Origin of the sequence: Paenibacillus oenotherae (genome assembly GCF_019443105.1) — a bacterium.
Classification (GTDB): domain Bacteria; phylum Bacillota; class Bacilli; order Paenibacillales; family Paenibacillaceae; genus Paenibacillus_Z; species Paenibacillus_Z oenotherae.
The window spans coordinates 57672-115342 of record NZ_JAHZIJ010000013.1; the positions used below are offsets into that span (position 1 = coordinate 57672).

Annotated in this window: 42 protein-coding genes (2 of these 42 cut by a window edge); 6 read left to right on the forward strand and 36 right to left on the reverse strand. The window is 52.1% G+C overall.

The annotated features are described in order from the left end of the window. From K0T92_RS17080 to K0T92_RS17145, 14 genes are all read right to left on the reverse strand, one after another. Positions 1–499 carry the start of a CobW family GTP-binding protein gene (locus tag K0T92_RS17080; RefSeq protein WP_246628232.1) on the reverse strand. The gene continues 671 nt to the left of window position 1, outside the view, so only the first 499 of its 1170 coding nucleotides appear in the window; it begins with the start codon at positions 497–499; the stop codon falls past the left edge of the window. A gap of 1317 nt (positions 500–1816) precedes the next feature. Further along, complete coding sequence (locus tag K0T92_RS17085) at positions 1817–8566, reverse strand: non-ribosomal peptide synthetase (protein WP_219873684.1); 6750 nt, start codon at positions 8564–8566, stop codon at positions 1817–1819. Positions 8567–8584: 18 nt separating this feature from the next. Then, the gene (locus K0T92_RS17090; RefSeq protein WP_219873685.1) at positions 8585–9301 is read right to left on the reverse strand and encodes a thioesterase II family protein; all 717 of its coding nucleotides are present in this window, start codon (positions 9299–9301) and stop codon (positions 8585–8587) included. Next, positions 9298–11205, reverse strand: a complete 1908-nt coding sequence (locus tag K0T92_RS17095; RefSeq protein WP_219873686.1) for a cyclic peptide export ABC transporter — start codon at positions 11203–11205, stop codon at positions 9298–9300. Before K0T92_RS17095 ends, K0T92_RS17090 begins: the two co-directional genes overlap by 4 nt. Positions 11206–11230: 25 nt before the next feature. Next, on the reverse strand, positions 11231–11923 hold the full coding sequence (locus K0T92_RS17100; protein WP_219873687.1) for a 4'-phosphopantetheinyl transferase family protein: 693 nt from the start codon (positions 11921–11923) through the stop codon (positions 11231–11233). Between the two features lie 94 nt (positions 11924–12017). After that, on the reverse strand, positions 12018–15425 hold the full coding sequence (locus K0T92_RS17105; RefSeq protein WP_219873688.1) for a non-ribosomal peptide synthetase: 3408 nt from the start codon (positions 15423–15425) through the stop codon (positions 12018–12020). 74 nt (positions 15426–15499) lie between these two features. Further along, complete coding sequence (locus tag K0T92_RS17110) at positions 15500–16564, reverse strand: hypothetical protein (protein WP_219873689.1); 1065 nt, start codon at positions 16562–16564, stop codon at positions 15500–15502. A 21-nt stretch (positions 16565–16585) separates the two neighbouring features. Continuing rightward, positions 16586–20473, reverse strand: coding sequence for a non-ribosomal peptide synthetase (locus K0T92_RS17115; protein WP_219873690.1), 3888 nt, complete (start codon positions 20471–20473; stop codon positions 16586–16588). Positions 20474–20800: 327 nt separating this feature from the next. Beyond that, on the reverse strand, positions 20801–22048 hold the full coding sequence (locus K0T92_RS17120; protein ID WP_219873691.1) for an FAD-dependent oxidoreductase: 1248 nt from the start codon (positions 22046–22048) through the stop codon (positions 20801–20803). A gap of 143 nt (positions 22049–22191) precedes the next feature. Next, positions 22192–22968, reverse strand: a complete 777-nt coding sequence (locus K0T92_RS17125; RefSeq protein ID WP_219873692.1) for an SDR family NAD(P)-dependent oxidoreductase — start codon at positions 22966–22968, stop codon at positions 22192–22194. A gap of 201 nt (positions 22969–23169) precedes the next feature. After that, the gene (locus tag K0T92_RS17130) at positions 23170–24180 is read right to left on the reverse strand and encodes a hypothetical protein (protein WP_246628233.1); all 1011 of its coding nucleotides are present in this window, start codon (positions 24178–24180) and stop codon (positions 23170–23172) included. Between the two features lie 144 nt (positions 24181–24324). After that, positions 24325–25608 (reverse strand): hypothetical protein, encoded by a 1284-nt coding sequence (locus K0T92_RS17135; protein WP_219873693.1) that lies wholly within the window; start codon positions 25606–25608, stop codon positions 24325–24327. Between the two features lie 166 nt (positions 25609–25774). After that, positions 25775–26314 (reverse strand): hypothetical protein, encoded by a 540-nt coding sequence (locus tag K0T92_RS17140; RefSeq protein ID WP_219873694.1) that lies wholly within the window; start codon positions 26312–26314, stop codon positions 25775–25777. A 664-nt stretch (positions 26315–26978) separates the two neighbouring features. Continuing rightward, positions 26979–30596, reverse strand: a complete 3618-nt coding sequence (locus tag K0T92_RS17145) for a leucine-rich repeat protein (RefSeq protein ID WP_219873695.1) — start codon at positions 30594–30596, stop codon at positions 26979–26981. Positions 30597–30809: 213 nt separating this feature from the next. Here K0T92_RS17145 and K0T92_RS17150 point away from each other — a divergent pair, with 213 nt between their 5' ends. Continuing rightward, on the forward strand, positions 30810–32549 hold the full coding sequence (locus K0T92_RS17150; protein WP_219873696.1) for a sensor histidine kinase: 1740 nt from the start codon (positions 30810–30812) through the stop codon (positions 32547–32549). Next, positions 32546–33679, forward strand: coding sequence for a response regulator (locus K0T92_RS17155; RefSeq protein WP_219873697.1), 1134 nt, complete (start codon positions 32546–32548; stop codon positions 33677–33679). The genes K0T92_RS17150 and K0T92_RS17155 overlap by 4 nt, the downstream gene beginning before the upstream one ends. A gap of 94 nt (positions 33680–33773) precedes the next feature. On the opposite strand, the gene groL is transcribed toward K0T92_RS17155, so the two are convergent. From groL to K0T92_RS17195, 8 genes are all read right to left on the reverse strand, one after another. Continuing rightward, positions 33774–35402, reverse strand: coding sequence for a chaperonin GroEL (gene groL, locus K0T92_RS17160; RefSeq protein ID WP_219873698.1), 1629 nt, complete (start codon positions 35400–35402; stop codon positions 33774–33776). 99 nt (positions 35403–35501) lie between these two features. Beyond that, complete coding sequence (gene groES, locus K0T92_RS17165) at positions 35502–35783, reverse strand: co-chaperone GroES (RefSeq protein ID WP_219873699.1); 282 nt, start codon at positions 35781–35783, stop codon at positions 35502–35504. A 257-nt stretch (positions 35784–36040) separates the two neighbouring features. After that, on the reverse strand, positions 36041–36778 hold the full coding sequence (gene tatC / locus K0T92_RS17170; protein WP_219873760.1) for a twin-arginine translocase subunit TatC: 738 nt from the start codon (positions 36776–36778) through the stop codon (positions 36041–36043). A 325-nt stretch (positions 36779–37103) separates the two neighbouring features. Next, a complete protein-coding gene (locus K0T92_RS17175) occupies positions 37104–37334 on the reverse strand; it encodes a twin-arginine translocase TatA/TatE family subunit (RefSeq protein ID WP_219873700.1) in 231 nt (76 codons plus the stop codon). Positions 37335–37422: 88 nt separating this feature from the next. Continuing rightward, a complete protein-coding gene (locus K0T92_RS17180) occupies positions 37423–38460 on the reverse strand; it encodes a molybdopterin-binding protein (protein ID WP_219873701.1) in 1038 nt (345 codons plus the stop codon). After that, positions 38457–38951, reverse strand: a complete 495-nt coding sequence (locus tag K0T92_RS17185) for a MogA/MoaB family molybdenum cofactor biosynthesis protein (RefSeq protein ID WP_219873702.1) — start codon at positions 38949–38951, stop codon at positions 38457–38459. The genes K0T92_RS17180 and K0T92_RS17185 overlap by 4 nt, the downstream gene beginning before the upstream one ends. 25 nt (positions 38952–38976) lie before the next feature. Continuing rightward, entirely contained in the window at positions 38977–39456 is a 480-nt protein-coding gene (gene moaC, locus K0T92_RS17190; protein WP_219873703.1) for a cyclic pyranopterin monophosphate synthase MoaC, read from the reverse strand. Between the two features lie 14 nt (positions 39457–39470). Further along, positions 39471–40112: a 5-formyltetrahydrofolate cyclo-ligase gene (locus tag K0T92_RS17195; protein ID WP_246628234.1), complete on the reverse strand. Its 642-nt coding sequence runs from the start codon at positions 40110–40112 to the stop codon at positions 39471–39473. A gap of 229 nt (positions 40113–40341) precedes the next feature. Here K0T92_RS17195 and K0T92_RS17200 point away from each other — a divergent pair, with 229 nt between their 5' ends. Next, positions 40342–42282 carry an ABC-F family ATP-binding cassette domain-containing protein gene (locus K0T92_RS17200; RefSeq protein ID WP_219873705.1) on the forward strand — a complete coding sequence of 647 codons (1941 nt, stop codon included), beginning with the start codon at positions 40342–40344 and terminating at the stop codon, positions 42280–42282. Between the two features lie 275 nt (positions 42283–42557). On the opposite strand, the gene K0T92_RS17205 is transcribed toward K0T92_RS17200, so the two are convergent. The 13 genes from K0T92_RS17205 to K0T92_RS17265 all read right to left on the reverse strand — a co-directional run bounded on the left by K0T92_RS17205 (position 42558) and on the right by K0T92_RS17265 (position 53580). Next, positions 42558–42710 carry a hypothetical protein gene (locus K0T92_RS17205; protein ID WP_219873706.1) on the reverse strand — a complete coding sequence of 51 codons (153 nt, stop codon included), beginning with the start codon at positions 42708–42710 and terminating at the stop codon, positions 42558–42560. Positions 42711–43377: 667 nt separating this feature from the next. Continuing rightward, positions 43378–44994, reverse strand: a complete 1617-nt coding sequence (locus K0T92_RS17210; protein WP_219873707.1) for a 2-isopropylmalate synthase — start codon at positions 44992–44994, stop codon at positions 43378–43380. 81 nt (positions 44995–45075) lie between these two features. After that, positions 45076–45303, reverse strand: a complete 228-nt coding sequence (locus K0T92_RS17215) for a hypothetical protein (RefSeq protein ID WP_219873708.1) — start codon at positions 45301–45303, stop codon at positions 45076–45078. 1115 nt (positions 45304–46418) lie between these two features. Then, positions 46419–47462 carry a tRNA (adenosine(37)-N6)-threonylcarbamoyltransferase complex transferase subunit TsaD gene (tsaD, locus tag K0T92_RS17220; RefSeq protein ID WP_219873709.1) on the reverse strand — a complete coding sequence of 348 codons (1044 nt, stop codon included), beginning with the start codon at positions 47460–47462 and terminating at the stop codon, positions 46419–46421. Further along, on the reverse strand, positions 47446–47946 hold the full coding sequence (gene rimI, locus K0T92_RS17225; RefSeq protein WP_219873710.1) for a ribosomal protein S18-alanine N-acetyltransferase: 501 nt from the start codon (positions 47944–47946) through the stop codon (positions 47446–47448). The genes tsaD and rimI overlap by 17 nt, the downstream gene beginning before the upstream one ends. Continuing rightward, entirely contained in the window at positions 47943–48785 is an 843-nt protein-coding gene (tsaB, locus tag K0T92_RS17230; RefSeq protein WP_219873711.1) for a tRNA (adenosine(37)-N6)-threonylcarbamoyltransferase complex dimerization subunit type 1 TsaB, read from the reverse strand. The genes rimI and tsaB overlap by 4 nt, the downstream gene beginning before the upstream one ends. After that, on the reverse strand, positions 48782–49270 hold the full coding sequence (gene tsaE / locus K0T92_RS17235) for a tRNA (adenosine(37)-N6)-threonylcarbamoyltransferase complex ATPase subunit type 1 TsaE (protein WP_219873712.1): 489 nt from the start codon (positions 49268–49270) through the stop codon (positions 48782–48784). The genes tsaB and tsaE overlap by 4 nt, the downstream gene beginning before the upstream one ends. Positions 49271–49315: 45 nt before the next feature. Continuing rightward, entirely contained in the window at positions 49316–50326 is a 1011-nt protein-coding gene (gene thiL / locus K0T92_RS17240; protein ID WP_246628235.1) for a thiamine-phosphate kinase, read from the reverse strand. 642 nt (positions 50327–50968) lie between these two features. Beyond that, a complete protein-coding gene (locus K0T92_RS17245) occupies positions 50969–51835 on the reverse strand; it encodes a YitT family protein (RefSeq protein WP_219873714.1) in 867 nt (288 codons plus the stop codon). A 171-nt stretch (positions 51836–52006) separates the two neighbouring features. After that, positions 52007–52687, reverse strand: a complete 681-nt coding sequence (locus K0T92_RS17250) for a serine/threonine protein kinase (RefSeq protein WP_219873762.1) — start codon at positions 52685–52687, stop codon at positions 52007–52009. 152 nt (positions 52688–52839) lie between these two features. Next, on the reverse strand, positions 52840–52995 hold the full coding sequence (locus K0T92_RS17255) for a hypothetical protein (protein WP_219873715.1): 156 nt from the start codon (positions 52993–52995) through the stop codon (positions 52840–52842). 150 nt (positions 52996–53145) lie between these two features. Beyond that, positions 53146–53340, reverse strand: a complete 195-nt coding sequence (locus K0T92_RS17260; RefSeq protein ID WP_219873716.1) for an H-type small acid-soluble spore protein — start codon at positions 53338–53340, stop codon at positions 53146–53148. Positions 53341–53358: 18 nt separating this feature from the next. After that, on the reverse strand, positions 53359–53580 hold the full coding sequence (locus K0T92_RS17265) for a hypothetical protein (protein WP_219873717.1): 222 nt from the start codon (positions 53578–53580) through the stop codon (positions 53359–53361). A gap of 223 nt (positions 53581–53803) precedes the next feature. Between K0T92_RS17265 and ku the strand changes: the two genes are divergently transcribed. Genes ku through ligD form a run of 3 tightly spaced genes read left to right on the forward strand, consistent with a single transcriptional unit; the run spans position 53804 to position 56743 of the window. Continuing rightward, positions 53804–54772, forward strand: coding sequence for a non-homologous end joining protein Ku (gene ku / locus K0T92_RS17270; RefSeq protein WP_219873718.1), 969 nt, complete (start codon positions 53804–53806; stop codon positions 54770–54772). Between the two features lies 1 nt (position 54773). Continuing rightward, positions 54774–55847, forward strand: a complete 1074-nt coding sequence (locus K0T92_RS17275; protein ID WP_219873719.1) for an ATP-dependent DNA ligase — start codon at positions 54774–54776, stop codon at positions 55845–55847. Continuing rightward, positions 55844–56743, forward strand: a complete 900-nt coding sequence (gene ligD, locus K0T92_RS17280) for a non-homologous end-joining DNA ligase (protein ID WP_219873720.1) — start codon at positions 55844–55846, stop codon at positions 56741–56743. Before K0T92_RS17275 ends, ligD begins: the two co-directional genes overlap by 4 nt. A 496-nt stretch (positions 56744–57239) precedes the next feature. Here the strand turns inward: ligD and K0T92_RS17285 are convergent, their stop codons facing one another. Beyond that, positions 57240–57671: the 3' portion of an aminoacyl--tRNA ligase-related protein gene (locus tag K0T92_RS17285; RefSeq protein ID WP_219873722.1), read on the reverse strand. Its footprint extends 738 nt past the window's final position; the window shows 432 of its 1170 coding nt (coding positions 739–1170); the start codon falls outside the window, past its right edge; the stop codon is at positions 57240–57242.

The following is a 57671-nucleotide window of genomic DNA, read 5'->3' on the forward strand; positions in this document are numbered from 1 at the left end:
TGACGATCAGGTCGGTTGCGCAGCGAATTTGATCCTGCATCAGCTTATACGTCCGTCCGCCGCGCCGACTGCGCGCCAGAAGCTCAGGTCCATCCACGACGGTAATTACTTTTCGCAGATCAATACGGGTATACATGGACGTTTCGGTTATGCCATCTATAATTTCCAGCGGATTGGCAGCGCCCGTCGATTCAATAATGATGACATCAGGCCTATGCTCCTCTATCAGGTCCTTGATCTCCATGCTGAGATCCCCGCGGATCGTACAGCAAATACAGCCGCTCAGCATTTCCGCCATTGGAATATCACTGTCAACGAGTTGGCCGTCCAGATTCACGTCTCCCAGCTCATTCATGATGACTGCCACCTTCACATCTGCGGCTTTATAGTAATCAATTACGTGATTTAACAGCGTTGTCTTGCCGCTGCCCAGAAATCCCGAGAACAGATAGATGGGAATGGTCCGTTTATTATCCATGTTAGATGCAACAGTTGACATCGATCGTCATCCTTCCAGTTGTATATAGTTGAAGTCATATGCAGGGCAGCTTCGCCGAATATCCCGCACGGGTCGGTCGATCTTGGCTGCCGGGTATGACGGGTGCTGCCATGCATATAGCATTTACGGATGCAGCCATATAACTCTACCATGATACCATCTGGGAATGCGTGTATAAAGTCTGTCTCTCAGGCCAAAGGAGAGAATACCTCATTCGCTTGCATGAACACAGTGTTCTGGAATTGCTGAGAAATTCCATGCTATGCACCATGCCGATTTGCCAATGCCCGGCGTCATTGCTTCGTGTCCAGTGCTAGTGCCCAGTCCCTTTGCCCAGTGCTAGTGCCCAGCATGCCACAGAAACTGGCGGGAATGAGGTTGGCTTCAGTAAGCCTGTTTTTTTCGTCTTTCAGACAAGTTTGTGGCTCGTTTGGTGCGCTGTAACCAGGTTTTTCCGTTGTATAGTAATGTTTCGAGCGGATGTGGTTAATTTCTTGAATTTGTAGCACGGAATTTCCTGCTTATAGCGCGCAATCGCGTTGTCGATCTATACATTAACGGGATTTTTTCTGCTTACCTTACAAGACGGATGCCACATGATTCCGTGCCAGACGGATGTTACACGATTCGTACCAGATTCAATGCAGAGCCCTCACGGAATTTTGAGACAAAAACCGCTGCAGGTCATGCCGAATTTTCTCAACAGACCGTGGCTGTTCCCAGAACGAGAAGCAAAGGGGCTGTACCGAAAGTTTGAAAATTTCAGCTCCCGCTTTAAAGAAGCTGTATGATGTGGAATACCTGCGATCATGGGACTGTTGACGCGCTCCCCGCCAGAGAACGATCCGTCATTCAAACGCCGAGACAAGCGAGATTCGAGATTCAAGCTGCGAGCCTGGCGAAACATTATGAAACATGCGAAACATGCGAAACGGCATGTATTTGCTCATTTCTGGCCCCATGAAGGTGAAATGCCTGCCAGAGTGCAGGTATTTCACCTTCGTTTCTCCTTAAAGGACGATTTTTTCTCAAATTCATGCTTCATCGCAGGAATTTAACCAATATGGCGTCTTGTAACCGAAATTCATGCACATTCGCAGGCTTCTGTCCCCGTCACGCTGCCTTCAAACCACACTAAACCACACTTGTAGAAGGAGTTGTCCAAAGTCTCCATATACAAGAAAGATGCCTCCAACGCCACTTTTCAGTGGGTTTGAAGGCATCTCTTCACATCATTTGGGACTGACCTATTGGATATTGGACTTTTCGGAAAGCCCGCTTTTTCACAAGGTATCTTGTGCGATGCGGGGGCTTCACTTAGAAATCGAAGTCAGCCTCGAACAAGTCAAGCTTTCGATTGCCGCGAGGTGCCGCAGGCACCGGCTCCGTTTCTGCTGCTTGGCGCAGCGAGCCGGTTAACTGCTCCAAGGTCGCTTCCGGTTCAGCAGCAGCTGCCGCAAGCAAGCTTATATATCCGTTCGCCATCTCTGTTATCGTAGCCTGACGGAAGAGGCTGGAACGGTACTCGAACATCAAGTCGATCGCCCCGTTCTTCTCCTCTGCCTGTACGACCAAATCCAATTTGGCGGCGGTGCTGGCCAGCTCAATCGGCAGCCATTGAAGATCGCCTGTCTGCGTTGGGCTGACATCCATATTTTGCAGGACGAACATCGTGTTGAACAACGGATGGCGGGTAGCATCCCAGCGAATCATACCCTCTTCATCCAGCAGGTCTACCAGTTCCTCCACCTGCAGCCATGGGTGCTCGAATGAAGAGAGAACTTGCTCCTTCACCTCTGCAAGCCACTGCTGGAACGGAAGTTTTCTTACCGGCCGGCTGCGAAGTGCCAACGTGTTCAACAGCAATCCCGTTGTATGCGTCAGATCAGGATGCGACCGGTTCGCTACAGGTACGCCGGTGACGACATCTTCAAGACCCGACCAGCGTCCAAGCATCGCTTGATAGCCTGCAAACAGAACCATAAACAAGGTGCTGCCAGACCGTCCTGCAAGCTCATTCAGTGCTGCCGTCTGCTCCGCATCAATCGTAACGCGGATTCGTGCCCCCGCGTCCTTATGCAGCGGATTCGTTAACACGGATCTCGGCTCATCGGTTGGCAGATTGACCTCTGGCACTCCGCCTGAGAACTGCCCGGACCAGAATGCGCGGTGCTTCTCCATATCGATACCGGAGTCGCTGCGTTTCAGCCATTCTGTATAATCTTTCAACTGAGCCGATACCGGAGGCAAGCCGCTTCCTGAATACAGCGCAATCAGATCCCGGATCAGAATCCCTCCCGATACTCCATCGGACACAAGGTGATGAATATCGAACAATAACAGATGGACATCGTCCTCAAGGCGAACCAGCTCTGCTCTGAACAATGGCGCACTGCTCGTATCGAATGGCTTCAGCCATTGCTGCACGGCTTCTTCCAAATTCCCATTCTCAGCCGAATAGAAGGCATCCTTATTCGAGAGCTTGAGTGGAGACTCCACCTGCTCCTGAACCAGTTGAACCATCTGGCCTTGAACTTGTCTGAAGGAGGTGCGCAGCGACTCGTGCCGCTGGATCAGCCCTTCCAACGCTTGTCCCAATCGATCAGAATCAATTGTACCTGTCAGCTTCAACACGGTCGGCATATTGTAAGACAAGCTGCCAGGGTTGAACTGCCCATGGATGAGCATTTGGTTCTGCGCCGACGATACAGGATAGTACAGCTTCTTCTCAACTTTTGGAATGCTCGACAGCGTTAGCGTGCCCATGCTGCCATTCTCAATCATGACCGCTAGCTCACGGATAGTCGGATGAATGAACAGCTCCCTAAGCGCCAGACGGACAGAGAACGTCTGCTCGATCCTGGCCGTCAGCGCAGCAGCCTTCAATGAATGGCCGCCAAGCTCGAAGAAGTTGTCGTTGACGCCAATCGTCTCGCGTCCCAGCAGCTCCTGCCACAGGGCAGCCAGCTTCTCCTCCGTCTCGGTTGCCGGAGCCTCGTACGCCGTCCCCGTATCCATCGATACTGTGTCCGGCGCCGGCAACGCCCGGCGATCCGCTTTGCCGCTTGCTGTCAGCGGCATGATCTCCACCTGCACGAATGCAGCCGGAATCATGTAATCCGGCAGCAGCTCCGCACAGTGGCGGCGCAGCTCCCCTGACGTGCACGCCCGGTCTGCGACCACATAGCCGCACAGCTGCTTGTCGCCTGCTCCATCCTCGCGCACCGTCACGACTGCTTCCGATACCGGCTCGTACGCCAGCAGTGTCCGCTCGATCTCGCCCAGCTCGATCCGGTAGCCCCGCACCTTCACCTGATCATCGATCCGGCCCAGGTACTGGATCTCGCCGTTCTCCATCCATCTCGCCAGGTCGCCCGTCCGGTACATGACCGTTCCCGGCACGAACGGATTCGCCACGAACTTCTCTGCCGTCAGATCCGGACGGTTCGCATAGCCCGCTGCCAGCTGCACACCCGCGATGCACAGCTCGCCCGGCACGCCGATCGGCTGTGCCAGCCCGCTGCTGCTAATGATGTACAGCGCTGTATTGTCGATGGGACGGCCGATTGGCACGAATCCAAGACCGCTATCCGGCACACATTCATACACCGACACGTCCACCGTTGCTTCTGTCGGTCCATACAGGTTAATCAGACGCGTCTCTCCGAGACCGCAGCTCCGCGTCAGTTCGTAGAATCGCTCCACATGCACCGTATGCAGCGCCTCGCCGCTCGCGAACACCTGCCGCAGGCTGGCCAGCTTCTCTGCCAGCACTTCCGCCGGCTCGCCCTGCACCGTCTCCAGGAACGCCGCCAGCATGGACGGCACGAAGTGCATCGTTGTGACTTTGCGCCGCTGAATCGCCTCCATCAGCTGCGCCGGGTCTTTCTCCGCTCCCGGCGCCAGGAACGCCACGCTTGCTCCGGCCATCATCCACCAGAACAGCTCCCACACCGATACGTCGAAGCTGTATGGCGTCTTCTGCAGGATCACATCCCCCTCGCCCAGCGGGTACGCCTTCTGCATCCAATGGATCCGGTTGATCACCGATTCATGGCGGATCATGACCCCTTTAGGACGTCCTGTCGAGCCCGAGGTGTACAGAATGTAGGCCAGATCATCCGGTGCGCCCACCGGAGCCAGCGGCTCCACCGCGCCTTCGCGCCATGCCGCATCGTCCAGATCGATCAGCGTGACAGCTGGCATCGCCCCCGTATCGGCAGCCGCTGCCGCCGAGCCCTGTGACGCCTCTCCCGATACCGCCTGCGAAGCCTCTTGCGACGCCCCGCTCGCGACATCCGTCGCCTCGCGCGCCGTCACGCGCTCCGCCGCAGCCAGCCAGCTCCGCTGCGCACAGATGACGCGCAGACCGCTGCCTTCGGCCATATACCGCAGCCGATCCTCCGGGAACTCCGGCGGCAGCGGCACATACGCCCCGCCTGCCTTGATGATCGCCAGCATCCCGATCATCATCTCTGCTGACCGCTGCGCCATCAGACCCACCGGCTCGCCGCGCTTCACACCACGCCCGCGCAGATGACCCGCGAGACGGTCTGAACGCTCATCGAGCTCACGATACGTCAGCTCCTCCGACTCGTACACCAGCGCCGTGCGCTCCGGCGTACGCTTTGCTTGCTGCCGGAACATCTCATGCAGCGTCAGCTCGCGCGGGAACGCCGCTTCCGTTGCGTTAAACTGCTCCACAACCTGCTGCTTCTCTCCGGCCGTCATCAGCTCGATGGCGCCAAGCGGCGTATCCGGCGACAGCGCGACAGCTTCCGCCAAGCTGCACAAGTGGCGCGACATCCGCTCCACCATATCCTGACTGAGCAGCTCCTCATTGTACTCCAGCATGCAGGTCAGACCCCCGGACGGCTCCGGATATACATCCAGCTTCAAGTCCAGCTTTGCTGTTCCGGTCGCAACCGTATGCTGCCGGAACCTGCAGCCGTCCGCTTCGAAGCCGACATTGGCCGCCTCGGCCTGGTTATGGAGGACAAGCATCGTATCAAAGAGCGGATTGCGCGAACGATCCGGCTTGCCGCCTGACAGCTCGATTAATTTCTCATAAGGAATGTCAATATGATCAAAAGCGTCGAGCACCGTATCCCGGGTCTGGCTCCATACCTCGCGGAACGTCCGCTCCCCATCCCCATGAATGCGAATCGGCACATAGTTATTGAACATCCCGACCATGCCTGCCGTATCAGGATGTGTTCTACCTGCAAGCAGCATGCCGACCGACATTGCGGATTGCGAGCTGTAACGATACAGAAGCGTGGAGAAAAGCGTGAGCAGCAGCGAAGACAGCGTTGCCTTCTCCTGCTGAACCATTCTCTGGAGCGGCTCAACGATTGCCGCAGGCAGCTCCACTGTCACGGTTCCCCCGCGATAGCTCCGACGATCCGGCCGAGCCGCAAGTCCGGGCCAATTCAATGCCTCCATTGGCTCTGACAGCTTGCTCCGCCAATATTTCTCGCTGGCCTCCGAATGACCGGAGCCTGTCCGCTCCTGCTCCCATACCGCAAAGTCCTTGTACTGGTGCTGGAGAGGAAGGAGAGCCTCGCCCTTCAGCAGCTGTGCAAACTCCTGCATCAGCACATTCATTCCGATGCCATCAGAGGCGATATGATGCACATTAAGAAGCAGAAGATGCTGACCTTCTCTGTCCGTGTACAGCGTACTTCTCATCATCGGAGCCTTGCCAAGATCGTAAGGAGCGAGCAATGCTGCTAATCCCTCGGTCCCTGCCAGTTCCTCAAGCTTCTTCCCAGAAATATCGAGGTCGCCCGGCGACCGATGCACCTCCGCCATATCCAGCACAACCGAGCCTGCGGGATGTATGCGCTGTATGACGTCGCCCCCCTCCCAGTGGTAGGAGGTACGGAGCGTTTCATGACGGTCTACCAATGCTTGCAGCGCCCCTCTAATCCGAACAGGATTCATGGCCCCTTCAATGGTAAGCGCCAGTGGAATTTGATAGGCGGGGCCGATGCCTTCCGCCTGCTCCATCAAATACATTCTTCGCTGGGCCACCGATACGGGATATCCTCCATCTCCAGCCTGCTGGACCTTGGGCAGAGCCTGCAAGCCTTGAGACAATGCGTTCCCTTCCCGGCTAATGCGATCCCATAGCAATTGGGGCGTTGAATAATCCATTAAGTCTCTGAGGGCAAGCTCTACTCCCCATTTTTTCTGCACAGCGCCCAGCACGTAAGCACCTTTTAATGAATTCCCTCCCAATTCCATGAAATGGTCATCATTCCCGATTCTGCTGCTGCCAAGGGCTTCCTGCCAAATGCCCTTCAATGCGAGCAGATCCGGATGGTCATCGGCTCCAGACACCGCATCAGTACCGGCAGCCGCTTCCGCTCCGCTTGCCAGCCGCAGCTCTTCCATCTCCGCCATGACAGAATCCCATTCCTTGGCCGCCAGCCGCTGAACCAGCTTGAACCGCTGCGTCTTGCCGCTCGTCGTGCGGGGAATGGTACGGATCGGGAGAACAAATCGTATGTCATATCCAGTCTCGCGGTTCAACTGCCGAATGAGCCGATCCGCTACAGGAACGAAACGATCCAGTTTCCCCTTATGCTGAATAAACAGCACGATCTCTTCCTCTGCCGAGTCTCCGATCCTCGCGCCGCAGACGGCCGCTTTCCCGTAGCCGATGCCCTCCATCGCTTCTGCGCGCTTCTCCAGATCATGCGGATAAATGTTTTGTCCGCGAATAAAGATAATCTCTTTATGACGGCCCGTAATAACAAGTCTGCCCTGCTGCAAAAAGCCTACATCGCCAGTCCGCAGCCAGCCGTCAGCTGTCAGCGCTTCCTTCGTTGCCGCCGGATTGTTGTAATAGCCTTGCGTCACATTGGCTCCACGAATCTGAATATGCCCGACGATTCCCTCAGGTACTGCAGTCTCTTCCGAGCCGCATATGCGCACTTCACAATCCATAACCGGATAACCTACGTCGACGAATGTAATGGCTCCCTCGTCGTCGCCTTGAGCCAGCTGAACCTGCTCATCCAGATTGATCGACGACCGCTCCACCCGAACAGCCAGCAGACGTTCCTCAACAGGAGGAAAAGTGACAGCAAGCGAAGCTTCCGCCATGCCGTAAACTGGGAACATAGCAGCCGGATTCATTCCATGCTCCGACAATTCATCAACGAATTTGTCCGCCCATTCCGCAGATATCGGCTCCGCGCCGTTGAAGATCAGCTTCACGCAGGACAAGTCCCAGCCCGCCGCCTGCTCCTTTTTATACCAGCCCAGAAAATGCTTATAGCCGAAGTTAGGCGAGGCAATGGATGAAATGCGATGCTCGTTTACTTTATCCAGCCAGAACATTGGATTGAGCATAAACTGCGCGGGCTGCATCAAATATTGATTCATGTCCGCATAAATCGGTGACAGGTGGAACCCGATCAGTCCCATATCATGCGTCAGCGGCATCCAGCTGAGAGAGGAATCTCCCTCTGCCGAGCCGGAGCAGGTGACGATCGCATTCATGTTGGCGATGAGATTGCCGTGTGTCAGAATGACACCTTTAGGTTCCCCTGTGGAACCAGAAGAGAATTGCAGAAATGCGATATCATCCGGCTCAGGACGATAGGGCAGTCCGTCTGCCGCAGTCAAATCCGCCTCCGCTTCCAGCTCCGCGAAGCGGATGATATCCTTCAGGGATGGCCCCTCTGCTCCCTCCTCTTCATCCTCAGCGGCTGAATCTGTCAGCAGAACCGGGCGATTCAGCATCCGCCATACATTCCTCAGCTTCTCGCGATTCTCTTCACTTCCCCCTGACGTTACCGGCACCGGGATGAAGCCACCGAGCACGCAAGCCCAGAAGGACAGAACGAAAGCTCTCAAATCCTCAATCTGCAATACGATCTCAGCACGCGGTTGAAGTCCTCTTGCCCGCAGGCTGCCTGCCATTCCAAGGCTCTGCTCGTACAACTCGCGGTAAGTCAGCGCCGTCTCCGACTTTTTATGAATAAAGATAATACCCTTCCCACTCTCGGCTCTCTTCTGTAGTAGATCCGTCAAATGGACAAATGGTCGTCTCATTGCCAATCTGCCTCCTCATTAAGCGAACATTGTCTCCATTGAACTGTCCTGCGCCAACCTGCTCTGAAGTAACATCAGCAGCGGTTCAGCATTATCCTGCAAATAGAAATGTCCGCCTTCCATACGCACAATCTGGCAGCCTGCCGATGTATGTCCGTTCCACGCTTCCAATTCAGCCTCAGTCCACACCTCATCAATTCCCGCTATCGCCGTAATAGGCCAGGGCAGCGGTCCCCTGTCTTCATACTTATAGGTCTCAATCAAGCGAAAATCAGCCCGCAGAATCGGCATAAAAATATCTCTCAGCTGCTGATTGGCGAACAATTCCGCCGAGGTAGCTCCAATATCCAATATCCGCTGGGCGAATTCGTCATCCGGAAGCTCATGGGAAGGCGCCTCCCTCCGTGGCACTTCCGGAGCAGGACGCCCCGAGAAGAACAGCATGGCAGGGGGCTGCAGCCCCTGAGCGCGAATGAGATGGCATACTTCATACATAATCATGCCGCCCATGGAATGGCCGAACAGCGCATAAGGCGTGCCGTCCATATGAGCCTTCAAGCGCTCCAGCATGTCCGCAGCCGCATCGGCCATCCCCATATAGAACGGCTCCCTTGTCCGGGTTCCCCGGCCTGCCAGCTCCATCGGTATGCAGACGGCGGATGGCGCCAGCCTTTTCTTCCACTTCTCATATATAACTGCCGAGGATCCGGCATATGGCAAACAGAATAACTTCATGCAATCCGCCCCATTTCCATCTTGATTACCTTATCCGCCATATCGAAATAACGGTCGTCATGGGTAATAACGATCACGCATTTGCCTCTGTTCTTGAGATCAGGCAGCAAATTCGTGTAGAAGAACTCTCTGTATTCAGGGTCCTGGTCAGCCGCCCATTCATCAAACAGGCAGATCGGCTTGTCGTCGAGGTAGCTGACGAGCAGCGCCAGACGCTTGCGTTGGCCTGATGACAGCTGGGTTGTGCTGAACCGTCCGTCTTGAATGCGCACTTTATTCTGCAGGCCAAGCAGGCGCAAGTAGCTGTTGGCTTCCTCTTCCTTGGAAGCAAAGTCGATGCCGTACAGGCGATCGAACAAATAGGCGTCGCTGAATATCGTGGACACATGCTGTCCGATATCACCGGCACTCATCGTCTTGCCGTTCAACGTCACTATGCCGTCCTTAGGCTCATATAGACCCGTGATGAGCTTGGCGAGCGTCGATTTGCCGCTGCCATTGCCGCCCACGATGAAGATCAGCTCTCCAGAGCGGAATTCATAATCGATCGGTCCAACCGCGAACGACCCATCATCATTTTTACGATATTCATACCGCGCTTCCTCCAGCTTGAGCGATACGTCCGAAGAGGCCTCCAGCCGCTCCTCCTCCCAAGCCCTTTCCTGGAATCCTGACAGATCCTTGGAAAACTGCTTCATGCGATTCCAGCTGATGCGAGCCTGGAACAGCTCCGGCAGGGAATTCAGGATTGAGGTGAGCGGGCCAGCCATATAGAGGAAGACGAACACGAAGCTGCGCAGCGAGCCTTCCTGAATGTTGGCAAACAGATAAGGAAAGACAAATACGACACAGCCGATAACGGCAGCGAACAGCAGATCGCCGATGACGACAACATTGGCAACCTTGCTCTCTGCCATCATCCGTTTGTCCCGGTATGTCAGACAGCTCTCACCCATGTTATCGCGGAAATCGCGCGCCTTGTTCCGGTGCAGATACAGCTCCTTGAAGCCGTAGATCAGATCATGAATAAACTTGAAGAATACATTCTGTATATCACGCGTCTGTTCCCACAGCCGGTTGGCAGACCTGATCAACGTGAAGAACAGTATCGAAGCGAGGAATACAACGCCAAGCGACAGCAGGAACCCTTCCATGCTAATAAATGCCAGGTAAACGAAGCCAGCGGTAATGGTAACGGACCATGTTCCAATGCTGACGAGCTTGTTGGCAAAGCTGCTGACAACCTCTGTATCGTTATTCAGGCAAGTCTCAATCTTGCCTCTCTCCATCGTCTCCACATTCTCATAAGGAGCGTTCAGAATGTTGGTGATGACCTCCATCCGCTTGTCATACACAATTCCGTTGGTCATGCGGATTAAGCGCAACCGAAGCAGACGTTGTCCGAACACGAAGAACAGCATGCCAAGAATAAAATAAGGCAGCATATGCAGCCGAACATCGCCGCTGCCGGCAATTGCCGAATTTATGACGAATATCATGGAGGCATTGCCGATCCCGCTCACAAAGCTGAGCAGCAGCATGCTCCCATAAGGCCTCTCCTTTTCCTTTGGGTAGAGCATCGCGAGTGTAAGATAGATGCCTATGAGCAGCAAGATGGCGAATAGAAGAACAACCGCCCACACGCCCGATGCCGGAGCCTCTCGCCAGAAATCGGCTGCCGACTGCTCTGGAGCAAACAATCTCCTGCATTCGTAAAGGCAGTAGCCAATCCAGCCATAGAAGCCGGCAGCCAGCGCTATATTGTACAGCTTCCGCCAGCCGCTGCCGCCTTCGGAACGCCGGGTTCCTTTCATGATGCCGATCAAGGCAGCCCCGACACCCCACAAACTTCCGATCAATCCCACTACTAAAATACTGTTCAAAATCCATGAAACGCTGGGCATAAATCCTCCTCGCCGGGAGGCCGCTTCATCGTAGCATGCGGCCGATCCCATCCACCGTATAAATCTGAATATCGTTTGGAAAAAGAGCTGTCTCGGCACAAACTGCCACCGGGTGAAGCTCATCCAGTTCATATCTCTTCAAGCGATATGGCGCCAGCCGGGATACGCCTTCGCCGATGACGGAGAAGGTACGAAATCCCAATGCCAATCCTGTGCCAACCGCTTTCACATAACTCTCTTTCATCGTCCATATCTCGAAAAACCGTCTCAACCGCTCTGTCTCTGCCGCATTGCGCAGCTCATTGTTCTCCTCATCGGACAAATGCGACTCCACCCAAGCCAGCTCCTGCTGCTTGATCTGCTCCACATCGACGCCGACCGGTTCTGTAGAGACCGCGCATACACACCAGCTGCCGGAATGAGAAAGATTGTAGTGAACACCTTCAATTCCTTGCAGATACGGCTTGCCATGCTCGCTTCGGGCAAATTCCAGTTCACGGCCTTGGCAGCTCTCCTGCCAGTCAGCTTGGAGCGCCACGCGAAGAAGCATCTCCCCCATAAGAGATCGTCTGGCATCCGCTTGATAGTGAAACCGCGGCAGACCTTCCCTGCGTCGAGGGGAGCAAAGCTCTGTCAGCTGCCGCTGCAAGTCTTCATCCAGCGGCTCAGCTACATTCACCGCGTAGAGCAGAAGGGATGGCCCCTCTGCACGATTCATCCGTACATGCTCATTCATTTCGGCCGGAACATTCAGTGTCCCTTCACACCCCTATCCTGCTTTGTTTCATGAACCCATGTATGCTGCGCTAATTTCACGAATCCGCATCATCGCTGCGGGTCGTATAGCCGGCAAGCTCGCGAATCGTATAGCACTGCTGGAAGTCCTCAGGCGAGACGATCAATCCCTTGCTCTCCATCTCAATCTCCAGCTTTACAGCAAGCAGCGAATGCCCGCCCAGCTCAAAGAAGTTATCATTTACGCCGATCGTATCAAGCTCAAGCAGAGCCTTCCACATCTCCACCAATTCCGCTTCAATATCGTTCGCCGGCGGCTCGTAAGCTGCATCTGAGCGTACTTGAGATTGCGGCTGCGGCAGCGCCCCGCGATCTACTTTGCCGTTGGAGGTAACCGGAATTTGCGGAAGCCGGATGAAGAACGAGGGAATCATATAGGCAGGCAGCTCAGCGCTCATGTAGTCGCGCAGCGCACGCACCGGAATCTCCTCTTCGGCGGCGTAATAAGCGCTCAGCGCCTTCTGTCCTGAGCTATCCAGACAATCAATGACTACGCATTGCGAGACAGCAGGATGGGCAAGCAGCTTCGCTTGAATTTCTCCCAGCTCAATGCGGTAGCCGCGGATTTTGACCTGATGATCAACCCGTCCCAGAAATTCAATGTTGCCGTCCTCCATCCACTTCGCCAAATCTCCAGTCCGGTACATACGGGCATTGTTCTCCGCCGAGAACGGGTCCGGAAGGAAACGTTCCTTCGTCAGCGATTCCAGATGGTAGCCGCTGGCAAGACAATCGCCGCCGATGAACAGCTCACCCCGGGCTCCGATCGGACTTGGCTTCATATTCCGGTCCAGAATATAATATCTGGCATTGCGGATCGGCTTGCCGTAAGGAATGCTGACCCAATTCGGCTCCGTACCGCGCACCTCGTAGCAATTGGACCAGATGCAAGCCTCCGTTGCACCGCCGAGCGCCGCTACCCGCGCTCCTTGGAAGAGGCGCTGCATCGTATCCGGCAGCGTCAGCGGAATCCAATCCCCGCTCAGCATAACCAGGCGCAGCGGCGCGGGCTCTCCCTCATAACGCTCGAAGAAAGGAACGCTTTGGGCAAGCGCCGCAGGCGCTGAATCCCAGATTGTAATTCCGCTCTGAGCCAGCCGCTCCGGCCATGCCTCCGGACGCCGAACCTCTTCCTCTGAGACAATGTCGATACTTCCGCCAGCGGCGAACATCCCGAACATATCGAAGACGGACAGATCGAAGCAGATAGAAGTGATAAAGAACAACCGATCCTGCGCATTAACGCCAAAGGTGCCATTCACCCAGTCAATGACATTGACGACCGGACGATGGGATACGACGACGCCCTTAGGCGTGCCCGTCGAACCCGACGTGAATAATACATAAGCCGTACCGGAGGGATCAACAGCAGCCTTCACCGCTGATTTCTCTTCCTGATCCAGATGCCAGCCCGTTGAGAATGGCCGGGGCGGAAGCGATGAAGCAGCGGATTGTCCGGACTTGACCATGACCACATCATAGCGGTATCTCAGCTCATTTTTGAACCCCTTCTTGCGCCTTCTGATCTCCAGAGTCAGATCAGGGAACTGCCGCGCAAACCCATGGAAGAAGTCTTCATGGCAGTACAGATGGCCATCGAGGTTCGTTCTTGTTTTGTAGAAGGTGCCGTGATTGCGCTTGAACTCCTCCAGCGAGGCGCGGAAGTCTTCCTTCGACGCTTCATCGGGCACATCCGCTACGATGACAGCTCCTCCAGGGCGCACAAGCCGGACTGCTTCCCTCAATATCTTCTCAAGATAAAGATAGCCGCTAAAAAACTGTATCGTGCTCGGCAGCAGCACCGCATCGTAGCTTTCATCCGCCATGCCGGAGATCTCCTCGGCGAAGCCCGTTATTAGCCGAATCTTCTCCTTGCCGTCCCGCTCCACCGTCTCCTGATTGCGATTCTGAGTCACAGAAGACGGATCCAGGCCCGTATATTGCCGGAAAGATTCCGCCAGGTCGAACATGATGAGCCCGGAACCGCAGCCGATTTCGAGTGCCAGCTTGTCCGCCCCAGTGAAGGGACGCGCCAGGTCGATCACGTGCTGCTTGTATTCCTCTACTTCCTCTTCCGGCAAATAGATCCCCGTATAGGAGCTCACGAAGCCTCCAGCAGAGATATGATCCGTTGCGGCAGCTGACAGATCATCGAACATTTTGACGACAAGCCCGCGATCCGACTTCTCTCCGGCCGGCTCCTCACTGTCTTCATCCAGCAGCACAACCTGGCTCAGCAGCGGAGAACGCCACAGCAGATCAGCGACAGGAGCGAACACATCACGCATCGTGACAAGGCATGTCGCTCCCACTTCCTCCAGAACTGTCTCAACCCGCCGCTTCGGCCATGAGGCGTCCATCGGCACATAAGCTCCGCCTGCCTTGAGAATCCCGAGCAGCCCGATGATCATCTCGAAGGAGCGCTTGGCCAGAATGGCGACTCTGATCTCTGGTCCCACCCCAATCCGCTTCAACCTCCGTGCCAGCTGATTCGAGCGCTCATCAAGCTCTCTATAGGTGATCGTATTGCCTTGGCATACTGCCGCGACAGCCTCTGGCCTACGCGCAGCCTGCTCCACAAACAGCCCATGCAGCGTCTTCTCGCTGGGGTACGGCCCTTTCGTATCATTGAAAGCTTGTATGACCCGGTTCCACTCTACGGATTCCAGCATCTCAGCTTCAGAGATGGGCGAATCCGGAGCAGATAACAAGCTTTCCATAATACGATGCCAGTGAGCTGCGATGCGATGAGCCAGCTCATCGGAATAGCGGCTTCTGTTATAGCGGATTTCCAGTACGAAACCGGTTTCCTTTTCCTCAAAACGAAACTCAAAATCTGTCGCTGCCCCATCCAATGAGCGCGAAAATTGAAGACGGTTGAAGCTTACCGCAATGGGGATGTGGCAATGACCGCTTTCGATGCCGCCCCAGCCTCTGTCCAGCACCAACTGGGAGAACGGATAGTTCTGATGATCCAGAATATCGACCAGTGTGCTCTTGAGCCCGTTCAAGTACTCCCGGAATGTCTTCTCCCCTTGGGGCTCCGCCGGAAATACTAGCAATTGGTTCGTCTGGCCCGGCTGCTCGGCAAGCTCGAATACCGGCGTTACAAGCAGCACCTCCGTGCTGTGCGCGTACTTCTGTGCCGCCAATTGCACGCCGCTCAGCAGAATCAGGAACGCTGCATAATCCGATGTGCCCGACATGGCTTTAATGCCGCTGGACAGCTCGTCACTGCACGTCATGCGCCAATGGGCGAGTGAGCCCGAGGCAGCGCCTGTCTCCGCATCAATCCCTCTGCGATCCTCCGGGATCCGGGTCAGCTCACGCTCACCCTGAAGCAGCTCTGACCAGAACTCCTTCTCCTTGTCCAACTTCCCGCTTGCTAATATTTTTTGAATTTCCAATGCATCTATTGTCATCATGATCCTCCCTTGTATCCTGGTGTATGACTGTCAGCCTCGGCCTCTTTATGAAATACGCGGGCCGATGTGCCTAGCTATGCAATTGGACTCCCTTTCTCGTTTAGTGATGACAGCGACTGCTCATATTGCTCCAGCATCTCGCGGACAAGAGGAACCTCTTTCTCTCTAAGCTGTCCCATCCGCTCAATCATCTGCTCCAAATATTTGTTGTTGAAGCTGAGCAAATATTTGAGCATCAAATTCCTTGTTACAAGCGTGAACTGCTCCAGCTCCCGATAGCCATCCACAACGGCAGGGCTGAATTCGAAATGGCCGTTCTCCGCCATGTAAGTCAAACGTTTGCACATCATCCGCTTATGCTCCCAAATGATATGGAAGGGCCTATGATCAACGATTGTCCCTCCTTCTATATGTCTTCGGAGCAGATTCTGCAATTGGTCGTAGACGTCGAAGCCCCAGTAATAAGGACTGGTCCGGCGGTATGCGGAGGCCGCCATCCGTGTGTAATCGGATTGCTCGCAATCCAGCAAATCTCTCAACTGCTCCATCATCCACCGCAGGTTGAAGTCATAGCATCCCTTCGTTTCCTCGTTGAGCCGAAGCAGTCGTGTAAAGTTGGTATAGAGAAAATCGGAGGTTTCAAACCCTTTGAACGCCTCGTCAATGAGGTCATAAGGGAACCATGCGGTGGAATAGCTCTGATTGGAGAAGTAGCCGCTCATCTGGAACATCCGCTTCTCATCGTCATAGCCGTTAATCATGACGGCATGCGGATTCGTCCGGTTCTGATAAGCGACTGTGCCAGGTATGAAGAACTCGTCCACATAAGTCCAGACATAGAAGTTGCGGTCAATGGCGTCGCGAGCAAAGTCGATAAAGGAAGGCGAGTAATGCAGAATCGTATCTCTGGTAAGCCGCTGAGAGCCGTGGAAGCAAGGAATAAGATGCTCCTCGGCTGTCTGGGTATAGTAATCCATATCGCTGACATGGCCCCAGTCTCTCAGACAAATTTGAATATAGTTGCTGTACACCCATTTCATTGCATCCTCATCGGTATACATAACGGATAGCGCATAGGTAAAGTGCGTGTATGCAGTAATATCCGGCATTGCAATCGGCAAGATCTTGCTGGCACACATCCGGAATTCCTCCCTCATTCACTAGAATTGAAAATTCATGGCGCTCTTGGAAGCGGTTATCGGCCGGTATTCCTGAACAAGATCCAGCTCGCGGATAGGGATATCGGGATTGCCTGCCACCGTCTCCAGCAGCAGCTTGTAGTCGCCGGCAAGCTTCTCGATCGTTGATTCCCTGAATAATGCACTCGCATAGGTCGTCCACAGCAGCAGACCATCCCCGTTCTCCCAAGCCTGGAACACAAGGTCGAAGCGTGTCCATTCCTCCTTCAACGTATAGGGAATGAAGCGGATGCGGTCGGTCTCCGTGACCGACACCTCCAGATTTTGCAGGACGAACATCGTATCGAACAATGGATTGCGGGATGTATCATGCAGCTTCATCTGCCGCACAAGCTGTTCGAACGGATATTCCGCATGCTCGTAATCCTCCAGCATCCGGCGCTTCACTTCTGCTGTGAATGATCGGAAAGTCATCTCTTTGCGAGGCTGGTTGCGATGTGCCAACGTATGCACAAACATGCCTACCATATCCATCGCTTCAGGATGATCCCGCCCCGCATGCAGCGAACCGACCACCCAATCGTCCTTGCCCGTCACCTTGGAGAGCAGGACGTAATAAGCGGCAAGCATCGTCACATGCAGCGTGGCGTCACAGCTCTGCGCCAACGCCCGAATGGAATCAGCGAGAGTCTTGTCCCATTGATACGACAGCGTCTCTCCTTCGAACCGGCGAATTCGCGGCCGCGGATAATCTACCGGCAAATCTGCTGCTCCATCAAATGCCGAGAACCGCTGCTCCCAGAAAGCGCCGTGCTGCTCAGACGACTCGCGGGCGGCCAGCCATTCACTGTAATCCTTGTACTGGATCGCAAGCGGCGGCAGCTCCCGCTCCTCCAGCAGCGCAGTCAAATCGTTCATAAGCACAGCCAGCGACAGCCCGTCCGCAATAATGTGGTGGAGCTGCAGGAAAAGCATTCTTCGTCCATCCGTAATATCGACCAGAGCAGCCCGCAATAAAGGCGGCTCCTTCAGGTCGAAGGGACGGACAAGAAGCCGGGACAGGGAGGCGATATTCGCAGGCTCCTCTATCCGCTGTTCGAGATGGAAGGCGGCCTCGCCGTGCACGACCTGCACCGGTTCGCCGTTGTTCCAGCTGAACGAGGTGCGGAGCGGCTCATGACGTTGAATCAGCATGCGGAAGGCGGCTTCCAGCTCCTTGGCTTCCAGCTCACCCTCCAGCCAGAAGGCAAAGGGCAAAATATAGAGCGTACTGTCGTTTCTTCCGCTCTCGATCGTAAATACTCTCTGCTGTGCGGGCGACAAGCGGTAGCCCGTTTGCAACGGCGCAGGCGGAATCGGCTCGATTGCAGCCGCAATGCTCCGTTCACCGTCGATCCATGAAGCCATTTCCTCAAGCGTCGGATGATGGAACATCTTCTCCAGCGGCATATTGACGCCGAAAGTCCGATGCAGCATGGACGCCAGCTTCGCTGCTTTCATCGAGTGGCCGCCAATCTGGAAGAAATGATCGCCTCTGCCGATACTTCTGGCGCCAAGCAGGCCTTCCCACAGCTTCGCCAGCTCCAGCTCCGTTCCGCCTTGCGGCAGCTGATAATGGGGCCTGTCCATACGCGCAAGCACATCGCCTGCCGATGGCAGCGTCTTGAGATCCGGCTTCCCGTTCGGAGTCAAAGGGATTACTTCTAGCCTGGCCCAATACGTCGGCACCATATGGCCTGGCAGCGCCGCTGTCAGCGCATCTCTCAATTCCGAAGGAGGGAGTTCTTCTCCACCCTCGATCACATAATAGGCAAACAGCGCCGGCTCTCCGCCCTCGTCCGGCTTCACAGCAACAACGGCATCCTTCACGCGGGGCTGATTGATGAGAACATGGCGAACCTCGTCTGTCTCAATGCGATATCCGCGAATTTTCACCTGATGGTCAATGCGCCCGAGAAACGCTATATTGCCATCCCCTGTCCACCGTGCAAGATCGCCTGTGCGATAAACTCTTGTGCCGCCTATGGGCAGTGCAACGAACCGTTCATCCGTCAGCTCCGGCTTGTTCCAATAGCCCCGGGCCAAACCAGCTCCGGCCACGCACAGCTCCCCGGCAACACCCGCAGGCAGCGGCTGCAACGCCTCATTGACGATCCAGACCTGCATATTGGGCAGCGGCTTGCCGATCGGAATGATCGAAGATGCCGGCTGCTGCTCCAACGAGCTGTTCCATGCCGTAGCGCATACCGTTGTTTCAGTTGGGCCGTACGCGTTTATATAGGTGGTGTGCGTCTGCCATTGCTGAAGCAGGGTGAGATTGGATTCCGAGCCTGCCGTTATAAGCATCCGCAGCGAGGCGCAACCTTCCGGCTCCAAATAAACAGCATACGTTGGCGGCAAAGTAGCTACCGTTACTTCATGCTCCCGCATCCATCGCTGGAAGCGGCTCATATCGCCGATCATATCCGGTGTAGCAATATGAAGCTCGGCGCCAAGAAGCAAAGCCATCGCCGTCTCCCAGATCGACGCATCGAAGGAGGAGCTGGCGAATTGAACAATTCGATCCTGCGGCGTAATTCCCAGCTCCTGCTGGAAGTAAGCCTGCAGATTGGCAAGACCGCGATGCTCGACCATAACCCCTTTGGGAAAACCTGTCGAGCCTGAAGTATATAACAGATACGCCAAGTCATCGGAAGCGGCGAGCGGCAGCTCCTCCGCTCCGGAGGTGTCGGCAAGCTCCTCTTCCCACTGGTCGACATCAACGGCCAAGCCCCGGAAGCTCTCGGCACATGAGCGCTGGCCGCTATAGATCAACGCTGCCGCCTGGCTGTCCTGCAGCATGTATTCAATTCGTGAAAGCGGATAGTCAGGATCGACAGGAATGTAAGTACATCCTGCTTTGAGCACGCCTATGAAGGCTGCAATCCACTCCGTTGAACGATCCAGCATGACCGCTATCCGATCGCCCTGCCTGGCCCCTCTTCCAAGCAGCAATCGCGCGATACTGTCAGAGCGAGCATCCAGCTCTCTATAGGTTAGGCGGCCTGTTTCCGTTACAACAGCCAGCCCATCCGGCAGCCGGGCGGCAATACGCTGAAAGCCGCTATGAAACGTTCCATTCGTTTCATAGGGCATCGAGGTGTCGTTCCAAATCCATTGTCTTGCTATTTCTTCAGGGGAGCGCAATTCTACTTCCGTAAGAAGGAGATCCGTATCAAGTGAAGCTTGCTCAAGCACGATTAAAAAACTATCTGAAAGCGCTTGCATTATGAGATGGCTGTATAGTTCCGCGTTAAAATCGATTATACACCTCCATGCGCCTTGCTCCGTGTCTTGAATGCTGACTATGATATCCGATTCGTCTCTCTCTTCAGACGATAGTATTAATTCCCTCCCATGCAGCGGTTCATAAATAAAAATAAAAGAATTATAGCCCTTTGGATAAATCGGTTGATCCGATTCCTGGCCACGATGCCACTGATGCTTGTACCCTTCCTGCACCGTTTCGTGCACCATCTTCATCATTTGCTTGAATGCAGCTCCGTGCTCTGGACGCCTGGTGCGAATTGGTATTGTTCGCCGTCCCTGCATTCCATCATCGCTTTCAGGCAGATCAGGCACAGCCAATGCTATATCCTGCAGCGAAGGCGTCATTGCGTACAGTACCGCCTTCATCACTGACAATAAACATATAAAGCGCAAATCTGCGCGTTCCTTGCAGTATCGATCCATCCGCTCAGCGATCTGCTCCCGAATCGAAAACGCGATCCTGTCCTTTCCCTTGCCGCTTGCTCTTCCTAACTCGTCTGGCTGGATAGGGGGCACGCTCGCCCAGTCGCTCATTTTTCTCGACCAATATCTTTCCGCGTCCCAGTTGACTGTTCGCTCATTCAAGGTACGAGAATCCATCAAAGTATCATCTCCCTATCATACGGAGTTTTACACATTTGCAATTTATCAGCCAGGTAAGTTGCCTCCCACGATTCGCTAAGATTCGATACTTGAAACCAATTTTAAACAGATTTTATTCACCCCTATATTACCGAACAAATTGAGATTCGGTCAATAACGTTTTTGCGGCTGCCGCCCGCTTCCTATTAATATGTAAAATCAAGGTTTATACGCCAAATATCTTACATGCCACATTAATTGCCAATGATAACAAAAAAGCCCTGAATACTGCAGAAACAGCAGTGTTCAGCGCTTCGAATTTTCGCGTTTTTTTGCGTATATTTGCTATATTTGCCCCTGCATGAGACGGGAGATTACAGCCTCCAGATCCTCGGGTTCCTTCGAATAATTGTACAGTCCAAGGAAGGCCGCAGTCGCTTCCCCGCTGCTGCCGATCAGCCTGTTGACAGCCGACTGCTCCTCTGTCGTCGGAACATTCTTCGTGAACTGGCAGGCCATCTGGAACCTCGCCATCATCTTCGACTCCATCTCCTGCTCATACGACCCCGCCATCTCCTCCCAGCCGGATTCCCAATGCGGGGTCGCTGAGAGAATGCGAGTCAGCACCCGGCTGCCGTAGATTGCGTCATGCAAGCCCTGTCCGACAGCCGGATCTTTGAACGAAAGCGCATCTCCAAGCAGTGCCCATCCCTTGCCCATCCCCTGGTGCCAATCATTATCGTAGCCCAGCAAGCCCCTGATCGGAAGTGCGACACGCGACTGCTGCAGCCGCTGCGGGAAGGAGCTGCGGGTAGTTGCAAAGTGAATATCGACGAAGCTGCGCAGCGCCGTTTCGGGATCGATTGTGAAACGGTTCCTCCATTGATGATTGTCCAGCGGAAACATGACGCCTACTACAAACAGATCATCGCTGGTTGGAAAAATAATAGCGAGATTCTCCCCGATTTTGTAAAATTCCACACAACGCTCGCCTTCCTGACGATAGTCCGCCACATAGGCAACATAGGATGCATAATCCGTTGGCACGCACATTTTCTGTTCACTTCCAACAAGGCTGCGAATGGCGGAATGCCGCCCATCAGCCCCGACGACGAGACGGGCCGTGAACCGCTCTGTTCTTCCGTCTCTGAAGCAGCCGACAACTCCGGCAACGGCATCCCCTTCCATAATGACATCCGTCACACGGAATCCTTCAATCCCGGTTACTCCTTCCTGCTCGCAAGCATGCTGGAACAAGATGTGATCCAGATGCGTCCGCCTGATGCACAAGCAGTCCTTCTCGCCGGTTGCCTCCGGATATTCCCCGTCAATAATGCTCTCATCAAATTGGATATGAGCGCGTCTGTAGGTCGGTGTTCCTGTTCCCAGCAAACGGTCCAGAACGCCCATCTCTCTTAGCATAGCTAGTGAATTATTAAAAAAATTATGCGTCGACAAAATGTCGCTCGGGAAGCTCCCTTTGTCCAGCAGAAGCACGCTCAGTCCTGCCTTCGAGCACTCATACGCCAGTGACGATCCGGCAACTCTTGCTCCCACAATAATGACATCGTAGTCAGTCGTAGTCCGTTCCACAAAATCCCTCCTGCTTATAGTCGGTTTCTACTCCCATAGTACGATTCTTCTTCGTCATATGACCAGTTACCACAGTCACTGAGACAGGTCATCCTTTGCCAGCGGGATAGAATTCGAAGCGATGCAAGCCGCCTAATGCGGCTTTAAGTCAAGGCTGCCCCCTCCTTCGGAAACGCCTGCAGATCCGTCACGACGCCCCCTTGGGGAAAAGCATCGCTGAACAGCAGCTCCACCAGCTTCCCTGCTGCAGCTCCCGGTGTTGCGAGCATGCCGCTTTCCTTCGCGCCGATGAACAGGCCCGCGCTTTCGAATTCACTTATCGGCTGGTTCCGCACTTCTGCCTGCAATTCCGTCTCGATCATGCCGGGCCAGACGGATGCAATCCGCAGCGGATAGGGCTTATTCTGCTGTTCCATGCCCATAACCTTCGAGAACACATCCAGCCCCGCCTTCGCAGTGCTGTAACAGCTCATACCGGGCAGCAATACTGCCGCCGAAGCAGACGATATGTTCAGAATCCGCTTGTCGCCGGTATATGAATCCGTGTGCCTGGCGAATAGCGCGGACAGCACCATCGGGGCCGTCAGGTTGACCCCCATATGATAGGCGATCTCCTCCGGCATGCAGCTGCCTGCGTCACGCAGCGGCTGAAGCATAGCCGCATTATTCACAAGATAGATGCCATCGCTGCGCTCGGCAGGCTGTATACGTTCAAACACCTTTGCCAGCATGCCACTTAAACCAGCCGTATCCCCCAGGTCTGCTTCAATCCCGACATAACCGGCATATTGATTCAGGGAGCTGCTGCTCCCCCGAGCTATGCCAATAATCCGATGTCCCATATCCAGCAGCAGACATGCTGCCGCTTCGCCAATGCCTCTTGATACTCCGGTTATGATCACCGTTTTCATATTATTCATTTCTCCTCCTTGTGCTGATACTTGCTTGACTTTGCCGGGCTTCCAGGCAGGCTGTCTCCTCCCATTCGCCCGGAATGTACCTGCAAAAAGAGAAAGGGCTGCCCCATAGTAGTTAACACTACTTTCTAGGACAGCCCTTGAAATCCCTTTAATTGGGTATAAATGAATGATGTATCATCATTGGGTGAGTATTGGGCGGCATTAAGCAAAGCGATAATAGATTAATAAAAATAGCGATAGCGCAAACAAGAAATTAAGCGAAATGAAGATCATCTGGTCTAGTTTTCTTTTATGCATTTCTACCGGCGGTTTGTAGAAGCTCACGCCCTCGATAATAAAAATGATGAGAACGATATGAATCATAAAGTGGCCAACCAGCTCCGTCATACCGAACAGCATCGTTGTCGATATGAATATTCCCGTTAACACAATCGAAAGCAAGCGATTCAGAATACCGACCACAAGCAAGTAGCCGACAACAAATTCAATGAATGCAGCCATAACTACGAATGCGGCTGGAGCAAACCCGAATGTCGGGACACCATGATTCTCAATAATATCCAGCGCCATCGTTGGAAAGACCCATTTTTCCACTGCGACCCAACAGAGTGAAAGACCGGTTGCCAGGTAGAGGAATGGCATTCCCCAGTTTTGAACCTTTGTTTTTTCCAGCAGCAGCGCTACGATAATCGCCAAATAAAAGCCGTAATCCAGCATGTGGAACAGCCCTACAGCGAGCAGCAGCTTAACGAGCAGCCATAAAGTGACCAGCGCCCCTGCTTTCGTTGCCCAGTGATGTGGAATAAGCAGCAGGATGATCGCTGACCATAATAGAATGCTCTCCAGCTGTGAGGAAATCTCGAATTCCGGCACAAAAAGCGACCCGGAAACAACCTGAATCAGCAATGCCGCGGCCAGGCCATACTTCAATATTAGTATGGAATAGCGACGCATTTGATCCAGCTTGTTATCAACCTTCAGCATTAATTTCCATTTGGAAAGGAGGGGCAGTACCTGTGTCAATACTGCGAGCAGCACTGCAACGAAGAGCGCAATACCCATGAATAAAGGAGACAAGATGCCTATAATCGTTTCTTTCTCCGGCACCACGTCCGTAAACCACTTTACATGCGCGTCTGCTACAGCAGCACCGGAACAAAACAAAATAAGAACTGCGAGTGAAATTACGATTCCCTTATTAACAAGTATCATCCTCTCATATGTATTCCATTTATTATAACATGAACAATGGATGAATCCGTTGTTTCAAGCATGAATCGTATGAGTTGATGGTAATAAATACACGTATTAGGACAAGAATAAACATAAATAATAAGGGAATTCCATGAATTTCAACTAACCATAATAGCTTTGAATACCCAATTGGTCACAAATTTCTTTAAAGGATTTTCTCACGCGCTCATCATTTGCATAGAATGCTTTTCTGATATTATTTGTAAATGATCCTAAGGGTACAATTCGTAATACCCGGTTTAAATGGTCAACAAACTCTGCATCCATCTCCACGTTGATCAAATAAAACGGTAGTAACTTCTCATGTCTATACCATGACATGCGGTTGCTATAACCAGAACTTTCAGCAAGTAAATACTTCCTATACGCCTCAAAATATCCATACTTATGAAGTAATGCAACAAAATCCTCAGAAAGATCATCAGCTAACCAATCCAAAATACGACTTCTAGTCCAGTTATTCCAAAAATCATCCCATTCAGAAGGGGGGATTTTATTGTTTGCAAATAGCCAGTGTGTAATCTGGTACAGATTGATCGCATACTCTTCATACACAGTCAACATTGGCAGATGCTGATTCCAAAATTTGCGTAAGGTAGATTCCTCTGCAGAAAAATAACGTAGTAATTCTGGAAAGACGAATATAAACGTTTCAAATTCGCCCATATGGTTTTTAAGGTAGTCCAAAAAATTTTCTCTTGTTCTAGCATCGTGGCTATTAGCAAGTGCAAGCCAGAACTTCTTAACATAATCTTTCGATCTAAGATGTAACGGAAGCGCTTGGGATAATCTCGTGAAGAGCTCATCGTATTGATCATCATGGACAACACTGGTGATTCTGTTAAGCAGCTCCGAAAAGTCAGATGTGGGATCGTTTTCTACTGGATTAAAATGCGATTTGGCTTGCTGAACGAAAGCTTCGATTCCACTATTAACCATGAATTTTCCTGAATGATTCTGTATAAACATCCACAAGCATTCGACACTCGGATAACTAATATGATCCTTGGCATGAACACAAGCGTTGCGCTTATCTTTCCAAAATACGGCTTCTTTGCGGACATCCTTTGATATCATAAATATATTTTTTTCTGTCTTACTATTGTCTACGGCAATCAATCTGTTTACCTCAGAATCCCAGTCTGTAGGCGTTCTTAGCTTTTGAAGAGTTCCCGTCCATGCCGATGGATCAGGCATCAGGTTCGAGCTTGGAGGGTCGGATACTAACAATCGCTCTCGGATCATCGTTTGAAATCCAAGATAAGATAACATAAAAGCCCCTCTGTATGCGGCAACTTTGAAGCAAACGATAGCCTCGTTAAAAAATTCCCGCGCTTTTTCATGCATACCTTGCCCTTCTATCCATTTCTCAAATTCCAACTTCACTACTATCCCTCTCCTTCGTAAACTCATACTATTAACTATAAATTTTAATCCAATTAATAACATGGTAAAAGTATTACGAATGTTATTAGATTGCTGGATAATCTTTGACATGCATAGAAAAAAGGCTTCTCACAACGTTCAAATTCGAACCCGTGAGAAGCCAAATTTATTCAAGTATTCGAACTGAATTATCCTCCGACTCATCTCTAATCTCTATCAGTTCAGCAGTATTATTTACTTCAGTGGCTTCATACCATATTTGATAATTCTTTATTTTGATTGTTGCCGTTCCTTTACTATATTTAAATTTATTTTCTCCAGTGTCCAGCACAATAGGCACAATCGACTGTTGTTTCATTACAGGAATATTATTTCTGGATTCTTCATCAATCAAAAAGAAGGTGTTATCACTCCAAAAATCATTCCCGCAATCCTGAGTGTCTACGTTGCATGGAGGCAGATATTCATATGACCCTGTTATTTCTACTTCTCCATCGAACATAATACTTCCCGCTAGATCACCTTCGAAATTGTTGATTGAAATTTCTTTTATGGTAAAGCCATTGATCTTATCCCCAATTTTTTTGGTTGTTGGATCAAAATTATAATAGTTTGCTTCTGAATTATTGATTCTCAAATCTTTATTGTTTGGAATAGATACACATCCACAAATTAAAATTATTAATAATGATCTTTGAACACCCACAAATCTACCCGCTTCCCCATAAACTTCGCATAGATTTTCAATACTATCTATATCAGCAAGCTTCGCAAACAATTCAATACATTAAACATTCGTCAATTGGATAAAATATCCTGCTAGTAAGTTAACTTTCTGTACAAGCTGATGCCACAACTCGGGACGTCTACGCGCATGTGACCAAGCCGAAAAAGAAAGAGCCCGCCCACACGTTCGGTGAACTCATGAGTAGCCTCTGATTTTTTCTGCCGACGGCACCTATTTGGCACCTTGTGGGCATCCTGTCAGATGCATCTTGTCGGAGACCCTTCATCTATATTCTCAATGTGATGCCCCTCTAATCTCAAAATAAGCGGCGGCTTTGTTACGGCGTGCTAGGAGGTGTTAATGAATCTATGTGGCGCGGATTTTCGCGATCTTTGTGTTAAGAGGCGCTGTTGCGGGATATTGAACGTTAGTCGCATCGTACATAATTGGTACACGGGTGAATGCGATTTATGTGCGCCGCGGCGTTCAAGCATATGAAGCAGAATTAGCAGAATGCCAATAACACTGGCTCCATCGTCGTATATTGGAATAAGCGTAATTCTACAAAAGACACCTTAGAGCGATTTCCATCACTCTAAGGTGCCTTCATTTTACACAATGTTGGCAGGTCACAACGCCATTGTCAATCCAAGAATTCGATCATAACCATTAATCGGTGCAGCATGACTGCTGCTTGTGCACGTGTTGCCGATGCATCCGGCGCTAACCGTTCTGTACTCATTCCTTGAATGAGTTTACTAGCGACTGCTTCCGACATCGCAGCTCGAGCCCAAGCTGACACTTCCGAAGCATCAGTAAACGAAGTGAGCGAATTGGGGATCTGCTCGATAGAATTGAATTCCTCTTTCACGAGTGCATGCGCATTCATGAGCATTAATGCGATTTGCTCCCGCGTAATCTGTGCCTCCGGTGCAAAATGTGTTGAACTGATCCCATTCACTAATCCAGCCCTGAAGGCTGCTTCAACTTCGGTGGAATACCAAGAAGTGATAGCTACATCCTTGAATACATCTCCCGCACCAGTACGATCAGTCTTAATCCCCAGTGCACGCACCAGTAATGATGTAAATTCAGCACGAGTAATGTTGCGATTCGGTGCATAGTCATTGATCGTTATCCCTCTTACAATTCGTTTGGATCCTAGTTTCTCAACCTCGGATTCCGCCCAATGTCCTTGCATGTCAGCGAATTCGATCCGATCCGTTTCCACTACCGCATAGATACTATTATGCGGCATCTGTATGACTGCATCTTGTTGACCATTGCTTCGGCGAGCCATAGCCGCTGGTACATACGTAAATGTTCGACCATCTGGGTCGTATAGGACGGCCATGTAATTTCGATTGGCGAATTGTTCGTCCAGAACGATCGCCTTGGTCATATACGTGCCGCCAAAATCGGTTATCTCAAACCATTCATCGCCACCTGATACAAACAATTGAAATTCAATCACTTGGCTGAGCAATGTCATCCCTTGCTCGTCCGCAGCTAGTATGAAATCTTCCTTAGTCTCGCCAGTTAAGGCTGAGATTTTAATAATCACATTCAATTCGTCAACAGCAATACCTAATCGTGTGGCCAGTTGTTCTAAATCCAGTACATTTACTTTCAATTGAAAACTGGATCCGTTCAGTTGCATGTCGAACTCGACATTCGGATTAATAGCCCACAATTCTGCCAGCCGTTTACCCGGTAGATGCAATTCTACATCGGGCAGATGGTCATCAATGACGACTCGTATCACAGGACGATCATCATCCAGTAGCTTGGGAATTTCATCCCACACAACATCAGGCAGATTCACAACTTCTTTAACCCCGCCGTTGTCCTTCGGCAGCTCCTTAATATCTCGTGGAGCCACCTCTATAATGATGACGCCAGGACCAATCGATATAATTGTACGAGGATCGGAATCTTCAGGCGAGTCCGGCGGTGTAGAGTTACCTGAAGATGTACTTCGTACAATGTTGCTGATTGTGATCGTTTCGACCGCTTCATTGCCGGCATTATCTCTTGCATAGACGGTATAAGTTCCATTCGCTGTTACCATAAATTTATTTCCTACAATGGCTTCCCCGCCAGTTGTGAAGAACGCTGTTCCTTCATTGCCTGCTGCCCATTTCAACACGCTGATTCCACTATCGGCATAGGTAGCCACGGTTACAGTGACATTCCCATTCGTCGAAATTGTTGGACTCGCTGTCAAATCGATCGTGGGTACGTTGCGGTCAATGTTGCTGATTGCGATCGTTTCGACCGCTTCATTGCCGGCATTATCCCTTGCATAGACGGTATACGTTCCGTTAGCAGTTGCGTCGAACGAGCCGCCTGTGAGCACCTGTCCGCCTGTTACGAAGAACGCGGCAACCTGGCTGCCTAAAGCCCATTTCACGCTGTCAATGGCGCTACCCGTACCATCCGTACCGACTGTTACCGTAACATTCCCATTCGTCGGTGTTATCGGGTTAGCTGTCAGGTTAATCGTGGGTCCGACGCGATCAATGTTCGTCACATCGATTGTCTTAACCGCTTCGTTGCCTGCCTCGTCTCGCGCATATACGGTATACATTCCGTTAGCAGTTGCGTCGAACGAGCCGCCTGTGAGCACCTGTCCTCCCGTTGCGAAGAACGCGGCAACTTGGCTGCCTGCAGCCCATTTCACGCTGTCAATGGCGCTGCCCGTACCATCCGTGCCGACTGTTACGGTAACATTCCCATTCGTCGGTGTTGTCGGGTTAGCTGTCAAATCAATAGATGGGCTAGTATGATCAACCTTAAATACTACTGTATATTGTTCTGTAGAGTTGTCTGGAGCTTCCACATCCAACGTAATTGTCACCGTGCCTTCGGCAAGTCCGATGGATGGAGAGTCTGACCCGTACGGCACCAGCGCATGATTGACTTGCACTTCCGAGAACGGGACAACAGGAGTTGGCGTCACGATGACGGCATTCGCATTTGTCGTCAGGTTGAAGGTGCGTTCCGCCGGATTGAATGTCAACCCGGGTATGTTAAGTTCCAGGTCTGCGAGCTCTGCCGTGATTTGCTGGAAATGGAGACCGTTGGTCGATGCGAAAGTCTGTGAAGTCGATGAACCTTCACTATATAGTGTCAAGCTGGATGAGCTGCCATTAAAGATATTGTTGTGATTAAATGTAACAGCCGGATTAAGGACCAAAACATCCGAAAGTTGAGGATTGTTAATAAACGCCCCTTGACCGATCGTCGTCACGCTATCCGGAATCGTCAGCAAGGCCAGTTGATTCTCCCTAAAAGCATCAACTCCGATCGTAACAAGACCGTCAAGGAGGGTCAAACTAGTCAATTTGTTTTCTAGAAATGCTCCTTGCTCGATCGTCGTCACGCTATCCGGAATCGTTAACGAGGTCAGTTGATTGTCCCTAAAAGCATCAACTCCGATCGTAACAAGACCGTCAAGGAGGGTCAAACTAGTCAATTTGTTTCCTTGAAAAGCTCCGATTCCGAATGACGTCACGCTATTCGGAATCGTTAACGAGGTCAGTTGATTGTTCTTGAAAGCGTCCCTTCCGATCACCATGAGGTTGTCAGGGAGCGTCAAACTAGTCAGTTTGTTTGATCCAAACGCCCCTTGCTCGATCGTCGTCACGCTATCCGGAATCGTTAACGAGGTCAGTTGATTGTCCCTAAAAGCATCAGCTCCGATCGTAACAAGACCGTCAAGGAGGGTCAAACTAGTCAATTCATTTTCTAGAAACGCCCCTTGCTCGATCGTCGTTACGTTATCCGGAATCACCAGCGATTCCAGTTGATTGCCCCTGAAAGCATCAACTCCGATCGTTGTGAGGCTGCTAGGGAGGGTCAAACTAGTCAGATTGTTGTCTAGAAACGCCCCTTGCTCGATCGTCGTCACGTTATCTGGAATCGTCAACGAGGCCAGTTGATTGCCCCTGAAAGCATCAACTCCGATCGTTGTGAGGCTGCTAGGGAGGGTCAAACTAGTCAGATTGTTGTCTAGAAACGCCCCTTGCCCGATCGTCGTCACGCTATTCGGAATCGTCAGAGAAGGAAGTTGTTTAGTCTTGAAGACATCCTCACCGATCTCGACCACGATTAATCCGCTGCCCACAAGATCAGGTATGACGACATCCACTCCATTAGCTCCCGTGTAGTCTGTGATTTTAGCGGTGCCACCGCCCAGGTCCTCATACTCAAAAACTCCATGCACTGCAGCTTGTACAGTTGATACTGGAAACGACATGACACTTCCTAACAATAGCAATATTGACAGTGCAGTAAGTCCTGTTTTACGTGAAAAACCTCGCAACATCATGAATTCCAACCTTTCATATCTGCATTTATAATAACTACGTAGCAATTAGTGTTCATCCTAGCATACTGCTATGATAAAATTATGATAGAATCCAATTACAACATCCAATTCTCTAACTCCAAAGGAGTAACTCACCTATATATGGATGATTTATGGTCACTACCCTCAATCACAATCATACTTTCGGCCATTCTAATGTGCATCATGCTGATGTATGCGATCATGTACCGCCAAGAACGAGGTGTGCGATATTTCGTATGGGTATTAGGTTGCCGAGTCGTTTATGCCGGAAGTGTGATTCTCGAGATCAGTCGCGCAGACTTGCAATCCAAGCTTTTTTTTCGGAATATAGAGCAAACAACACTTTTATTCATGGTGCCATTGATGGTGCTTTTTGTCCTGGATCTGGTCGGCAAGGACAGGTGGTTGAGGCTGCGATGGAGCTTCTCTCTCCTTGCCTTATTCGCTTGCTGGGCCGTTGTGATCTGGGCAGACCCTTATTGGCATATCATTAATAGAACGCAAAACTTGATTAATGGACACTTGGTCATGACTAAAACCCCGTACGCATTAGCTTTCAACCTATTGTGCTATACCATTATTGCGGGCTGTATATTCGTTCTGATCCGTTACATACGAAATTCGCGTCCTGAATTCCGCATAGCAGGCATGTGGCTTCTGCTGTTCGGCAGCATTCCATTGTTGGTGGAAATGATGAAGTTATTCATGCCCACTCTCTCTCCGTGGCTCCTGCCTCTCTCTGTGTATAGCGGAATTTGCGGCATGATCATGTTCTGGATTATTGTGCGGAAGAAGCTTTTTTCAAGTGTTCCCATGGCGAGGAACATCGTTGTAGAAACGATGCGTGAGGGAATGCTCATCATGAATACGACTGGCAAGATTATTGATAGCAATAAATTAGCACGCTTACTGTTAGAGGATGACAACAACCGACCCATTCTAGGCCGTAGTTACAGGGACATACTTACAGCTTGGCCCCAGTGGCAGTCCGCATGCGCGAACATGGAAGATTGTCGAATCGAGATCAGCACCCGTACAGGACATGAGAAGAAATCATACATCGTGAATGTCTATCCATTCTTCACCCAGCGACAACGCAAGCTAGGGACCATCTCGGTCATTATCGATATTACGGAAAAGCAACAAGCGCTGGAGCAGATTGCCCACCTTAACCAGATGAAGGATCAGCTCTTCACAGCCGTATCCCATGACATTCGTAACCCATTAGCTGTTCAAATCAACTTGTTGGAGTTGCTGGAGCAAGAGCAAGGGCCGTCCAACCAAGCTGACAACGAGATTCTTCATGCATTAGGCGAACAAATTCGCAACACCAATACGATTGTCGAGAATCTCATGGAATGGTTTCGCGGTCAGAAGGAAGGCATCGTGCTGCATCCTGAATCCTATCTCCTATCCGCTATTGTTGAAGAAGCGTGTCGGTTACTCTTGCAAAATATTAAGGTGAAGCAGCTGACTCTGCACGTCCTTATAGATGAAGACATTCGTGTTTACGTCGATCGTGAAGCGCTTATTCTGGTGATTCGCAATCTTCTATCCAATGCGATTAAGTATTCTAATCAAGGTGGCGTGATCCGACTAAGTGCCAGAACTACCGAGAGCAGAGTCGAAATCTCTGTTACAGATACTGGTGTGGGGATGAGTGAAGAACAAATTCGCAATGTGTTCGATGAAAACCGGTTTGATTCCACTGTAGGTACAGCTGGTGAGAAGGGAACCGGTTTAGGATTACTCGTAAGCCGGCAATTTCTACACATGTGCGGCGGATGTCTCAAGGTGCATAGTAAACCAGGAAGCGGAAGCAACTTTACTATCGTTCTAGAGGATGGGGATTTGCGATGAGGGTTATTGTAATTGATGATGAGAAAGCCATGCACATCGTGATGAATCGCTTACTATCCGAGATAAGTCGCGTAGAAGTAGTTGGTTGCTATCAGAATGCCGCTGAGGCGCTTGAACAGATACGGCGAGAAGCCATTGATCTAGTATTCATAGATATTATGATTGGGCAGGATCACGGGTTAGAGGTCGCCCGTCAACTCCGTTCCACGCACAGCGAGGTAGACATCGTATTCGTCACCTCACACAAGGAATATGCGATTGATTCATTCGACAGCTATCCCCTCGATTATATGATTAAGCCGGTTTCGAAATCACGTCTGGAACAGACGATCGTACGAGCCGCGGCAAGAATCAGAGACAAGTCAACGATTGCGGGCGGCCCCACCGGAAAGCTAATGGTGCGAGCCTTCGGAGGGTTCGAAGTAAGGAGTGAGCAAGTTGGACTTGCCAAATGGATCTCGAAGAAAAGTATGGAGCTGTTTGCTTACCTGCTAATACACAGAGGTCGCCCAGTATCCAAAAGCCGGATCATCGAACATATTTACTCAGACATGCCACAGAAGAATGCTGCAACCTATGTTAATACGAATGTGTACCAACTTCGTAAAACCCTGCATGCTCTTGGGCATAAGAACATCATTGTCCATTCTCAAGAACAATACTGGCTGATTCTCGATCATATCGAGATCGATTTCGTTCAATTCGAAGATCAGATGTCTCAGTTCACTACAATGGATTCCGATCATATTGAGAAGGCATTTGCATGCGAGGAACTGTATACCGGTGAATTATTTGAGGACCGATCCTATGAATGGTCGATTAGCGAGCAAATCCGTTTGCACAAATTATATTCCCAATTCACCAAACAGCTGAGTCGGTGTCTGCTAACACATCGAAGAGCTGAGCAAGCAACCCTCTTAATCAAGAGGCTGCTTCTAAGCGATGAATGGGACGAGGAAGCGAACCTGTTACTGCTTCAGGCTTATAGAGAATTGAAGGATCATGTATCATTTACGCAACATTTTGCGCATATATCAAACCTGTATCAGCATGAATTATCCGTCCCCCTTCCCGTTGAATTCTCGGAGATGTATGAACACTTCATAAATAAATGCAAAAAGACACCTTAGAGCAATTTTCACTCTAAGGTGTCTTCTGTTTACACAATGTGGGCAATAATCGGTTTCCCTCAAGGAAACCCTTTATAACAGGCTTTTCAGCCTACTACATCATGCCGCCCATGCCGCCCATGCCGCCCATATCTGGCATGCCTGGTTTGTCTTTCTCTGGCTTGTCAGCAACAACCGCTTCGGTTGTCAGGAACATGGCCGCAACGGAAGCTGCGTTCTGCAGAGCAGAGCGAGTTACTTTCGCAGGGTCAACGATACCAGCGGAGAACATGTCAACCCACTCGCCAGTAGCTGCGTTGTAGCCTACGCCGACTTTCTCGCCTTTCAGGCGCTCTACGATTACAGAGCCTTCTTGGCCAGCGTTAGCCGCGATTGTGCGTACAGGCTCTTCCAGAGCGCGAAGCACGATGTTAACGCCTGTTTGCTCGTCGCCATCAGCATTAACAGCTGCTACCGCTTTGTATACGTTCACGAGTGCAGTACCGCCACCGGATACGATGCCTTCTTCAACCGCTGCGCGGGTGGAGTTCAAGGCATCCTCGATGCGGAGCTTGCGCTCTTTCAATTCTGTTTCTGTTGCTGCGCCGACTTTGATAACAGCTACGCCGCCGGACAGCTTGGCAAGACGCTCTTGCAGCTTCTCACGGTCGAAGTCGGAAGTCGTTTCTTCCAGTTGCGTGCGGATTTGGCTGATGCGAACATCGATATCCGCTTTGTCGCCGCTGCCGTCAACGATGATTGTGTTTTCTTTCGTAATGCGAACTTGACGAGCGGAACCGAGCTGCTCAATCGTAGTCGATTTCAGTTCAAGACCAAGCTCTTCTGTAATCACTTGACCACCAGTCAGAGCTGCGATGTCGCCCAGCATTGCTTTGCGGCGATCGCCGAAGCCAGGAGCTTTAACGCCTACGCAAGTGAATGTGCCGCGCAGCTTGTTGAGAACCAGCGTCGCCATTGCTTCGCCTTCAATGTCCTCAGCGATAATAAGCAGTTGTTTGCCGGATTGAACAACCTTCTCCAATACAGGCAAAATTTCTTGGATGTTCGTAATTTTTTTATCAGTGATCAGAATGAATGGATTGTCGAGTACAGCTTCCATTTTGTCCGTATCCGTAATCATGTATGCAGATACATAACCGCGGTCGAATTGCATGCCTTCCACCACTTCAAGCTCGGTTACGAAGCCTTTGGATTCTTCTACAGTAATAACGCCGTCGTTGCCGACTTTCTCCATTGCTTCTGCAATGAGTTGGCCCACTTCGTCGTCACCGGAGGAGATCGAAGCGACTTGAGCGATCGATTGCTGGCCTTCGATTGGCTTAGCGATCACTTTCAGCTCTTCTACAGCAGCGCGAACTGCTTTCTCGATTCCTTTGCGGATAACCATCGGGTTAGCGCCCGCTGTAACGTTCTTCAGACCTTCGCGAATCATCGCTTGAGCCAGAACTGTAGCCGTCGTCGTACCGTCACCGGCAACGTCATTTGTTTTGGTTGCTACTTCTTTAACGAGCTGCGCTCCCATGTTCTCGAATGCGTCTTCCAGCTCGATTTCTTTTGCAATGGATACACCGTCATTCGTGATGAGCGGGCTTCCGAATTTCTTCTCCAGAACTACGTTGCGGCCTTTAGGACCGAGTGTTACTTTAACAGCATTCGCCAGAGCGTCTACCCCGCGCAGCATCGCGCGGCGTGCGTCTTCGCCAAACTTGATATCTTTAGCCATTTCGAATAACCTCCTAAATTATTGTTCTCTCCGTTCAAGCATATGCTTGCCGGAACTAAGTAAGGCCAAACCATTTATGTTGGGGTCTAAGCACACTGCTTATCCCAAGATTGCGTGAATGTCGCTTTCTTTCATAATCAAAAGCTCTTTGCCTTCGTATTTCACTTCCGTGCCAGCATATTTCGAGAACAGCACACGGTCGCCTTCCTTAACTTCAAGCGCAATGCGTACGCCGTCCTTGACCGCTCCGCTTCCTACTGCGATAACTTTGCCTTCTTGCGGCTTTTCTTTCGCCGTATCCGGCAGCACAATTCCGCTAGCAGTCGTTTCTTCTTTCGCGATCGGTTCGATCAATACGCGTTCACCCAAAGGTCTGATCATGAAAATAGCCTCCTTTTAAATTCGTTGCTTAGTTTCTTGTTAGCACTCGCAACTGTTAAGTGCTAACAGCCATTTTTAATAATACCGATTTTGCACTACAATTTCAAGTGCCTATCGGGCATTTTGCGTGATTTTTACAGTTCGATCTCAATCGACATCCGGCAAACTCCCTTTGCCTTGACCTTCCGCCAAAGTTCCTGCTTTCCCCAGAAGGCAGCAGAACAAAGAAAAAAGCCGGGCATAGGCCGGCTCATTCATTAGGTTCCGTATTCTTCTTCCCAAGCGGCATCCGCCGCCTGCTGCTTACGATAGACAAATCCCGACAAGAGCACGCTCACCTCATAAAGCACGATTAGCGGAATTGCGACAAGCAAGTCCGATATAAAATCAGGAGGTGTTATCATTGTCCCGATTACGATCAGGATAAAATAGGCTAGTCGGCGCATTTTGCGCAGCCGCACTGGTGTCACAATTCTCAGCTTCGTCAGAAACATAATAACAAGCGGGAGCTCAAACAGCAGCGAGATTGGAATGAGGATGTTGAACATAAATGTAAAATATTGAGTGATCCCGTACGTCTCCTCAAGGTTCAAATGCTTCGATACGCTTGAAGTAAAATTGAACGCCATTGGGAATACGACATAGTAAGAGAAGGCTAGTCCCGCGAGGAACAACCCCAGCGCCAGCGGTACGAATCCAAGAGCTGCCCGCTGCTCCTGAACTCTCAGAGCCGGCTTTACGAACGCCCACAGCTGGAAGAAGGTGAACGGCAGCGCGATGATCAGCGCAATAACGAGCGCGAATTTCATGTACATGCCGATACCGTCCCATAGCGAGAAGGCATGGAGGGACAGCTTATTCACTGGATCTTGAGCCATTAAGTAGTCGTACGCAGGATTAGCCAGCAGAAGGCCGATAACCATGCCAAGTACAAGTACAATCAGAATATAGATGATACGACGGCGCAGCTCTCCCAGGTGATCGAATATGCTCATGGAAGGATCATTCCTGGAGGGCTTCTCTGTTTCCGATTCGGAGGACAACTTCTCTCTCACCTCTCTTTCTGCTGCGGCGCAAATCTTGCCTATAAGTCAATCTCAATAAATTGAACGAAGAGAAAAAACAACAGAGCGGAGCAAGGGAAATGATTCTGGAGAAGCGCCAGCGCTCGCCTTTGTTCCCGGAATTCCACCATCAACAACTAGAATCAAGAATTCCGGGAACAACAGCGATCGTAAGAACATTCCCCTGCGCAGCAACCTGTTTGTTTCTTTCTCACGTTCAACTTATATAGTCTTCATAAGAAAAAGCGGCCCCTGATTAGTCCGGGAGCCGCTTGCTGTCCGCTTCGTCGGATTTACGGTTCACTTCAATCCGGCTCGTATCCTTCCGGTCCTGATCATCTTCCATAATATCTCTTGCGCCTGCTTTGAATTCCTTCAGCGTTCTTCCGAATGCACGTCCCAGCTCAGGCAGCTTGTTAGGACCGAAGAGCAGCAAGGCTACCAGCACCAGCAGAATGATACCTGTTACCCCTATTCCGCTAAACATTACACATACCTCCTTACAAATTGAACTTCTTCTATCATTAAAGACCTGACAACCACTGTCTCTCTCTACATCTGTCGACAATCAGCAATCAACAGTTATGAAGCCCCCCATAGCCAAGCTGCACGACTTCCTCTCTCGTAATGGCTTCACCTGCAAGCACTCTGGGCAGCAGCACATTAAACGAGGTGTAAGGATCGTGCATAACACAGCCCGGCAGTCCCATGATCGGCACATCATTCAAATAGCCGACCAGCAGCATGGAGCCAGGAAGCATCGGAGTTCCATAGCTGACAATTCGCGCACCTGCTTCGGCAATGGCTGCCGGAGTGCGGTCATCTGGATCGACGGACATGCCGCCCGTCACTAATATCATATCATACCGCTGTTCCAGCAAATAGTGTATTTCCTTGACAATTGTTTGACGATCATCCGGAGCAAAGCGCTGCTCCGCGATCTCCGAGCCCAGCGATTCTACAATACGACGCACCGCAGGACCAAATTTATCTTCAATACGCCCGGAGAAAACCTCTCCTCCCGTTGTAAGCAGACCGATTCGGAACGACTGAAGCGGCCGCAGCTGAAGCGGTCCGCGACCCTCATGAAGCTGCCTGTACTGGTCAGCTATTCTTCGGACATGCGCAACCTTCTCTTCCGCCACGAATAGCGGAATGACGCGAGTTGCCGCCAATTGTCCTCCCGGCATAACAACAGCATGGGAGCGAAGCGTAGCCAGTGCAATATCGCCAAGATTGTTAATAGCATGAACAACCGATTCATCGATTACTGCCAGCGCAGGCACCGTTAAATCCGACTTGATCGCAACCTTGCCTTCATGAGGCTCTGTCAGCTTCATTCCGTCGCCATACAGCGCATCAGCCATCTGGCCAGCCGCGTCATCCTCATGCAGCTCGCCTTCGCCGAGCTCCATCGTATAGATATGCTCCTTGCCTATATCAAGCAGCTTGGGTATATCAGCTTCCGTAATAATATGTCCCTTCTTGAAGAGCCGTCCCTTGAATTGTCCCGGCAGGATCTGCGTCAGGTCATGAGCAAGCCTCAAGCCTACCGCCTCCTGCACGGGAACCTCCTTCAGCACCGTACCGTTTCTTGGCGCTCCCTCATTCATGCGTTATGTTCCCCCGTTCGTCCCGAGAGAATGCTGAGCGCATGCGGCAGCTGATCTATGATCGCCATTAAATTCTCGTGAACTCCCTTAGGACTTCCCGGCAAATTAATGATTAGCGAGCGGCCGCGTATGCCGCAAACACCGCGTGAGAGCATCGCCTGGCGGGTCTTCTGCATGGAACCGATCCGCATCGCTTCGGCAAGGCCGGGAACTACCCGGTCGAGCACCCGCATGGTAGCTTCCGGTGTTATATCCCGCGGAGCAAGACCTGTACCGCCAGTTGTAATAACGAGATCCGCTTGGTAGTAATCCGTCATCTCGATCAGCGCGGCCATAATTTCATCCTGTTCATCCGGTACAATGCGATAGTCGACAATCTCTCCGCTTAGCTCTTCCTCTACAAGCTCTCTAATGACCTGCGCGCTTGTATCTTCTCTTTCGCCGCGCGATCCTTTATCACTTGCCGTTAATAACGCCACTTTCCACCGCATGAGCTTCTCCCCATTCGATCCGAAATTACGTATTGTCCGTATGGACGTAATCACCGCTTTTGCCGCCGGTCTTGGAAACAAGATAGGTAGGCCCGATGACCATATCCTTCTGTAATGCCTTGCACATATCGTAGACCGTCAAGGCGGCTGCCGACACTGCGGTCAGCGCCTCCATCTCAACGCCCGTTCGTCCTGTTGTCTTCACTGTTCCTTCTATATAAAGCTCGTCCGATCCATTATCGGCAAAAGCAAGATTTATACCGGTAAGCGGCAGCGGGTGGCACATCGGAATCCAGTCCGAGGTCTTCTTCGCCGCCATAACGCCAGCAACCTGGGCTACAGCCATCACATCGCCTTTGCCTATTGTGCCAGCTTTGATGCGCAATAATGTGTCCGGCAGCATCTTAATCGTCGTCCGGGCAGCAGCTATTCTGGTTGTGACCTCTTTGTCCGATACGTCCACCATGCGAGCCCTGCCTTGTTCGTTGAAATGTGTCAGCTCCATCCTAATCTCCTCCATTATGCTTGCGGGTTGGTTCGAGCATTGCCGGTCAAGCTTATCCCCTGCTCTGTCATGATGGCTCCCAATCTTGCATCATGCTCCTCCATCGGCACTTCAGCAACGAGCTGCGCCTCATAACCGCACCCGATCCAAAGCGGCATCGATCGCTCCAGCTTCATCGAGAGGCCATGCAGCCGATCATAGAAACGGTCGTAATATCCGCCTCCATAACCGAGTCTTCCCCCCTGCCTGTCAAAGGCAAGTCCCGGTACGAAAACAACGTCCGGCATAAACTGCTCCCCGCAGCGGGGTACTCGCGATGGATCGGGCTCCATAATACCATATGCACCAGCATGAACATCATTCCAGCTATGGATGCGATAAAGCTCCATAAAACGCTGCTCCGGCAAACATCTCGGGACGATGACAGCAATGCCGCTGCGCCAGCCCCACTCTATTAATGGGCGGACATCTAGCTCTGATCGAAATGGCATGTACAGCATCATGCTGCTGCAGCCCGGCCAAGCCTGCCCAAGCCACTGTTTTGCTCCTTCACAAGCAGCCCGCGACCGTTCCTCCCGCAGTTCTTCAGCAATGCTCCCGCGCAGCTCCATCGCCATTGCTCTAGCCGCTCTCTTCCGATCGGTGGGCTCCATCATTTCATCGGTTCCTGCCATATTAGCCAGTCTAGCCTTCCTTCATTAAAATATGTCTATTTAGTTTACCACTGTTGCCCAATTTACGCCAATAGTCAAGGGATCATATATTCGCGTCCCTATGTTAAGATATTGTCGCGCATTTGAATTTTTGCACCCTTCATATGTGTGGTAGAATGATCGTAATCGTTTTTTTTGAATATAGTCTTTCATTGCTGGAGGTTTCCGTCCTATGTTGCTTCAAGTTTCTGATATTTCCAAAAGCTACGGCACAAGCACTGTGCTGAGCTCCATTACCTTCCAGGTTCAGCCCCGTGAGCGTGTAGGCCTTGTCGGTGTCAATGGCGCCGGCAAATCGACCTTGCTGCGTATTATCGCTGGCGAGGCATCCGCAGATTCCGGAACTATATACAAATCGAAGGAAACGACGATCGGCTATCTGGCCCAATCAAGCGGCTTGCAATCGGACAATACGATAGAAGCCGAGATGCGCGCAGTATTCCACCATCTAATAGAAGCGGAGCGCGAGCTTCGCCAGCTGGAGCAAGAGATAGCCGACCCCACGCTGCATGAGAATGCCAAGCTCTATGCCGCCACGCTGGAGCGTTATTCACAGCTCTCCGAATGGTTTCGCGACAATGGCGGCTTCGAGATGGAGACACGCATCCGCAGTGTGCTGCACGGAATGGGTTTCCACCAATTCCCGCAAGACACCATTATCTCGACATTAAGCGGCGGTCAGAAGACACGGCTGGCACTGGCGCGCATCCTGCTGCAGGCACCCGACCTGCTAATGCTCGATGAGCCGACCAACTACCTGGATATCGAGACGTTGACCTGGCTGGAGAATTACTTGCGCAGCTATTCCGGCGGCATTCTGGTCGTCTCTCATGACCGCTACTTTCTTGATGCGGTCGTCCAGACGATTGTCGAGATCGAACGGCATACAGCAAAGCGATACACCGGCAACTACAGCCGTTTTATCGACATCAAGGCCGCCGAGTACGAAACGCAGCTGAAGCACTATGAGAAACAGCAGGAAGAAATTGAGCGTTTGGAGGATTTCGTTCAACGCAACATCGTTCGTGCTTCTACAACAAAGAGAGCCCAGAGCCGGCGTAAGGCACTCGATAAAATGGAACGGCTCGACAAGCCGCTCGGCGATCTGAAGCGCGCCCATTTTTCCTTTGAAATTGAACGCACCAGCGGCAAGGATGTGCTGAATGTCGACAAGGTATCCGTTCGATTCTCCGACAATGACCCTCTGCTGTTCCAGAATGTCTCCTTTCGCCTGGAGCGAAGCGACAACGTTGCGCTGATCGGACCGAACGGCATCGGCAAATCAACCTTGCTCAAAGCGCTGGTGGGGCAGCAGCCTCATGCCGAAGGCACGATCCGCTGGGGTACGAACGTTGCCATCGGCTATTATGACCAGGAGCATACCGGATTGAATCCGTCCAATACCGTTCTTGAGGAGCTGTGGAGCGCCTATCCTGGCATTGAGGAGGCCCGTATTCGCACCGTTCTTGGCAATTTCCTGTTCAGCGGGGATGATGTGCAGAAGCGGATCAGTGCATTAAGCGGCGGCGAGAGAGCCCGTGTCTCCTTATCCAAGCTCATGCTTGCCCGTGCAAATATGCTTATCCTTGACGAGCCGACCAACCATCTTGACCTGTACAGCAAAGAGGTGCTGGAATCGGCGCTGATGGACTATGACGGCACGCTGTTGTTCATTTCGCATGATCGGTATTTTCTGAATAAAATGGCTGAACGGATTGTCGAACTCACTCCACAGGGAACAAATCATTTCCTGGGAAATTATGACGAAATGATCGAGAAAAAACGTGAAAACGATGAAATGCGGTTGGAAACGCTGTCATTTGCACAAGGAAAACAGGGAAGCACTGTCGATACCGTTGAAAAATCTGCTCCTTCGTCATATGAAGCCGACAAACAAGCAAAGCGTGACGAACGCGCCCGACAGCGCAAGCTTGAAGGACTGGAAGCGGATATTGCCCGCCTGGAGGGCGAAGTTGCCGCTTTCGAGGAACAGCTGGCCGATCCTGCAGTCTTCAATGATTATGTGCGAATCGGGGACATTCAGGCACAGATGGATGTCTGCAAAGCACGCCTTCAAGCAGCCTATGAGGCTTGGGAGGAGCTGCTTGCATAGCATCGGGAAATAGTAATAGAAAAGATGCTTCCAGTTCCACTTATCTTATCGGGTGGTTTGGAGGCATCTTTTCACATCATTCGGGACTGACTCCCTTATTGGACTTCCACAATTCGCCCTAATCGGCCGATTTCGCTTCATGCAGCTGCACAATTGACAATCGCAGGCTGGTTGAAATCCCACCCGAACGAAGGGGGCAATCCCCTGAACAGCGGACATACCTGCTTAAATCAGGCTGTTATAGAAGGATTATTCTCGTCGAAATTAAAATTCCTTCACATGCCGTAATCCCATTTAAACATAGAAACATGCAAAACCGCAGGTTTACTCTTGTTTCCAGCCCCATGAAGGTAAAATGCCTGCCAGAGTGCAGGCATTTTACCTTCCTTTCCCTTATCGGCCAATTTTTTATCAAATTCATGCTTCATCGCAGGAATGTTACCATTAAAGCGTCTATTAACCGGAAATTCATGTACATTCGCAGGCTTCTTACTTCGCTGGTCGTTACTCTGCTTTTGACGCCTTTTCGCCTGCCATCTCCTCATATCCAAAGCGGGGAGGTACATCGCCGAATTTCGTTTTCGCAGGATTACTGCACTGCTGTGCGGTGCTCAATCCTCGCCCTGAGCGCCTGGAGTGAGCAAGCAGGCTGAGGATAAAGATTCTTGTTCATCCAAATTGTGTACAAAATAGGGGATAAATCGATAACAAGAAGGCTATGGCTGGCCTTTCCAGGATTAATTATTCAGATTATTCAAATCTATCCCCGCTATCCACAGCGTTATCCACAACAGAACCCAAATAGTTTGGCAATTCTGGCACTAATAATCGTGCGGTAATGCAACAATTTTAACTATTTATTAATATTTCGTCGATACATAGGAATAGATATGAAAGGTTTGCACACATTATCCACATTATCCACAGAAGGGCTGTGAAAAACTTATCCCATTTTTGTTCACATTGTAAACGTCCGGTTTCCGTGGGATTCCGTCATTTATACACATTGCGCACATTTGCTGTGGATAATGTTGGGGATAATGCTGCTCCTTCTATAAATTAACTCTGTACATAACGACAGAAACGTATTTTATGCTACTCCTTCGACGTTTCTGAGCTCATAAGCAGTCCGTTGCAGGATGCCACATAAGCTTGTGCAGCCGCCAAAATAATATCCTTGTGGATGGACGTTCCACGATAGCGCTTATTGTTGCACAGGATGCTGACAACCGCTTCACCTCGCGCGTCCTCGCCTGTCGATAAGGAATGCAGCTCCAGATCTTCGAATTCCGCATCGACGGGAATCGCCTCCTGCAAGCAGTGGATAACGGCTTCCAATGGCCCCGAGCCTGTGCCCGTATAGGTTCGTACCTGCTGTGACTCGCGTTCCCGAATGGCCACAGTTGCGGTTCGTACAGCATCCCCTGTTCCGGCCATCACCTGTAAATCGACGAGCGTGTATGGATCATGCTGCGTTTCGGTCGTCTCGCTCGCAAGCCCGATCAGCACACTATCCGGGATCAGCTTCAGCTCGTCAGCTTTTTCGATGAAACGGTTGTACACATCCTCTAATTGCGGCGCGTCCATCATAATGCCATACTCGGACAGACGGTGCTTGATCGCATGGCGTCCTGAATGCTTGCCAAGAACGATCATGCTGCGCGGTATCCCCATTGCTTCCGGGTCCATAATTTCATACGTATTGCGATTCTTGAGCAGACCGTCCTGATGAATGCCCGATTCATGCTGGAAGGCGTTGCGTCCAACAACCGGCTTATTATAAGCAATCGGGAAATTCATCGCCCGGCTCACCATGCGGGAGGTCTCATAAATCTCGCTTGTCACAATGCCCGTAACAGCACCGATTGCTTCTTTTCGCGTTTCAATCGCCATCACCAGCTCCTCCAGGGAGCAGTTGCCCGCACGCTCTCCTACGCCATTAACCGTTACCTCGATTTGCGTCGCACCCGCACGTATGGCAGCCAGACTATTCGCAACAGCCAGCCCGAGATCATTATGGCAGTGAGCGCTGTAGCTCACTTTATCCCCGCCGCGCGCCTGCTCACGAACAACCCGGAACATCTCGCCGTACTCCTCCGGCATGGCGTAGCCCAGAGTATCCGGCAGATTAATGATCGTTGCACCTTCAGCAATAACACCCTCCACCATTTCGATGACAAATTCACGTCCCGCGCGGCTTGCATCCATCGGCGAAAACTCAATCTCGTCAACGAACTGCTTGCCGTAGGCGACCATCTCCCGGGCGATCTGCAGCACCTGATCCCTTGATTTGCGAAGCTGAAAGTCCAGATGAATATCCGAGGAGGAAATAAACAGGTGCAGCCGTCGGCGCGCAGCGTCCACAGTGGCGCGCACAGCGGCGTCAATGTCGGCTTTAACCGCACGGGCAAAGCCGGCGATCTCGACATTATGCAGCTCACGGGATATCTGCTGCACAGCTGCAAAGTCGCCCGGACTGGAGATGGCAAAGCCCGGCTCGATAATATCTACGCCAAGCTTAGCCAACTGGCGGGCAAGAATAATCTTTTGCCCCGGTTCCAGAGACGCACCCGGAGACTGCTCCCCGTCGCGAAGTGTCGTATCGAAGATGCGAATGCGTTTGTAGGCTGCTTCATTGCCGCTCACAGAAGCACCTTTGAAGCTGATATCGATATTGTTCACATTATTGGTTGCGTTATTGTTAATCGTCATAATCTTTTACCTCCTGAAAATTTATTGGGATGCATGAACAGCTCATGTCTTTGCCGCATAACGCAAACAGCCCGCCGTCTCTTAATAAATCAAGAGACGACAGGCTGTCAGCATGCCGCGGTACCACTCTCGTTGCCCGGACTGATGCCCGGACCCGCTTAGCGAGCTTGTTTGGAACAGATTCCATTCAAGCTGCACCCGATTACGGAGGTTAACCGTGCCGATGTACACCGCGCCTGGGCAATTGTCTTCCGACAATGCGCTGCCGCATTTCCACCGATCCGCTTCCAGACGAGTTCGGACATCCATCGACTGCGTCGCACCCTCCCGCAGCTCTCTGCGCTTACCTTTGCCGGATAAGCGTTATTCCCGGATAATATCCTACTACTTCTGTTCATTGCGTTTGTTCTATGTTGGATGAAGTAATATTTGACTTTGAACCCTTCTCCACATCCCGTACAACAAGAAAAGCCTGCCGTCTCTCAATAAATCAAGAGACGACAGGCTATATTAGGCCCGCGCGGTACCACCCTTGTTGACGTCTCCTCACTGCCGTGAGAACGAAGAACGCCCACTCAAAGCACGCCGACGATTCTAGAAATCGAAGCCGTGCACCCGATTACGGAGGTTAACCGTTACAGTGTACGTACGGGATGTTCCCAGCCTTGGCCTTTGGCTGCCTCATCCTGTATTCCGCTGTTCCGCTCCCAGGCGAGATTGGGGCTGCCTTCGACTGCGTTGCACCAACCCGCAGCTCTCTAATCCCGGCATTTGCCTTACTACTCCTGTTCTTCGCGTTTGAGACTATAACTGATAACGATGCCAGCCCGAGCAATCAAGGCCAACGCTTCAGCTTGGATGTGAAGTATTGCTGCTTATTATATGCTCCCACAAATCGTCTGTCAATTCCGATAATGAAATAAACCGAAAAAGATCGATCTCCGATATCCTGAAAAGTCCAAACTGTTCAAAGCAATAACACTGGCTCCCAGCGGCGATACCGCTTGTTATGGCACAGTTCTCCTGATGGCCAAATATCGACGACCACTGCGGAGCAGAGCAGGAATCCTGCGAAAGCGCATGAATTTCGGTTAAAATCACCCCTACGAGGTGAAATGCCTGCATTGGTGCAGGAATAATAGACAACTGGGGCGATTAGAGGAAGTTTAAGGCGAGATGCCTGCACTTTTGCAGGTATTTCGCCTTTAGCAGGCCGGAACGAGAGAAAGCCTGCATTTACGCAGGCATGTTCGTCGAATATTAAACCGCACCACAAGAAGAATGAATCCTCCACTCCACGCTTTAACTGCTTTAACTCGGGATTGGAGGCTTCTTCATAAGATTGGGGGCTGCCCTGCCTTATTCGGCATTACCGTTTTCGCACAGCCACTTTCAGGTGATTGTGCACTTCCGTTTATGTGCGCTCAGCTGTGCCCGCCGCGGCCGATCGACCATTCCTCCAGTGACAGCACAGGCTCTGCTTTCATATTTAATGTGGTGAACTCGCCGTGCTTGAACTTCAGATGGGCGGCAGCGCCGATCATCGCCGCATTATCTGTACAGAGCGACAGCGGCGGCACCAGAAGCGGAATCCCTTCCGCTTCGCAGCGGGCAGCAAGCGCTGCGCGAAGTCCGCGGTTGGCAGCAACACCGCCGCACAGCAGCAGCTGCTTGGCGCCCTCGGCCCTTACTGCGCGAAGCGCCTTGGTCACAAGCACATCGATGACCGACGCCTGAAACCCTCTGGCCAGCGCCGGTTCATCCAGCTGCTGGCCGCGCATTTTCGCTTGATTGATGACAGAAAGCACGGCAGATTTCAACCCGCTGAAGCTGAAATCATAGGAATCCGGTTCCAGCCATGCACGCGGCAGATCCGTCTCATCCGCCGCCTCGACCGCCAGACGATCGATATGAGGCCCTCCGGGATAAGGCAGGTGAAGCGCCCGCGCCACCTTGTCATAGGCTTCGCCTACCGCATCGTCGCGGGTACGCCCTATCATGCGGAAACTTCCCTCGCGCTCCAGCGCGACAAGCTCCGTATGCCCGCCGGAGACAACAAGCGCCAGGCACGGATATTTAATCTCGTGAACCAATTGATTCGCGTAGATATGTCCAGCAATATGATGGACGGCGATCAGGGGCAGATCCAGCGCCATGGCAAGGCTTTTGGCCGCTACGACACCGACCAGCAGCGCCCCCACCAGACCCGGCCCCTGCGTAACCGCAATAGCCGACAGATCACGCAGCGTTACGCCCGCTTCCGCAATGGCCTGCTCTGCAATGAGTGTTATGCTCTCTACATGCTTGCGCGAGGCGATCTCCGGTACAACTCCGCCGAACAGCTCATGTGTCTCAATTTGACTTGAGATGATGTTCGACAGAATTTCGCGGCCGCCCCGTATTACTGCGACCGAAGTTTCGTCACAGCTTGTCTCAATCGCTAATATCAACTCATTCGTCTTCGTCATTCTCGCTCCCCGCCTCAGGCACGGATAGCTCCGCCCACATAATGAGCGCATCCTCCTGATTGTCCGAATAATAGCCCGGCCGGAGACCAGCTTCTTCAAAGCCAAGCTTGCGGTACAGCCGCTGTGCCACCTCGTTGCTTACCCGCACCTCCAATGTCATGCGGGCCGCCCCGAAGAACACCGCCAGCTTCTGCATCTCCGTCAGCAGACGCTCTCCCAATCCCTTGCCGCGGTACCCTTCGCGAATCGCAATATTCGTCACATGCGCCTCGTCTATAATGACCCACATGCCGCCATATCCGATTATAGTATCCCCGTGCGCTACCACCATATATCTTGCAAAATGATTGTTGATCAGCTCATTGCGGAACGCTTCCTCTGTCCAGGGACAAGTGAAGGCCTCCACCTCAATCTCCAGTATCCGGGGCACATCCCCCAGTGTCATAGCCCGGTAAACGAGGCTCTCCGTATCGATTCCTATCATGTCTGCACCTCGCCTGCCCGCTTCGCAGCCAGCTTCGCTTCCGCTTCCGTTACCTGCGTGTAATTGGGAACAAAGGTGTGCACATCATCGCGTTCTCCCTTAACGATCCGCATCGAGCCGAGCGCCGCTACAGAAGTTCCTTCCATCGTGAACGGCAGCAGATGAACATCGCGGACAGGCGCTGCATGGGCCCCAGCACAAATATGGCGCAGGCGCTCCCCCTCCGCTTCGTGCAGGGACAGGTCGCCCACAATCCAGATGCGGGCCGGAGCGGTTCCTTCCTCTGCTGAATCCATCATTCCGGCAAGCTGGTCCACCCACTCCCGCATAAGGCGAATTCCATCCGCAGACAGCCGTGTCCATTCTCCGCCCGGACTGCAGCTGAAGGCGGAAGTGTAAACTTGCCCGCGCCGCGCATCCATAATCGGCACAAACCAGTCAGCTCCGCCAAAGGATTCGCGGGCAGAATGCTCCTGCTTGTTGGCCTGCCATGCCCCATAGGCCAGCGCTTCCAGACTGGAAACGCCGACTAGCGGCTTATTCCACACCCAGGCAAGCGTCTTGCCAATCGACACCGCAATTCGCATGCCTGTGTATGAGCCCGGCCCTCGGCCTACCGCAATACCGTCCAGCTCTTCTGCTGCGACACCGTATTCCTCAAGCAGCGATTTCAGCTGTGCGACGGTCAACACGGAATGATTGCGTTCAGCAAGCGATTGAATCGTGCCAAGCGTTTCTTCTCCGCGAACGAGTGCGGCCGCAAGTGCGGCAGTCGATGTATCCAGCGCTAATATAAGCGGGCCGCCCTGCCGGTATTGGCCCGATTGCTGCTCTTTCATAAGCGGCTCGCTCCTTTCGCTCCAAGCTGCTGGCACCATTGCGCATAGGGTGCGCCGATGCCCTTGACAGCTATCCGGCGAGCTTCTCCGCCGAGATGCTCGATATAGATTTGCAGACGTTCCGGAGGCAGCAGTTCTTCGATCAGGCTGGCCCACTCTACGATCGTTACTCCTGCTCCATAGAAATACTCATCCAGCCCCAGCTCGTCCGCCTCCGGCAGCGACAGCCGGTAGACATCCATATGATAGAGAGGCAGCACCCTGCCCTCGTATTCCTTAATGATTGTAAAGGTGGGACTATTCACAATTCCCTTCACGCCAATCGCACCGGCAAAAGCTTGCGAGAATCGCGTTTTGCCCGCGCCAAGATCGCCATCCAATGCCAGAACAGCACCCGGCATGGCCCAAGAGGCCAGCAGCTCAGCCAGTACAACGGTATCCTGCTCGCTTGCCGCCATCCAGACGGCTTGTCCTGCTTCTATCATCCTAATTCCACCTATAATGTTATGAGAGTCCGGTTGCTTTCGTTATCAGCCAAAATGATTATAGCCCCGCTTGGCCAGAGGCACCCTCCGCTCCGCTCTCCGGCCCGTTTCGCTGTTCCCGCTATCATGGACCAGCTCGACACCGGCAGCGCCTGCCTCGGCTGTGCCGATCACATACATCGGCAGGCCTTCTGCGGCCAACGCCGCCTTGGCCCCGGCAGCATCCGCCGCCGCAATCGTGCCAAGCAGCACGTAATCCTCGCCGCCGTAGAGCATCCACTCCAGCGGCTCCACGCCGCTCCGGCGCGCGTAAGCAGCCATGCTGCCGCTCATCGGCAGCTGCGATTCGCGCAGCGTGAGCTTGACGCCGGAGCTCTCGGCGATTTCCCAAGCTTCGCTTGCAAGGCCATCGCTGACGTCGTTCAGCGATGTGACTGTGCCGCGCGCGGCGAGCACTCGCGCCGCGCGCACGGACGGCGCCGGGCGGCGGTGCGCCTGCACCAGCGCCGCCGTGCCGGCGGCCTCCGCCGCGGCGAGCGGCACGCACTGCTCGCCGCTGGCCGCGGCGAGCAAATAATGCAGACCGGCCGAGGCCATGCCGATCGGCCCGGTCACGAACACGGCGTCGCCGGGCTGCGCGCCCGACCGGCGAACCGCCCTGCCGGCCTCGACGGTGCCAACCACCGTCACGGCCACAACAAGCTGCGCCGGCGACGAGGTCGTGTCGCCGCCAACTACCGCGACGCCGTAATGCTCGGCGCATGCGTACAGCCCGTCATAGAGCCGGCGAATACGCGCCGGCTCCCAGGCCCGCGGCACGCTCACGGACACGAGCGCATGCCGGGGCACACCGCCCATCGCCGCGATATCGCTTACGTTCGCGGCCAGCGCTTTCCAGCCGACATCGGCCTCCGCCATCGTCGCTGCATTGAAGTGGACGGTCTCCACCATCGTGTCGACCGCCAGCACCCACTGCAGGGCGCCGCCCTCACCCGGCGGCGCCTCAACCACAGCGGCATCATCGCCGATGCCGACTACAACCCCCTGCTCGCGCAAACGCTGCTCGCTCTGGCGGCCATCCGTCCAATGGCGGATACTCGCGAATTCGTCCAGCCCAACCGCCCCCTTTGCAGCTGCGTTGATACGTATACCAGACCAACTAATAACTTCCGCTACAGCTAGTCAGCGTATACAAATTCCGTCTCATCTCGCCCATAAGCAGGCAATTCCGTGTTACAGCGAACAACCAGCCTGCTTTCCTCCCCTGTAAGCAGCTTTTATCCCGCTACAGCTCGTCAGCGTGTTCCGCACCGCGCGCTCCTCCCGGCGCGAGGTGCCATCTCGGCACGCGGTGCTCGGTCACACGTCGGCAGGCAAACCTACACTGCACCCGGCCTGCTTTCATTCCCTATAAGCGGGTTATGTCCTTTTACAGATTGTTACAGTGTACGATATACCGAAAGCAGTAACATTCTACTTCGTCTACCCGACTGAATTGAAAGCTCACATTTGGAAGCTCACATCGGCTCTTTCGCCTCGGTCCTCATAGCCAACAACATCAATGACCTTATTATATCGGTCAGCTTCCACCCTCGCAACAAAAGCGGGCAAGACCGCTCATCAGAAGAGCAATCTTACCCGCTTGTGTCATTCCGCCATGCGGCGGCATCCGTTCAACCTGTAATGTTCGCCGGTCAACTAGTGAATATCCCGCTTCTTGAAACGGCCGCCCTTCACATCGTGAATGTTGCCCACAGCCAGGAACGCGGAAGGATCAAGCTCCTGCACAATCATTTTGAGCTTCGCTTCCTCCAGACGGGTAATGACGCAGAATATAACCCGCTTCGTCCCGCCAGAGAAGCCGCCCTCGCCATGCAGATAAGTAACGCCCCGGCCAAGCCGGCTCATGATGGCATCTCCAACTTCCTTCGCTTCATCGCTGATGATCCAGACCGATTTCGACTCGTCAAAGCCCTCTATCGTCACATCGATCATCTTGAAGGCGATGTAGTAAGCGATAAGCGAGTACATCGCGCTGTCCCACGAGAAGACAAAGCCTGCGCTTCCCAGAATGAAAAGATTGATGAACATGACAATCTCGCCAACCGAGAATGGCAGCTTCTTCGTGAACAGAATCGCTACAATTTCCGTACCGTCAAGCGAACCGCCGAATCGGATGACTAGTCCTACACCGATCCCAAGCAGCACCCCTCCGATCACCGGAGCCAGAAAAATACTGTACGTCAGCGGCTCTACGGAATGAAGCAGCGTCGTTCCGATTGACATGACCGTTACTCCATATAACGTCGATATCGCGAACGTTTTGCCGATCTGCTTATACCCGAGAACCAGAAAAGGCAGGTTCAGCAGGAAAAGAAACATACCAAGCGGCAGGTCAGACAACTCGGCGAAAATAATGGAAACACCGACGATACCACCATCAATAATATGGTTGGGAACGAGGAAAATTTCCAGGGCAACAGCTACGAGCGCAGCGCCAATCGTTAAGAAGATAATACGTTTGATAATTTCCAGCTTTGTAAGTTTGTAATGTTGTTTAGCCATTCTTCCCCTCCATTCCGCTCAAATTCCTTCGTATATTATCATTATAAATGTTTTTTCATCAAATTCCAAATCAAAAACGATATTATCGCAATTTATCTGCCATCTTTATTCGTTTTTCATGCATTATCGCCATTACATTTCACCATAGCAGTACGTTAAAGAACTGCTCTATTATTTTCCGGTCCATTTGAATAATTGACTAACCCGCTGCGAGAACTCCTCCAGAGAGAAGTTGGCCTGATCAGCGCGGTTGTACCATTTGCGAATTGTGGCAAGTGCCCATGACGGTATCTTCACACCTTCCAGATGCCCATAGAAATTATTATACGCCCAAACCAAATGGTCCCATCTGTGATCATTGCCTTCCTTTATGTATTCCGAAACGTCGATCACTTTAGCTCTGCCATCCTGCATCAGCACATTTTTCAGATGGATATCCCTCGGATTCAAACCCCGTGCAATGACCAGCTTCTTGGCGTCCTCAACATCCTTGATTACCTGCTCGGGAACCGGGACACCATGCACAAGACAATCATGCAGCGTAATCCCCCTTTCGAAGCTGATGACCAGATAGTTGCTACCGTAGCCATAATACTGAGGATGATAGGGCGAACCAGCCAGCCGCTCATATACGGACCTCTCCGCTTGCAGTTTCTCCACCGCATGGGGCGAATAAACTTTGAAAGCATAACCGGGCTCAGGTTCATAGGAGAATACGGCAGCATCCGTACCAATTCCAATACAATGCAGACCCTCTGTCTGACCTGAGATCGTGACGGGATCGTTATTGGCATTCCCGTTCACTTCAATATAACTCAGCGCTTTCTCGGCTTTCTTCCAATCCTCGCTCATCATAATTCCCCCATCACAACTTGAGTCTTCAACTAAAATATTACTTTATATTCCAAAAAAATGCCCACCCGATTTCTCCAGGTGGACATTCCCCAAGGCGCGGCTGCGGCAGCCGGCCATCATTATAATAAACTGAGTCTCCGCCTTGCCGCTTATAGCTTGGGCAGCACATATTCAACAAGGAAATACAGCGCTCCGAAAAAGATAATGATATAGGCTGCATATTTTATAAAAGTCGCCGCTACATGGCTGGGATCGGACCTTTTCTCCACATGGCGTTCTTCGATATCGACGTTGCGTTGAACCATAATAATCCTCTCCTCTACAGTATCGTTTTCTGTTGTCTTTCATGCTCTTTTTTACCCTTGCCCCCTGCTCCTTAAACAAATAGGTACCGGCAAACAGCAGGAACCCCGCCTGAGCACTGGGCTCACAGCGGGGTTCCTGTACCGGCTTATTCAGGCATCATAGCCCTTGCCTTCTTGAAGGCGGTCAACGGATACGGTCATCGTATTAAGCGGATTGGACTCGACCTGAACCGTGGCCATGCCATTGCCTTCATCCACATTCTCGATCCATACCGGCTTGCCTTCGAGATGAACGGCTATTGTTTCTTTGGATTGATAGATTTGTTGGGCACGTTCGGTTTTCATTGCGGGCTGCAGCTCCTTTTACGTCTCTTGCGCTTCTGTTTCAGTTTGGACCGCACCGGTTTCCGGGATCATCGTCTCCGTCGTCGTCGCTTCGATCATTCCGTTGTGCAGTGTAACCTGTCCCCCGCCCAACCCTTCATTAACCATGCGGTCAATATCCATAAAATAATCGTCCCGGCCTTCGTGACGCCTGTCCCCGCCGCTGCTGCTTCCCTCCGGCGTGCTGCTTATTCCACTCATGCTGTCAACCTCCCCTCTATCGCTCGGGTGGTACCCGCGTTCACCAAAAATATGCCCGTTTCGATTGTCTTTCATGCATTCAGGGAATACTGGCATCATAGCCTGATACATAGACCACTTACTGCCCGCAAAAACTTGGCCCATGCTTTCGATGCCAGTTTTTGCTTGATCCTGCTCGCGCAGGATGAGCACAGCCACGCAAAAACTTTTAGGAGGTTAAACAATGCATACTGTATGGAAAGGCGCGATTAGCTTTGGGCTTGTGCATGTGCCCGTTAAGATGTTCTCCGCTACGGAGGATAAGGATATCTCGATGCGTCTCCTTCACCGCGAATGCGGCAGTCCCGTTGCTTATGTCCGCAAATGCCAAACCTGTGAGACCGATATCGGATGGGACGATATCATCAAGGGATATGAATATGAGAAGGGCCACTTCGTCCTCTTCGAGAAGGAAGAGCTTGAGCAGCTGAGCGATGATGTCACCAAAACGATTACGATCCTCGATTTTGTCGCGCTGGAGGAAATCGACCCTATTTATTTTCAGAAAACGTACTATCTGTCCCCCGACCAAGCGGGCGGAAACGCCTATAATCTGCTGCTGGAGGCTATGCGCCAGTCTGGACGCATCGGCATTGCAAAGGTGTCCATCCGCTCCAAAAGCTCACTTGCAGCCATTCGTGTCATCGGGGATTGCATCGCCATGGAAACGATCTTCTATCCCGATGAAATCCGGTCGGCCCAGCAGGTTCCCGGCTTGCCGGAGGGACATGATGTGAATGAGAAGGAGCTCACGATGGCCCGCATGCTGATTGAACAGCTCTCCACGCCTTTCGAGCCAGCCAAATATACGGATGACTATCGCACACGCTTGATGGATCTCATCCAGCACAAAATAGCCGGCGAAGATGTGCGTGTCGCGCCAGAGCAGCAGCGCACGAATGTGCTGGACTTGATGGCTGCTCTGCAAGCCAGTCTCGAAGCCGTCCGAATATCTCCGGCTGCGCCAGGCAGCTTCGATACTGGCGGAGGCAATGCGCCAGGCCAACCGGCGGCGGGTACAGAGAACGCCAGCGGTACGGACAGCAGCACTGGCGACAACGCCGCTGCCGCCGATGGCAATCCCGCTCCAAGAGCCAAGACTCCGCGCCCGCGCAAGGCAAAGGGCAGCTCCTCGAAGGAGACGGTATCCTAGCATGAACGGGCAGCGGAACTCCCCCGCCTCCTCTCGTGGTGAAGCCGGCAGTGAAGGCAAGGCTGACAGCAGTCTCTCTTTGCCCCGATTGCCCGAGCATCCCATGGCTCCGATTACAAGCAGCGAGCTGCCCAAGGGGGATGACTGGGGCTACCAGCTCAAATGGGACGGCGTTCGAATTATTGCACGGATACAGTCCAGCGGTACTGTTCAACTCTATTCGCGCAATATGCTGAACAAGAACTCCGTCTATCCCGAGGTTGTCCGTCTGCTATCGTCTTTATCACCGGATCATGAGAGCTGCATTCTCGATGGCGAGGTCGTATGGTGGGATGGCGTCCGTCCGAATTTCCAGGAGGTGCTGAAGCGTGAGCGTTCCAGAAGCGGTCAGCAAGCGGCTGTCGCTCAGCCATCTCGTCATACTGGCTCCTTGCGAGAAAGGCCGCTCCCTTCCTCCCCCTCATCGGAAGCAGGCAGCATTGTCTATGTGCTGTTTGATCTCTTGGCCGATGAATCCGGCGATCTTAGACATCTGCCCTATCGGGATCGTCATGAGCGCTTGAAGCAGCGGTACAGCAGCAATGATCCGCGGCTTATTGTGACAGATCTCTTCATGGATGGCGAAGCCCTGTGGAGATGGGTGGAGAGCAAACGCTGGGAGGGGGTCGTCAGCAAGCGGCTGTCGAGCCCTTATGCTGAGGGGAAGAAGCATCGGGACTGGTTCAAGAAGAAAACGGCGCTTGTCATTGATGTCGATATCGTCGGGCTCAAATGGCGGAGCGGCATCATTGCCAGCCTGGTGATGGCTTATCATGACGCTTATTTCGGAAGTGTGTCACTCGGGCTGAACGCTGAGCTTCGCCAGACATTAGCCTCCACCTTCCGCACCGGGCAGCCGGAGACGATGGGAACCAGCTGCCCCTTTCCTGCAATGCCGGATGATCTCAAGCGTGAAACGATACAATGGCTGCCCCTGTCCTTCAAATGCCGCGTAACCGGACTGGAGATAACAGCCGCAGGCCAGCTTCGCCACCCCAAGCTTGTTACTTTTTTGCCTAAGGAGCCGATTCCATGAGCCGCAGCGTGAAAGGAACCATCGTTGTGGAGGGCCAGGAGCTGACAGTGAGCAATCCGAACAAGCTGCTCTGGCCCGGAATGGGTATTACGAAGGCAATCTACTTGCAGCGGCTTGCCGCTCTGGCACCCTTGCTGCTGAACCATTGCAGTGACCGGTATTTGACTACAATCCGGTATCCCGACGGCGTGGACGGCAAGTCCTTCTATCAGAAAAATTGTCCCGCGCCAGCTCCCGGCTTCGTTAATACTCTAGCCCATGAAGGCATCTCATATGTCCATCTGGATTCTCTTCCAGTCCTGCTGTGGCTGGGCAATCTGGCCTGCCTGGAATTCCACGCATCGTTCGACAGGGTCAGCAATCCGGCTCAGCCTACGGAATGGGTCATCGATCTCGACCCTACTCTTCCGGAGGAGCCCCGCATTATGGAAGCGGCGGTCATGGTTGGCGATCTGCTTCAATCGCTCGGCATCACGAGCATCCCCAAGACATCGGGCGCAACAGGGATACAGCTTATCGTCCCGTTGATTCCTGACCTTACGTTCGACGAGCTGAGACAGATCGGTGAATTCGTAGGCTCCTATATGTCGGATCAATATCCGTCGCTGTTCACCATCGAACGGCTGACCAAGCATCGGGGCGATCGGATTTACATCGATTATTTGCAGCATTATCAAGGCAAAACGATCATCGCCCCCTACTCCCCCAGAGCCCGCAAAGGCGCTACGGTGTCCACCCCGCTGCACTGGAGCGAAGTGCGGGCGAATGCAGCAATTACCGACTTCCATCTGCTTAATATCGAGTCTCGCTTGCAGCAGGAAGGCGATCTGCTGCAGCAGGGAGAGCCCCAGTCTCTCCGCTCGATCCTCACCTTCATTCAATCCGGCAAGCGCTGATGGCATCTTGTTGTTCCGTTTTCGCGGGGCTGTCCGAAAAGTCCAATATCCAGTGAGTCAGTCCCACATGATGTGTGAAAATGCTTTCTGCCCCCCTTCTCCTACTGTTTTGAAGGCAGAGTGACGGAGTAAGAAGCCTGCGAATGTGCATGAATTTCGGTTACAAGACGCCATAACGGTAAAATTCCTGCGATGAAGCATGAATTTGAGAAATAATCGGCCGATAAGGGCAAACGAAGGTGAAATACCTGCACGCTGGCAGGCATTTCACCTTCAAGGGGTCAAAAATGAGAAAATAACTGCCGTTTCGCAGGTTTTGCCCAGCTTAGCTCGCATTTCGCTTGTCTCTTTTTCCGTACCGCGCTGCGCCTCCCGGCACACGATGCCCGGTCACACGCATGTCGGCGGCCAAACCAGGAGCCCGCGCAAAGAGAGGCTGCCCCGGCCGTCAACTCCGGCCGATTCAGCCCCTCTTTTATAGCTCTCGCTATGACCCTTACACCGGCTCCAATAATGCCGATTCCGATTGCTTGGCATCATCCTGGAAGTAAGGATCCAGCCGCTTCCTCACACTGGCAGGCCATTCCGAGTATTGAATGCCATGCCTGGACAGCAGTCCGTATACCCAGCGGTCAACCCCGAAGGCTGTACAGCCTGACTGCAAGCTCTTCCCTGAGCGATCCGAGATATTGAACTTCTTGCACAGGGAATCACCCATATGATTGAAGGAGGCGATGGAGAATTGGCCCGCTGGCAGCTCCACAATCAGCTCGTACTTCATATTCGCCATCATTTGATGCTGGCCCTTGGAGGCGTCCTCGGAGAAATAGAACGGGTCCGATGCCGTTTCAATTCTGCCTTCAAAGCCGAGATCATTGAACAATTGCCATACCTTATCGATATAATGCGTCCGCGTCTCCTCGACAAA

Excerpts from the sequence above, each read along its gene's own strand:
- K0T92_RS17250 (WP_219873762.1), bottom strand. The coding sequence starts at position 52,687 with ATGAGCGAGGATTGGAAGAAAGCCGAGAAAGCGCTGAGTTATATTGAA.
- K0T92_RS17260 (WP_219873716.1), bottom strand. The coding sequence starts at position 53,340 with ATGAAAACCGAACGTGCCCAACAAATCTATCAATCCAAAGAAACAATA.
- groES (WP_219873699.1), bottom strand. The coding sequence starts at position 35,783 with ATGATCAGACCTTTGGGTGAACGCGTATTGATCGAACCGATCGCGAAA.
- K0T92_RS17115 (WP_219873690.1), bottom strand. The coding sequence starts at position 20,473 with ATGGATTCTCGTACCTTGAATGAGCGAACAGTCAACTGGGACGCGGAA.
- K0T92_RS17125 (WP_219873692.1), bottom strand. The coding sequence starts at position 22,968 with ATGAATAATATGAAAACGGTGATCATAACCGGAGTATCAAGAGGCATT.
- ku (WP_219873718.1), top strand. The coding sequence starts at position 53,804 with ATGCATACTGTATGGAAAGGCGCGATTAGCTTTGGGCTTGTGCATGTG.
- K0T92_RS17145 (WP_219873695.1), bottom strand. The coding sequence starts at position 30,596 with ATGTCGTTTCCAGTATCAACTGTACAAGCTGCAGTGCATGGAGTTTTT.
- K0T92_RS17265 (WP_219873717.1), bottom strand. The coding sequence starts at position 53,580 with ATGAGTGGAATAAGCAGCACGCCGGAGGGAAGCAGCAGCGGCGGGGAC.
- K0T92_RS17180 (WP_219873701.1), bottom strand. The coding sequence starts at position 38,460 with ATGAATGAGGGAGCGCCAAGAAACGGTACGGTGCTGAAGGAGGTTCCC.
- K0T92_RS17105 (WP_219873688.1), bottom strand. The coding sequence starts at position 15,425 with ATGATGACAATAGATGCATTGGAAATTCAAAAAATATTAGCAAGCGGG.
- K0T92_RS17150 (WP_219873696.1), top strand. The coding sequence starts at position 30,810 with ATGGATGATTTATGGTCACTACCCTCAATCACAATCATACTTTCGGCC.
- groL (WP_219873698.1), bottom strand. The coding sequence starts at position 35,402 with ATGGCTAAAGATATCAAGTTTGGCGAAGACGCACGCCGCGCGATGCTG.
- K0T92_RS17210 (WP_219873707.1), bottom strand. The coding sequence starts at position 44,994 with ATGACGATTAACAATAACGCAACCAATAATGTGAACAATATCGATATC.
- tatC (WP_219873760.1), bottom strand. The coding sequence starts at position 36,778 with ATGAGCATATTCGATCACCTGGGAGAGCTGCGCCGTCGTATCATCTAT.
- K0T92_RS17090 (WP_219873685.1), bottom strand. The coding sequence starts at position 9,301 with ATGAAGTTATTCTGTTTGCCATATGCCGGATCCTCGGCAGTTATATAT.
- K0T92_RS17100 (WP_219873687.1), bottom strand. The coding sequence starts at position 11,923 with ATGAATCGTGCAGAGGGGCCATCCCTTCTGCTCTACGCGGTGAATGTA.
- K0T92_RS17200 (WP_219873705.1), top strand. The coding sequence starts at position 40,342 with ATGTTGCTTCAAGTTTCTGATATTTCCAAAAGCTACGGCACAAGCACT.
- tsaD (WP_219873709.1), bottom strand. The coding sequence starts at position 47,462 with ATGACGAAGACGAATGAGTTGATATTAGCGATTGAGACAAGCTGTGAC.
- tsaB (WP_219873711.1), bottom strand. The coding sequence starts at position 48,785 with ATGAAAGAGCAGCAATCGGGCCAATACCGGCAGGGCGGCCCGCTTATA.
- K0T92_RS17275 (WP_219873719.1), top strand. The coding sequence starts at position 54,774 with ATGAACGGGCAGCGGAACTCCCCCGCCTCCTCTCGTGGTGAAGCCGGC.
- K0T92_RS17085 (WP_219873684.1), bottom strand. The coding sequence starts at position 8,566 with ATGAGACGACCATTTGTCCATTTGACGGATCTACTACAGAAGAGAGCC.
- rimI (WP_219873710.1), bottom strand. The coding sequence starts at position 47,946 with ATGATAGGAATCGATACGGAGAGCCTCGTTTACCGGGCTATGACACTG.
- moaC (WP_219873703.1), bottom strand. The coding sequence starts at position 39,456 with ATGGAGCTGACACATTTCAACGAACAAGGCAGGGCTCGCATGGTGGAC.
- K0T92_RS17205 (WP_219873706.1), bottom strand. The coding sequence starts at position 42,710 with ATGAAGCATGAATTTGATAAAAAATTGGCCGATAAGGGAAAGGAAGGT.
- K0T92_RS17215 (WP_219873708.1), bottom strand. The coding sequence starts at position 45,303 with ATGGATGTCCGAACTCGTCTGGAAGCGGATCGGTGGAAATGCGGCAGC.
- K0T92_RS17255 (WP_219873715.1), bottom strand. The coding sequence starts at position 52,995 with ATGGTTCAACGCAACGTCGATATCGAAGAACGCCATGTGGAGAAAAGG.
- K0T92_RS17195 (WP_246628234.1), bottom strand. The coding sequence starts at position 40,112 with ATGATGGAGCCCACCGATCGGAAGAGAGCGGCTAGAGCAATGGCGATG.
- K0T92_RS17110 (WP_219873689.1), bottom strand. The coding sequence starts at position 16,564 with ATGTGTGCCAGCAAGATCTTGCCGATTGCAATGCCGGATATTACTGCA.
- K0T92_RS17175 (WP_219873700.1), bottom strand. The coding sequence starts at position 37,334 with ATGTTTAGCGGAATAGGGGTAACAGGTATCATTCTGCTGGTGCTGGTA.
- K0T92_RS17185 (WP_219873702.1), bottom strand. The coding sequence starts at position 38,951 with ATGCGGTGGAAAGTGGCGTTATTAACGGCAAGTGATAAAGGATCGCGC.
- ligD (WP_219873720.1), top strand. The coding sequence starts at position 55,844 with ATGAGCCGCAGCGTGAAAGGAACCATCGTTGTGGAGGGCCAGGAGCTG.
- K0T92_RS17130 (WP_246628233.1), bottom strand. The coding sequence starts at position 24,180 with ATGATACTTGTTAATAAGGGAATCGTAATTTCACTCGCAGTTCTTATT.
- K0T92_RS17095 (WP_219873686.1), bottom strand. The coding sequence starts at position 11,205 with ATGCCCAGCGTTTCATGGATTTTGAACAGTATTTTAGTAGTGGGATTG.
- K0T92_RS17245 (WP_219873714.1), bottom strand. The coding sequence starts at position 51,835 with ATGGCTAAACAACATTACAAACTTACAAAGCTGGAAATTATCAAACGT.
- tsaE (WP_219873712.1), bottom strand. The coding sequence starts at position 49,270 with ATGATAGAAGCAGGACAAGCCGTCTGGATGGCGGCAAGCGAGCAGGAT.
- K0T92_RS17155 (WP_219873697.1), top strand. The coding sequence starts at position 32,546 with ATGAGGGTTATTGTAATTGATGATGAGAAAGCCATGCACATCGTGATG.